The sequence below is a fragment of the Citricoccus sp. K5 genome (genome assembly GCF_902506195.1).
GTDB lineage: Bacteria > Actinomycetota > Actinomycetes > Actinomycetales > Micrococcaceae > Citricoccus.
Map to the genome: position 1 here is coordinate 1,349,683 of NZ_LR732817.1, position 56,790 is coordinate 1,406,472.

55 protein-coding genes (1 of these 55 only partly in view) are annotated in these 56,790 nt (G+C 69.4%); 30 read left to right on the forward strand and 25 right to left on the reverse strand.

The genetic code is table 11. The features are described 5' to 3' along the window. Positions 1-83: 83 nt before the first annotated feature. The 4 genes from gap (at position 84) to secG (ending at position 3,619) form a co-directional block, all read left to right on the forward strand. Positions 84-1,097 carry a type I glyceraldehyde-3-phosphate dehydrogenase gene (gene gap, locus BOSE125_RS06030; RefSeq protein WP_159550926.1) on the forward strand — a complete coding sequence of 338 codons (1,014 nt, stop codon included), beginning with the start codon at positions 84-86 and terminating at the stop codon, positions 1,095-1,097. 53 nt (positions 1,098-1,150) lie between these two features. Next, entirely contained in the window at positions 1,151-2,467 is a 1,317-nt protein-coding gene (gene pgk / locus BOSE125_RS06035) for a phosphoglycerate kinase (protein WP_159550928.1), read from the forward strand. Between the two features lie 2 nt (positions 2,468-2,469). Beyond that, positions 2,470-3,285, forward strand: a complete 816-nt coding sequence (gene tpiA / locus BOSE125_RS06040) for a triose-phosphate isomerase (protein WP_159550930.1) — start codon at positions 2,470-2,472, stop codon at positions 3,283-3,285. 82 nt (positions 3,286-3,367) lie between these two features. Beyond that, on the forward strand, positions 3,368-3,619 hold the full coding sequence (gene secG, locus BOSE125_RS06045; RefSeq protein ID WP_115931235.1) for a preprotein translocase subunit SecG: 252 nt from the start codon (positions 3,368-3,370) through the stop codon (positions 3,617-3,619). Positions 3,620-3,694: 75 nt separating this feature from the next. Here the strand turns inward: secG and pgl are convergent, their stop codons facing one another. From pgl to tkt, 6 genes are all read right to left on the reverse strand, one after another. Continuing rightward, entirely contained in the window at positions 3,695-4,534 is an 840-nt protein-coding gene (pgl, locus tag BOSE125_RS06050) for a 6-phosphogluconolactonase (protein WP_159550932.1), read from the reverse strand. Then, positions 4,524-5,465: a glucose-6-phosphate dehydrogenase assembly protein OpcA gene (locus BOSE125_RS06055; protein WP_159550934.1), complete on the reverse strand. Its 942-nt coding sequence runs from the start codon at positions 5,463-5,465 to the stop codon at positions 4,524-4,526. Before BOSE125_RS06055 ends, pgl begins: the two co-directional genes overlap by 11 nt. Further along, positions 5,465-7,069, reverse strand: coding sequence for a glucose-6-phosphate dehydrogenase (zwf, locus tag BOSE125_RS06060; RefSeq protein WP_159550936.1), 1,605 nt, complete (start codon positions 7,067-7,069; stop codon positions 5,465-5,467). The genes BOSE125_RS06055 and zwf overlap by 1 nt, the downstream gene beginning before the upstream one ends. Next, the gene (locus BOSE125_RS06065; protein WP_159550938.1) at positions 7,059-8,738 is read right to left on the reverse strand and encodes a glucose-6-phosphate isomerase; all 1,680 of its coding nucleotides are present in this window, start codon (positions 8,736-8,738) and stop codon (positions 7,059-7,061) included. Before BOSE125_RS06065 ends, zwf begins: the two co-directional genes overlap by 11 nt. A 73-nt stretch (positions 8,739-8,811) precedes the next feature. After that, positions 8,812-9,933, reverse strand: coding sequence for a transaldolase (tal, locus tag BOSE125_RS06070; protein ID WP_159550940.1), 1,122 nt, complete (start codon positions 9,931-9,933; stop codon positions 8,812-8,814). A 60-nt stretch (positions 9,934-9,993) separates the two neighbouring features. Continuing rightward, positions 9,994-12,129, reverse strand: coding sequence for a transketolase (gene tkt, locus BOSE125_RS06075; RefSeq protein ID WP_236558148.1), 2,136 nt, complete (start codon positions 12,127-12,129; stop codon positions 9,994-9,996). Positions 12,130-12,382: 253 nt separating this feature from the next. Between tkt and BOSE125_RS06080 the strand changes: the two genes are divergently transcribed. Beyond that, a complete protein-coding gene (locus BOSE125_RS06080; protein ID WP_159550944.1) occupies positions 12,383-13,372 on the forward strand; it encodes a heme o synthase in 990 nt (329 codons plus the stop codon). 44 nt (positions 13,373-13,416) lie between these two features. On the opposite strand, the gene BOSE125_RS06085 is transcribed toward BOSE125_RS06080, so the two are convergent. From BOSE125_RS06085 to BOSE125_RS06100, 4 genes are all read right to left on the reverse strand, one after another. Beyond that, positions 13,417-13,716 carry a hypothetical protein gene (locus BOSE125_RS06085; RefSeq protein ID WP_159550946.1) on the reverse strand — a complete coding sequence of 100 codons (300 nt, stop codon included), beginning with the start codon at positions 13,714-13,716 and terminating at the stop codon, positions 13,417-13,419. 140 nt (positions 13,717-13,856) lie between these two features. Then, positions 13,857-14,891 carry a heme A synthase gene (locus tag BOSE125_RS06090; protein WP_159550948.1) on the reverse strand — a complete coding sequence of 345 codons (1,035 nt, stop codon included), beginning with the start codon at positions 14,889-14,891 and terminating at the stop codon, positions 13,857-13,859. 46 nt (positions 14,892-14,937) lie between these two features. Further along, positions 14,938-15,756 carry an ABC transporter permease gene (locus BOSE125_RS06095; protein ID WP_371300572.1) on the reverse strand — a complete coding sequence of 273 codons (819 nt, stop codon included), beginning with the start codon at positions 15,754-15,756 and terminating at the stop codon, positions 14,938-14,940. Then, positions 15,753-16,694, reverse strand: coding sequence for an ABC transporter ATP-binding protein (locus BOSE125_RS06100; protein WP_159550950.1), 942 nt, complete (start codon positions 16,692-16,694; stop codon positions 15,753-15,755). The genes BOSE125_RS06095 and BOSE125_RS06100 overlap by 4 nt, the downstream gene beginning before the upstream one ends. 122 nt (positions 16,695-16,816) lie before the next feature. On the opposite strand from BOSE125_RS06100, the gene BOSE125_RS06105 reads away from it, so the two are divergent. The 6 genes from BOSE125_RS06105 (at position 16,817) to BOSE125_RS06130 (ending at position 21,974) form a co-directional block, all read left to right on the forward strand. Beyond that, on the forward strand, positions 16,817-17,557 hold the full coding sequence (locus BOSE125_RS06105; RefSeq protein WP_159550952.1) for a metalloregulator ArsR/SmtB family transcription factor: 741 nt from the start codon (positions 16,817-16,819) through the stop codon (positions 17,555-17,557). Between the two features lie 122 nt (positions 17,558-17,679). After that, positions 17,680-19,140 (forward strand): Fe-S cluster assembly protein SufB, encoded by a 1,461-nt coding sequence (sufB, locus tag BOSE125_RS06110; protein ID WP_159550954.1) that lies wholly within the window; start codon positions 17,680-17,682, stop codon positions 19,138-19,140. An 86-nt stretch (positions 19,141-19,226) separates the two neighbouring features. Continuing rightward, the gene (sufD, locus tag BOSE125_RS06115) at positions 19,227-20,459 is read left to right on the forward strand and encodes a Fe-S cluster assembly protein SufD (RefSeq protein ID WP_159554788.1); all 1,233 of its coding nucleotides are present in this window, start codon (positions 19,227-19,229) and stop codon (positions 20,457-20,459) included. After that, positions 20,459-20,803, forward strand: a complete 345-nt coding sequence (locus BOSE125_RS06120) for a non-heme iron oxygenase ferredoxin subunit (protein ID WP_159550956.1) — start codon at positions 20,459-20,461, stop codon at positions 20,801-20,803. The genes sufD and BOSE125_RS06120 overlap by 1 nt, the downstream gene beginning before the upstream one ends. A 68-nt stretch (positions 20,804-20,871) precedes the next feature. After that, on the forward strand, positions 20,872-21,636 hold the full coding sequence (sufC, locus tag BOSE125_RS06125) for a Fe-S cluster assembly ATPase SufC (protein ID WP_159550958.1): 765 nt from the start codon (positions 20,872-20,874) through the stop codon (positions 21,634-21,636). Positions 21,637-21,647: 11 nt separating this feature from the next. Further along, positions 21,648-21,974 (forward strand): metal-sulfur cluster assembly factor, encoded by a 327-nt coding sequence (locus tag BOSE125_RS06130; protein ID WP_159550960.1) that lies wholly within the window; start codon positions 21,648-21,650, stop codon positions 21,972-21,974. Positions 21,975-22,047: 73 nt separating this feature from the next. Here BOSE125_RS06130 and BOSE125_RS06135 read toward each other — a convergent pair whose 3' ends face one another. From BOSE125_RS06135 to BOSE125_RS06145, 3 genes are read right to left on the reverse strand one after another with little or no spacing between them, the layout of a single operon-like run. Continuing rightward, complete coding sequence (locus BOSE125_RS06135; protein ID WP_159550962.1) at positions 22,048-22,710, reverse strand: energy-coupling factor transporter transmembrane protein EcfT; 663 nt, start codon at positions 22,708-22,710, stop codon at positions 22,048-22,050. Beyond that, positions 22,707-23,561: an energy-coupling factor ABC transporter ATP-binding protein gene (locus tag BOSE125_RS06140; protein ID WP_236557839.1), complete on the reverse strand. Its 855-nt coding sequence runs from the start codon at positions 23,559-23,561 to the stop codon at positions 22,707-22,709. The genes BOSE125_RS06135 and BOSE125_RS06140 overlap by 4 nt, the downstream gene beginning before the upstream one ends. 5 nt (positions 23,562-23,566) lie before the next feature. Continuing rightward, a complete protein-coding gene (locus tag BOSE125_RS06145) occupies positions 23,567-24,223 on the reverse strand; it encodes a biotin transporter BioY (RefSeq protein WP_159550964.1) in 657 nt (218 codons plus the stop codon). 128 nt (positions 24,224-24,351) lie between these two features. On the opposite strand from BOSE125_RS06145, the gene abc-f reads away from it, so the two are divergent. Next, positions 24,352-25,950 (forward strand): ribosomal protection-like ABC-F family protein, encoded by a 1,599-nt coding sequence (gene abc-f / locus BOSE125_RS06150; RefSeq protein WP_159550966.1) that lies wholly within the window; start codon positions 24,352-24,354, stop codon positions 25,948-25,950. Between the two features lie 33 nt (positions 25,951-25,983). Here the strand turns inward: abc-f and BOSE125_RS06155 are convergent, their stop codons facing one another. The 3 genes from BOSE125_RS06155 to BOSE125_RS06165 are packed head-to-tail and all read right to left on the reverse strand — an operon-like array spanning position 25,984 to position 27,760. Continuing rightward, a complete protein-coding gene (locus tag BOSE125_RS06155) occupies positions 25,984-26,991 on the reverse strand; it encodes an SURF1 family protein (protein WP_159550968.1) in 1,008 nt (335 codons plus the stop codon). After that, a complete protein-coding gene (locus BOSE125_RS06160) occupies positions 26,988-27,323 on the reverse strand; it encodes a hypothetical protein (RefSeq protein ID WP_236557840.1) in 336 nt (111 codons plus the stop codon). Before BOSE125_RS06160 ends, BOSE125_RS06155 begins: the two co-directional genes overlap by 4 nt. Then, complete coding sequence (locus BOSE125_RS06165; RefSeq protein WP_159550970.1) at positions 27,320-27,760, reverse strand: DUF3099 domain-containing protein; 441 nt, start codon at positions 27,758-27,760, stop codon at positions 27,320-27,322. Before BOSE125_RS06165 ends, BOSE125_RS06160 begins: the two co-directional genes overlap by 4 nt. Before the next feature lie 156 nt (positions 27,761-27,916). Between BOSE125_RS06165 and BOSE125_RS06170 the strand changes: the two genes are divergently transcribed. Both BOSE125_RS06170 and BOSE125_RS06175 read left to right on the forward strand, forming a co-directional pair. Then, on the forward strand, positions 27,917-28,678 hold the full coding sequence (locus BOSE125_RS06170; RefSeq protein ID WP_159550972.1) for a beta-ketoacyl-ACP reductase: 762 nt from the start codon (positions 27,917-27,919) through the stop codon (positions 28,676-28,678). A gap of 5 nt (positions 28,679-28,683) precedes the next feature. Then, positions 28,684-29,514, forward strand: coding sequence for an SDR family oxidoreductase (locus BOSE125_RS06175; RefSeq protein ID WP_159550974.1), 831 nt, complete (start codon positions 28,684-28,686; stop codon positions 29,512-29,514). Positions 29,515-29,534: 20 nt separating this feature from the next. On the opposite strand, the gene serB is transcribed toward BOSE125_RS06175, so the two are convergent. Next, positions 29,535-30,443: a phosphoserine phosphatase SerB gene (serB, locus tag BOSE125_RS06180; protein WP_159550976.1), complete on the reverse strand. Its 909-nt coding sequence runs from the start codon at positions 30,441-30,443 to the stop codon at positions 29,535-29,537. A 131-nt stretch (positions 30,444-30,574) separates the two neighbouring features. On the opposite strand from serB, the gene BOSE125_RS06185 reads away from it, so the two are divergent. The 5 genes from BOSE125_RS06185 (at position 30,575) to BOSE125_RS06205 (ending at position 34,479) form a co-directional block, all read left to right on the forward strand. Next, complete coding sequence (locus BOSE125_RS06185; RefSeq protein WP_201301270.1) at positions 30,575-31,339, forward strand: ABC transporter ATP-binding protein; 765 nt, start codon at positions 30,575-30,577, stop codon at positions 31,337-31,339. A gap of 45 nt (positions 31,340-31,384) precedes the next feature. Next, positions 31,385-32,194, forward strand: a complete 810-nt coding sequence (locus BOSE125_RS06190; RefSeq protein ID WP_159554794.1) for a sulfite exporter TauE/SafE family protein — start codon at positions 31,385-31,387, stop codon at positions 32,192-32,194. A 40-nt stretch (positions 32,195-32,234) separates the two neighbouring features. Beyond that, on the forward strand, positions 32,235-33,026 hold the full coding sequence (locus tag BOSE125_RS06195) for an RNA methyltransferase (RefSeq protein ID WP_159554796.1): 792 nt from the start codon (positions 32,235-32,237) through the stop codon (positions 33,024-33,026). Between the two features lie 170 nt (positions 33,027-33,196). Then, complete coding sequence (locus tag BOSE125_RS06200; protein ID WP_115931261.1) at positions 33,197-33,454, forward strand: type B 50S ribosomal protein L31; 258 nt, start codon at positions 33,197-33,199, stop codon at positions 33,452-33,454. A gap of 314 nt (positions 33,455-33,768) precedes the next feature. Then, a complete protein-coding gene (locus tag BOSE125_RS06205) occupies positions 33,769-34,479 on the forward strand; it encodes a ribonuclease activity regulator RraA (RefSeq protein ID WP_256375974.1) in 711 nt (236 codons plus the stop codon). A gap of 5 nt (positions 34,480-34,484) precedes the next feature. Here the strand turns inward: BOSE125_RS06205 and BOSE125_RS06210 are convergent, their stop codons facing one another. Next, positions 34,485-35,183: a GntR family transcriptional regulator gene (locus tag BOSE125_RS06210; protein WP_159550982.1), complete on the reverse strand. Its 699-nt coding sequence runs from the start codon at positions 35,181-35,183 to the stop codon at positions 34,485-34,487. A gap of 103 nt (positions 35,184-35,286) precedes the next feature. On the opposite strand from BOSE125_RS06210, the gene BOSE125_RS06215 reads away from it, so the two are divergent. After that, positions 35,287-36,864: an ABC transporter substrate-binding protein gene (locus tag BOSE125_RS06215; RefSeq protein ID WP_236557841.1), complete on the forward strand. Its 1,578-nt coding sequence runs from the start codon at positions 35,287-35,289 to the stop codon at positions 36,862-36,864. A 60-nt stretch (positions 36,865-36,924) separates the two neighbouring features. Here the strand turns inward: BOSE125_RS06215 and BOSE125_RS06220 are convergent, their stop codons facing one another. From BOSE125_RS06220 to BOSE125_RS06235, 4 genes are read right to left on the reverse strand one after another with little or no spacing between them, the layout of a single operon-like run. Next, on the reverse strand, positions 36,925-37,482 hold the full coding sequence (locus BOSE125_RS06220; RefSeq protein ID WP_159550984.1) for a hypothetical protein: 558 nt from the start codon (positions 37,480-37,482) through the stop codon (positions 36,925-36,927). Between the two features lie 9 nt (positions 37,483-37,491). After that, positions 37,492-38,133, reverse strand: coding sequence for a DNA-3-methyladenine glycosylase I (locus BOSE125_RS06225; protein WP_159550986.1), 642 nt, complete (start codon positions 38,131-38,133; stop codon positions 37,492-37,494). Then, a complete protein-coding gene (locus BOSE125_RS06230; protein ID WP_159550988.1) occupies positions 38,130-38,813 on the reverse strand; it encodes a methylated-DNA--[protein]-cysteine S-methyltransferase in 684 nt (227 codons plus the stop codon). Before BOSE125_RS06230 ends, BOSE125_RS06225 begins: the two co-directional genes overlap by 4 nt. Positions 38,814-38,824: 11 nt before the next feature. Continuing rightward, positions 38,825-39,364 carry an RNA polymerase sigma factor gene (locus tag BOSE125_RS06235; RefSeq protein WP_159554800.1) on the reverse strand — a complete coding sequence of 180 codons (540 nt, stop codon included), beginning with the start codon at positions 39,362-39,364 and terminating at the stop codon, positions 38,825-38,827. Between the two features lie 57 nt (positions 39,365-39,421). On the opposite strand from BOSE125_RS06235, the gene BOSE125_RS06240 reads away from it, so the two are divergent. Further along, positions 39,422-40,495 carry a biotin/lipoate A/B protein ligase family protein gene (locus BOSE125_RS06240; protein ID WP_159550990.1) on the forward strand — a complete coding sequence of 358 codons (1,074 nt, stop codon included), beginning with the start codon at positions 39,422-39,424 and terminating at the stop codon, positions 40,493-40,495. Between the two features lie 32 nt (positions 40,496-40,527). On the opposite strand, the gene pepN is transcribed toward BOSE125_RS06240, so the two are convergent. Then, complete coding sequence (pepN, locus tag BOSE125_RS06245; RefSeq protein ID WP_236557842.1) at positions 40,528-43,293, reverse strand: aminopeptidase N; 2,766 nt, start codon at positions 43,291-43,293, stop codon at positions 40,528-40,530. Positions 43,294-43,398: 105 nt separating this feature from the next. Beyond that, positions 43,399-44,778 carry an aldehyde dehydrogenase gene (locus tag BOSE125_RS06250; RefSeq protein ID WP_159550992.1) on the reverse strand — a complete coding sequence of 460 codons (1,380 nt, stop codon included), beginning with the start codon at positions 44,776-44,778 and terminating at the stop codon, positions 43,399-43,401. A gap of 80 nt (positions 44,779-44,858) precedes the next feature. Here BOSE125_RS06250 and BOSE125_RS06255 point away from each other — a divergent pair, with 80 nt between their 5' ends. Next, on the forward strand, positions 44,859-45,560 hold the full coding sequence (locus tag BOSE125_RS06255) for an SDR family oxidoreductase (protein WP_159550994.1): 702 nt from the start codon (positions 44,859-44,861) through the stop codon (positions 45,558-45,560). Between the two features lie 172 nt (positions 45,561-45,732). On the opposite strand, the gene glgC is transcribed toward BOSE125_RS06255, so the two are convergent. Beyond that, entirely contained in the window at positions 45,733-46,977 is a 1,245-nt protein-coding gene (gene glgC, locus BOSE125_RS06260) for a glucose-1-phosphate adenylyltransferase (protein WP_159550996.1), read from the reverse strand. 81 nt (positions 46,978-47,058) lie between these two features. Between glgC and glgA the strand changes: the two genes are divergently transcribed. The 8 genes in view from glgA to BOSE125_RS06300 are tightly spaced (at most 56 nt apart) and all read left to right on the forward strand, a layout consistent with a single transcriptional unit that may run on beyond the window. Then, a complete protein-coding gene (gene glgA / locus BOSE125_RS06265; protein WP_159550998.1) occupies positions 47,059-48,255 on the forward strand; it encodes a glycogen synthase in 1,197 nt (398 codons plus the stop codon). Beyond that, on the forward strand, positions 48,252-49,184 hold the full coding sequence (locus BOSE125_RS06270) for a polysaccharide pyruvyl transferase family protein (protein WP_201301147.1): 933 nt from the start codon (positions 48,252-48,254) through the stop codon (positions 49,182-49,184). The genes glgA and BOSE125_RS06270 overlap by 4 nt, the downstream gene beginning before the upstream one ends. 56 nt (positions 49,185-49,240) lie before the next feature. Further along, positions 49,241-50,878 carry a carbamoyltransferase C-terminal domain-containing protein gene (locus BOSE125_RS06275; RefSeq protein ID WP_159551000.1) on the forward strand — a complete coding sequence of 546 codons (1,638 nt, stop codon included), beginning with the start codon at positions 49,241-49,243 and terminating at the stop codon, positions 50,876-50,878. Continuing rightward, a complete protein-coding gene (locus tag BOSE125_RS18240; protein WP_201301148.1) occupies positions 50,875-52,512 on the forward strand; it encodes an HAD-IIIA family hydrolase in 1,638 nt (545 codons plus the stop codon). Before BOSE125_RS06275 ends, BOSE125_RS18240 begins: the two co-directional genes overlap by 4 nt. Further along, positions 52,509-53,621, forward strand: coding sequence for a glycosyltransferase family 9 protein (locus BOSE125_RS06285; RefSeq protein ID WP_159551002.1), 1,113 nt, complete (start codon positions 52,509-52,511; stop codon positions 53,619-53,621). Before BOSE125_RS18240 ends, BOSE125_RS06285 begins: the two co-directional genes overlap by 4 nt. Further along, positions 53,618-54,577 carry a glycosyltransferase gene (locus tag BOSE125_RS06290; RefSeq protein WP_159551004.1) on the forward strand — a complete coding sequence of 320 codons (960 nt, stop codon included), beginning with the start codon at positions 53,618-53,620 and terminating at the stop codon, positions 54,575-54,577. Before BOSE125_RS06285 ends, BOSE125_RS06290 begins: the two co-directional genes overlap by 4 nt. Continuing rightward, positions 54,574-56,475, forward strand: a complete 1,902-nt coding sequence (locus BOSE125_RS17930) for a glycosyltransferase (RefSeq protein ID WP_159551006.1) — start codon at positions 54,574-54,576, stop codon at positions 56,473-56,475. Before BOSE125_RS06290 ends, BOSE125_RS17930 begins: the two co-directional genes overlap by 4 nt. Beyond that, a protein-coding gene (locus BOSE125_RS06300) for a PfkB family carbohydrate kinase (protein WP_159551008.1) crosses the window boundary here: on the forward strand, positions 56,472-56,790 show its 5' end (the start). 1,145 nt of this gene lie beyond the right edge of the window; 319 of the gene's 1,464 nt are visible here — the first part of the coding sequence; the start codon lies at positions 56,472-56,474; the stop codon falls past the right edge of the window. Before BOSE125_RS17930 ends, BOSE125_RS06300 begins: the two co-directional genes overlap by 4 nt.

The following is a 56,790-nucleotide window of genomic DNA, read 5'->3' on the forward strand; positions in this document are numbered from 1 at the left end:
GCCGGCCACTGTGGTCGGCCGGCCCGCTTCGTGTCTTCAGACCACACTTCTCGTTCCTCTCCGTCCGACCGAAAGGCACCACCGTGAGTACTGCAACCAGGATCGCCATCAACGGATTCGGCCGCATCGGCCGCAACGCACTGCGTGTCATCGAGCAGGAGGGCCACGATCTCGAGCTGGTGGCCGTGAACGACCTCGCGGACGTCGAGGACCTGATGTACCTCGTGAAGTACGACACGATCCTGGGGCGCTACCCGCACGGGATCGAGCTCGTGGACGGCAACCTGGTCGCCAATGGCAGGACCATCCGCGTCTTCTCCGAGAAGGACCCGTCGAAGCTGCCCTGGGACGAGCTCGGCGTGGACATCGTCGTCGAGTGCACCGGTCACTTCACCCGGGCCGAGGACGCCCGCAAGCACCTGGAGGCCGGCGCCCGCAAGGTCGTGCTCTCGGCCCCCGGCAAGGGCGTGGACGGCACCTTCGTGATGGGCGTCAACGACTCCACCTACGACCCGGCCATGGAGATCATCTCGGCCGCCTCCTGCACCACGAACTGCCTGGCCCCCATGGCCAAGGTCCTACACGACTCCTTCGGGATCGTGGACGGCATCATGACCACCATCCACGCCTACACCGGTGACCAGAACCTGCATGATGGGCCGCACCCCAAGGACCGCCGCCGCGCCCGGGCCGCCGCCCAGAACATGGTCCCCACCTCCACCGGCGCCGCCAAGGCCATCGGCGAGGTGATCCCCTCGCTGAAGGGCAAGCTGGACGGTTTCGCCATGCGGGTGCCCACGATCACCGGCTCCGCCACGGACCTCACCGTCGAACTGGAGAGGGAGGCCTCGATCGACGAGGTCAACGCCGCCTTCCAGGCCGCAGCACAGACCCCGGAGTTGCAGGGCCGCCTGGTCTACAACGTGGACCCGATCACCTCCTCGGACATCATCACCTCGCCGGCGGCCTGCACCTTCGACGCCCCCTTGACCAAGTCGATCGGCAAGACCGTCAAGATCATCGGCTGGTATGACAATGAGTGGGGGTACACCTGCCAGTTGATGGACCTGACCTCCATGGTCGCCTCTAAGCTGTAGTCCGGGTTCGAACCCCGCCCACCCAAGTTCCACCGTCCCGGAAGGCCCTGTGCATGACCGCCAAGACCCTTGACGACCTGCTGGAGGCAGGAGTGGCTGGACGCCACGTCCTCGTCCGCTCCGACCTCAACGTCCCGCTGGAGGATGGCGCCGTGGCTGACGACGGCCGCATCCGTGCCTCGCTGCCGGTCATCACCGCGCTGGCCGACGCCGGCGCACGCGTGGTCGTCATGGCCCACCTCGGGCGCCCGAAGGGCACGGCGGACCCGGCCTTCTCGCTCCGGCCCGCGGCCGAGCGGATGGCCGAGCTGGCCGGTCGTGAGGTGCGCCTGGCCGCGGACGTCACGGGCGCCTCGGCCCGTGAGGAGTCGGCGAACCTGCCCGACGGAGGCATCCTCCTCCTCGAGAACGTGCGGTTCGATCCGCGCGAGACCTCCAAGGACGAGGCCGAGCGTGCCGCGCTGGCCGCGGAGATGGCGGCCCTGACCGATGGCAGCGGCTCGTCCGAGTCGGCTCAGGCGACCCAGGGCGCCTACGTGGATGACGCCTTCGGCGCCGTGCACCGACGGCACGCCTCGGTGTATGACATCGCCGGCCTGCTGCCGTCGTACCAGGGTGGCCTCGTGTTCCGTGAGCTGGACGTGCTGTCCCGCCTGACCGGAGAGCCGGACCGCCCCTACGTGGTGGTCCTCGGAGGCTCCAAGGTCTCGGACAAGCTGGCGGTGATCGACAACCTGATGGACCGCGCGGACACCCTGCTGATCGGGGGCGGGATGCTGTTCACCTTCCTCAAGGCCCAGGGCCACGAGGTCGGTGCCTCCCTGCTGGAGGAGGACCAGATCCCCGTCGTCACCGAATACCTGGCGCGCGCCGAGAAGGGCGGCTGCCGGATCGTCCTGCCCACGGACATCGTCATGGCCTCGGCCTTCGCCGCCGACGCCGAGCATGAGGTCCTGCCCGTGGAGGCCCTGACCTCCGGTGCGCACGGCGCCTCTGCCCTGGGCCTGGACATCGGCCCCGAGACGCGTGTGGCGTTCGGCGAGGAGATCCGCCGCGCCGAGACCGTGTTCTGGAACGGGCCGATGGGTGTCTTCGAGTTCGAGGCCTTCGCCCATGGCACCCGCACGGTGGCCCAGTCCCTGACCGAGTCCACCGGGCTGACCGTGGTGGGTGGCGGTGACTCGGCGGCCGCCGTCCGGGCCCTGGGCTTCGATGACGAGCAGTTCGGCCACATCTCCACCGGTGGCGGTGCCTCCCTGGAGTACCTCGAGGGCAAGTCCCTGCCGGGCATCGACGCCCTGGAGCGCTCGGCCACGGGCCACGGCATGAACCACAGCGCAGGTCCTGACGCGGCACAGGCAGGTGCCTGAGCATGACCTCGAAGACCAACGGCGTCTATGACCGCACCCCGCTCATCGCGGGCAACTGGAAGATGAACCTGGACCACCAGCAGGCCGTCACCCTCGTGCAGAAACTGACCTGGATCCTCACGGACGCGGACCACGACTTCGAGAAGGTCGAGGTGGCGGTGTTCCCGCCCTTCACGGACCTGCGCAGTGTCCAGATCCTCGTGGCGGGGGACCGGCTGCCCCTGGTATACGGGGCTCAGGACGTCTCTGCGGAGGATTCCGGGGCCTTCACCGGCGAGATCTCGGCACAGTTCCTGTCCAAGCTAGGGTGCCGCTACGTCCTGGTCGGCCACTCCGAGCGGCGCACGCTGCACGGCGAGGACGACGCCATGGCCAACCGCAAGCTCACCGCAGCACTGCGGCACGGCCTCGCGCCCGTCCTGTGTGTGGGCGAGGGCCTGGACGTCCGGCAGGCCGACCGCCACGTGGAGCACACCCTGGCCCAGCTCCGTGGAGCGCTCGAGGGCCTGTCCACCGAGCAGGTCACCGACCTGGTGGTGGCGTACGAACCCGTGTGGGCCATCGGCACCGGCGAGGTGGCCGGCCCGGACGACGCCCAGCAGATGTGTGCCGCCCTGCGCGCCGACGTCGCCTCCCGGTATGGTGAGGAAGCCGCCGAGGGTCTCCGCCTGCTGTATGGCGGATCCGTCAAGTCCTCGAATGCGGCCTCCATCCTGCGGGAGAAGGACGTGGACGGCCTCCTCGTGGGTGGCGCCAGCCTGGACGAGGCCGAGTTTGCTAGCATAGTCAGGTTCGAGCATCACCTGCTGACTGACTGATTCCGGCTGTTCGGCTCCGGTCGGACGGCGCAGAAGAACCCGAACGGGCCGGTGACGGCCTCCCGCCAATGGAAAGAGTGACGTGGACGTCCTGACCCTCATCCTGCAGATCGCCCTGGCCGCCATCAGTGTCCTGCTGGTCCTGCTGATCCTGCTGCACAAGGGCCGCGGCGGCGGTATGTCCGATATGTTCGGCGGCGGCGTGACCTCTTCACTGGGTGCTTCCGGCGTGGCCGAGAAGAACCTGAACCGCATCACCGTCACCCTGGGCCTGACCTGGGGTGCGATCGTGGTGGCCCTCGGCCTGATCATGCGGTTCTCGCAGGACTTCTAGCCCGTCCTGGACGGGCGGCAGTGGCAGCGGCACAGAGCTGTCGGCCCACCCCAGTCCGGCAGCCAGTCCACCAGGTCAGACCTGACCGGCTGCCGCCTCGTCCAGCCACCAGACAGTGTCATCCCGACCTGAGACCACCGACGCCGGCCAGCGGGCCGCGTCGGTGGTCTTGCCGTCACGGGCCTGCCGGACCGCTGCGACGGCCTCGGCCTTGTCCGCACCGGCCACCACGAACCAGAGCCGTTCCGCCGTGTGGAGGGCCTCCACAGTCAGTGAGAGCCGCCACGGCGGCGGCTTGGGGGAGTCGACCACGGCAATGACCGTCGCTCCACGGGTCAGGGGGCCGGGCAGGCCCGGGAACAGGCTGGCGACATGGGCATCCGGTCCCACACCCAGCATCACCACATCGAAGACCGGCAGGCGCTCGTCCGGCCCCCCGTCCACGCGCGCGTGGTCGGCGAGCTCGGACGCATAGGCCTCCGCCGCCGTCATGATCGACTCCAGCACTGGCGTCTCCGGCGGCACCGTCCCCGCTGCTGCAGCGCTGTCAGCAGCGGGCATCCGGTGAATGTTCGCGGCGGGCATCCCGTGCTGGGTGACCAGGTCCTGCAGGAGGGCCTCCTCGGCCTGCTGCTCATTGCGGTCCTGGTCCCCGGCCGGAAGGAAACGCTCATCGCCCCACCACAGGTGCACCCGGGACCAGTCCGGGATGCGGAGATCCGCGGGGACGCCGGGTACCGCTGACACCAGATCGGAGAGCGCCGACAGGATCCCCGTGCCGGTCCCACCCCCGGTCAGCACGGCCGAGGCCGCGCCCCGGTCCCGGACGGCGTCGGCGAGGATGCGGAGCAACTCCCCGGCTGCGTCACGGCAGAGCGACTCGCGGTCGGAGAACAGGCGGGTTTCATCGGTCACTGGGCAACACCGCTTTCAGATCGGTCAGGGGCAGCCCGTTGACCACCACATCGCCGAAGACCTCGTCCGGGTCCAGCCGGCGCAGCTCCTCTGCCAGGCAGTCCTGGTCGCTGCGCCGTGGCAGGGAGATGTGCTGGATCGGCCGGCCCTGCTGGTACAGGGAGGCCACATCTCCGGCAGGCCGGGACAACACCACGTCGCCCCGCTGGCGCCGCAGCCGGACGGAGCGCATGCCCTGACCCGCCTTGGAATGGGCCATGGTGACGGGGACCCCGAGGCAGCGGGTGAGCCAGGCGGCCAGCAGCATGGTCGAGGGGGAGTCCTCGGCCCCGTCCACGGTGACGGAGAGGATCTCGGCGGAGTCCAGCCCGTCCAGGATCGCGGCCAGCTGAATGCGCCATCCGGTCAGCCGGGTCCAGGACAGGTCGGTGTCCCCGCCCCGGTAGGTCTGGCGCAGGTGCATCAATGCCCTCCGGGGCGAGGGCGCCGTGGCCGTGTCCGTGATGCGGCGGTGCGCGATGCGCCCCAGGGCCGAGTCGGCCGGGATCTCCGGGGCGGAGTGGGGCCACCAGACCACGATCGGGGCGTCCGGCAGCAGCAGGGCGCCGATGAGTGACTCGGACTCCTCCGCATTGGAGCCGGAGCCGTGGAGGATGACCACGTCGGAGGCCCCGGCGTCACCGCCCACCCGGATCTCCGCATCCAGCCGGGTGGGAGCTGCGGCATCCCCGGCAGCCAGCACGATGATCCGGCAGGGGTGCTCGCGGCTGGCCAGGTTGGCGGCCAGGATGGCCTCCTCGGCATGGTCCGGCGAGGTGGAGATGATCAGCGTCAGCACCCGGCCGAGCGCGACGACGCCCCCGGCCTCGCGCAGGCGGTTCATCTCCTTGGCGACCTGGGATGTGGTGGTGTCCTGGACCTCGACGATCATCAGGGCCTCCTCCAGACGCGGCCGTCACGGGCCACGAGCTCGTCGGCGGTCTTCGGTCCCCAGCTGCCGGGGGCATAGGGCTCCGGCTGGCCGGCCAGGGACTCCCAGTACTCCTCGAACGGGTCGAGGATGGCCCAGGACAGCTCCACCTCGGCCTGGCGGGGGAACAGCGGCGGCTCGCCGAGCAGAACGTCGAGGATCAGCCGTTCGTAGGCCTCCGGGCTGTCCTCGGTGAAGGCATGGCCGTAGCCGAAGTCCATGGTCACATCCCGGACCTCCTGCTGGGTCCCGGGGACCTTGGAGGCGAAGCGGATCGTGACCCCCTCGTCCGGCTGCACCCGGATCACGATCGTGTTCTGCCCGAACTCGTCCTCACCGTGTCCGGGGAACAGCAGGTTCGGGGCACGCTTGAGCACCACGGCGATCTCGGTGACCCGACGGCCCAGTCGCTTGCCGGCGCGCAGGTAGAACGGGACCCCGTCCCAGCGCCGGGTGCGGATCCCCAGCTTCAGGGCGGCGTAGGTCTCGGTGGTGGACTCCGGGTTGAAGCCCTCCTCCTCGAGGAAGCCGGTGACCTTCTCCCCGCCCTGCCAGCCACCGGTGTACTGGCCGCGCGCGGAGGCGGCGCCCAGGCCGGCGTCGTCCATGGGGACCTCGACGGCCGCCAGGACCTTCTCCTTCTCGGTGCGCAGATGGTCCGCGTCAAAGGAGATGGGCTCCTCCATGGCGGTCAGGGCCAGCAGCTGCAGCAGGTGGTTCTGGATGACGTCGCGGGCGGCGCCCACCCCGTCGTAGTAGCCGGCGCGGCCGCCGATGCCGATGTCCTCGGCCATGGTGATCTGCACGTGGTCCACATGGTTGGAGTTCCACACGGGCTCGAACAGGCGGTTGGCGAAGCGCAGCGCCAGGATGTTCTGGACGGTCTCCTTGCCGAGGTAGTGGTCGATCCGGAAGACGGCATCCGGGACGAACACCTGCTCGATCACATCGTTGAGCTCCCGGGCGCTGGCCAGATCGTGGCCGAAGGGCTTCTCGATGACGACCCGGCGCCACGGACGCCCCGAGGAACCGGCCTGGGCGGGGGAGGGCCGCGTCCCGGCGTCGTGGTGGCGGCCGGCCAGGCCGTGGTCGGCGAGCTGCTGGCTGACCTCCTCGAACCAGTCCGGCGGGATGGACAGGTAGAACACGGTGTTGCCGGCGGTGCCGCGGGAGACCTCGAGGTCGGCCAGCGTCCCATGGAGGTCCTCGTAGGCCGCGGCGTCGTCGAAGCCGCCGGAGACGAAGCGGAAGCCGCCGCGCAACTGGTTCCAGACGGTGTCGTTCCAGCCGGTCCGGGCCGAGGACTCCACGGATGCGCGCACGTACGCCGTGAACTCCTCGTCGCTCCAGTCGCGCCGGCCGAAGCCGACCAGGGAGAAGCCGGGCGGGAGCAGCCCCCGGTTGGCGAGGTCGTAGATCGCCGGCAACAGCTTCTTGCGGGCCAGGTCTCCGGTGACGCCGAACAGGACGAGGGCGGAGGGTCCGGCGATCCGGGTCAGCCGCCGGTCCCGGGGGTCGCGCAGGGGATTGGCCGGGCGCGTTCCGGTCAACGGCTCAGGCACCATCGGATCCCTGCGTGCCGTGCGCTGCCCGGAGGAGCTGGCCGATGCCGTCTGTGCGCTCGGTCAGGTGCAGCCGCACCACGGGCCGGCCGTGCTCGCGCAGCACGGAGGCGTCCCCGGCGGCCTGGGCGGCCAGCAGCTGGCCGAAGGTGAAGGGGCGGCCCGGGATGTCCAGGTCCAGGTCTGAATCGGCCGTGACCTGCAGGAAGACTCCCTCGGGCGTGCCGCCCTTGTGGTACTGGCCGGTCGAGTGCAGGAACCGCGGGCCCCAGCCGAAGGTGACCGGGCGGCCGGACAGCGTCGCGAGGGCGGCGCGCAGGACCTCCAGCTCCGGGTAGCCCACGCGGTCCAGGTACGCGTGGACGGCCAGGTAGCCGTGGGCCGGCACCAGCTGCGCGACGGCGGCCAGCACCTGCCCGAGGTCATCCGGGTTCCCGGCGGGGCCGTTCACGACGTCGGCGGGACCGGTGACCTCGACGGTCCCGATCACGGTGTCCGGGCGCTCTTCCGCGGGCGTGGCATCCAGCAGGCCGCGGGCCGCAGTCTTCGCCGCCTCGACGTCCGGCTGATCGAAGGGGTTGATGCCGAGGATGCGGCCGGCCACCGCCGTGGCGAACTCCCACAGCAGCAGCTGCGCGCCGAGGGAGCCGAAGACCTCCACCGCGTGCTCGGACCGGACGGGTGAGACGCTGTCGAGGGCATCTGACGCGTCGGGCGCCTCCCGGTCCTCGGGGTCGGCCACCAGGCGGATCTGCAGCAGGTCGTCGGCGGCGGAGAGGGTCTCCGGGTCCCCGGAGTCCACGACCACCGGCAGCACACCGGCGCCGTCCTTGCCCGTGGACTCGGCGATGAGCTGCTCGGCCCAGCCGCCGAAGCCGACCAGTCCGGAGTCCTCGTCGGAGAAGATCAGTTTGTTGCGCAGCGGGTCCGTACCAGCCATGGCGGCGCCGAGCTGGAGGCCAGGGTTGCCAGGGTCGTCGGTGGCGAGGACCTCGCGGGTCTCCTCGGCTTCGTCGAGCAGAGCGGCGATGTCCACGCCGGCCAGACCGGTGGGCACCAGGCCGAACGCCGTCAGGGCGGAGTAACGCCCGCCGACGGTGGGATCGGCCGTGAAGACCCGACGGTAGCCGGCTTCGCGGGCGGACCGCTCGAGCGGGGAGCCCGGGTCCGTCACCACGACGATCCGGGACGCGGCGTCGAGGCCGGCGTCGTTGAAGGCCTGTTCGAAGACTCGCCGCTGCGAGTCGGTCTCCACCGTGGAACCGGATTTGGAGGACACCACCAGGACGGTGTGTGCCACCCCCGCCGCCAGGACGTTGCCCACCATCTCGGGGTCGGTGGAGTCGAGCACGGTGAGCGGACATCCCACGGTGGCGGCGATCACCTCGGGGGCCAGGGAGGACCCGCCCATGCCGGCGAGGACCACCCTGCTGATGTCCTCGGCCGCCAGCTCGGCGCGCAGGGCCTCGATCTGCGGCACCAGCTCCCGCGAGTCCTCGAAGAGGTCCATCCACCCGAGGCGCCGCGATGCCTCCTCCTCTGTGGCCGGACCCCACAGGGTGTGGTCCTTGCCGTCCAGGCGACTGGCGACACGGTCGTCCACCAGGGCCGGGACGTGACGGTCGATCGCCGCTAGGGCGGCACCGGTGGCCTGCAATCCGAGTGAACTCATGTCAGTCTCCTGGTTCGTGCGGGGAGGGATTCAGGGAATGGTCAAGCGGTGACCGAGCGGCGATCAGCGGCCGTCAGTGGGCTGCGGAGTCCTTGAGCGCGGCGCGCACGGTCTCCAGCAGTTCGTTCCAGCTGGTCACGAACTTCTCCACGCCCTCCGCTTCGAGGACGGCCACCACGTCGTTGTAGTCGACGCCGGCATGGGCGATCGCGTCCAGCACGCGGTCCGCTTCCTCGTAGCAGTCCGTGATGGTGTCCCCGGTGACCTCGCCGTGGTCGGCCAGAGCCTCCAGCGTCTTCTCCGGCATGGTGTTGACCGTTCCCGGCGCCACCAGGCCGGTCACGTAGAGCGTGTCCGGCAACGCCGGGTCCTTGGTTCCCGTGGAAGCCCAGAGTGGACGCTGCGGGCGGGCACCGGCCGCCTCCAGGACGCGCCAGCGCTCCGTGTCCAGGGTCTCGGTGAAGATGCGGTAGGCGAGTCGGGCATTGGCGAGGCCCGCCTGCCCCGTGAGCTCGCCGGTCCCCTCGGCCGTGGACTCGGCGAGGCGGCGGTCCACCTCGGAGTCCACGCGGGAGACGAAGAAACTCGCGACGGAGTGCAGGGTGGACAGGTCGATCCCGGCGGCATGCGCCTGCTCCAGGCCCAGCAGCCAGGCGTTGAGCACCTCGCGGTAGCGGGTCAGCGAGAAGATCAGGGTCACGTTGACGCTCAGTCCCTGGGCGAGGGTCGCCGTGATGGCCGGCAGACCCTCTTCCGTGGCGGGGATCTTGATCAGCACGTTGGGCCGGTCCACGGCCTGGGCCAGCTTGCCGGCTTCGGCGACGGTCTTCTCGGCGTCCCGGGCAGACCGGGGATCCACCTCGATGGACACCCTGCCGTCCACCCCGTCGGACGCCTGGTAGACCGGCGTGAAGAGGTCACAGGCGGCCTGGACGTCCCGAGTGGTGAGCTCGAAGACGGCCTGGTCCAGGTCCGCGCCCTCGGCGGACAACTGCGCCAACTGTTCGGCGTAGGCCTCCCCGTTCTTCAGGGCCGCGGCGAAGATCGAGGGATTGGTGGTCACGCCGGTGACGGTCCGCGTCTCCATCAGCTCGGCGAGGTTGCCCGTGGCGATCCGCTCACGGGACAGATCGTCGAGCCAGATGGACACACCGGCCTCGGCCAGTGCACGGGTGTTCGGGTTCTGTTCGGTCATCGTGTGCTCCGTACGTCTGGGGGGTGCTTTGCGTGGCGGTGGTGACCGGCCGGTGCCGGGTCAGCGACCGAGCAGGTCCCGAGCGGCGGCAGCCACGGCCTCGGCCGTGATGCCGTACTCGCGGAACAGCGTCTGGAAATCTGCCGAGGCGCCGTAGTGCTCCAGCGAGACCTGGGCACCGCGGACCCCGGTGTACTTGGCCCAGCCCTGCGCTATCCCGGCCTCGACGGACACCCGGACGGCGCCGTTGTCCGGTAGCACGGAGGCGCGGTAGGACTCGTCCTGGGCGTCGAACCACTCGAGGCTGGGGGCGGACACCACCCGGGTCGGCACGCCTCCGGACTGAAGCTGGTCCCGTGCGGCCACCGCGAGCTGCACCTCGGAACCGGTCCCGATCAGGATCGCCTGGGGCTCGACAGCCGCGCCCGAGTCATCGATGGCGTCCAGCAGCACATAGGCGCCGCGGGCTGTGCCCTCCGCACCGGCGAAGCCCTGCTCGTCCCGCGGGAAGACCGGCAGGTTCTGGCGGGAGAGCACGATGCCCGCGGGGCCGTCGGTCTTCTCCAGGATGGTCTTCCAGGCCCAGGACACCTCATTGGCGTCGGCCGGGCGGACGACTGCCAATCCCGGGATGGCACGCAGCGAGGCGAGTTGCTCCACCGGCTGGTGGGTGGGACCGTCCTCGCCGAGGCCGATCGAGTCGTGGGTCCAGACGTAGATGGCCGGGGTGCCCATCAATGCGCCGATGCGGATCGCGGGGCGCTGATAGTCAGAGAAGATCAGGAAGGTCCCCATGTAGGCCCGCAGCAGTGAACCGAGCGAGATGCCGTTCACGATCGAGCCGGCGGCGTGCTCGCGGATGCCGAAGTGCAGGGTGCGGCCATAGGGGCCGCCCTTCCAGGTGGCGGTCTGCCGGCTGGCGGGAATGAACGAGGGCTCGCCGTCCATGGTGGTGTTGTTGGAGCCGGCCAGGTCGGCAGACCCGCCCCACAGCTCCGGCATGACCGGGGCCAGGGCGGACAGGACCTTGCCGGAGGCGGCACGGGTGGCCATCCCCTTGGCACCGCCCGCGAAGCTGGCGTCGAAGTCCGCCTCGAAGGCGGGGAACGCCTCGGCGAAGTCCTCGGGCAGTTCGCCCGCCGTGAGGCGGTCGAACAGCCGGGCACGCTCCTCGTTGGCGCCGCGCCACGCGGCGTAGGACTCCTCCCAGGTGGCGCGGTAGGCCTTCGAGCGTTCGCCGACGCTGCGAGCGTGGGCCAGCACGCCGTCGTCGACGGCGAAGTGCTCCTCCGGGTCGAAGCCCAGGACCGTCTTCAGCCCGGCCAGCTCCTCGCCGCCGAGCTTGGAGCCGTGGATGGCGCCCGTGTCCTGCTTGCCGGGGGAGGGCCAGCCGATCACGGTGCGGAGCTTGATGAGAGAAGGCTTGGCGGTCTGTGCCTTGGCCTCGGCCAAAGCTGTGTAGAGCTGTTCCGTGTCCTCCACGTAGTCCCCGGTGGCGAGCCAGTCGACGGTCTGGACATGCCAGCCGTAGGCCTCATACCGGGCGGCCACGTCCTCGCTGAACGCCACGTCCGTGTCGTCCTCGATGGAGATCTCGTTGTCGTCGTAGATGACCACGAGGTTGCCGAGTTCCTGGTGGCCTGCCAGGGAGGAGGCCTCGGAGGTGACACCCTCCTGGAGGTCGCCGTCGGAGGCGATGACGAAGACGTGGTGGTCGAAGGGGCTTGACCCGAGGGCGGCGTCCGGGTCCAGCAGGCCGCGCAACCGGCGCTGGGCGAAGGCGAAGCCGACGGCGGAGGCCAGACCCTGGCCCAGGGGACCGGTGGTGATCTCCACGCCGTCCGTGTGCCCGTACTCGGGGTGGCCCGGGGTCTTGGAACCCCAGGTGCGCAGGGACTGGAGGTCCTCGACTTCCAGCCCGGCGCCGGCGGCGAACAGCTGCAGGTACAGGGTCAGGGAGGAGTGACCGGCCGAGAGGATGAATCGATCGCGTCCGGCCCAGGTGGCGTCCGCGGGGTCATGGTGCATGACGTTCTGGAACAGCTGCCAGGCGACCGGGGCGAGGGAGATGGCCGTGCCGGGGTGGCCGTGACCGGCCTTCTCCACGGCGTCTGCGGCCAGTACGCGCAGGGTGTCCACGGCCTTCCGGTCCACGGCGGAATACGTGTACTCGCGGGCGGGCTGAAGACGCTGCAGGGAGGAAGTCCCCCCGGTGGCGGATCCGGTGGATGATGCCGGGGCTGAAGTCACGAAAGCTGCTCCTGACGGGATGAAACTGGGGGCCGGTGCCGACCTGACGCCAGCTTATCCCGAATGGGGCCACGCCCTGCAGGGGGTGAACCGCCAGTGACCTGTCACGACCCGACATCGTGGGCGGGGAAAGGTACACTGGAAGGGGTGTTTCCAGCACCGATGACCACATCCCGCCCGCCTGCACCGTGAGAAGTAGATGCCCAGCACCCTTGATGCCCAGTCCGCCGCGAGCCCGGCGCCCTCCAGCGCCCGTCCGGTCCACCGGAAGATCGGGTTCAAGCGGAAGGCCGCAGCCTACGTCTCGCTCACGAAGCCGCGGGTGATGGAACTGCTCCTGGTCACCACGCTGCCGACGATGATCTTCGCGCAGAGGGGCTTCCCGGACGTGGTCACCATGATCGCCACCATGGTGGGTGGCGCACTGGCCGCCGGTTCCTCCGCGGCCTTCAACTGTTACATCGACCGGGACATCGACAAGCTGATGAACCGGACCAAGAAGCGCCCTCTGGTCACCGGCGAGGTCACGCCACGCGAGGCCCTCATCTTCGCCTGGGCCATCGGCGTGGTGTCCATCGCCATCCTCCTCTGGGGCACCAACCTGCTGGCCGCCGGCCTCGGCGTCCTGGCCATCTTCTTCTACGTGGTCGTCTACAGCCTGATCCTGAAGCGCCGCACCGAACAGAACATCGTGTGGGGCGGGATCGCCGGCTGCTTCCCGGTCCTCATCGCCTGGGCCGCTGTCCGCGAGACCGTGGAGTGGCCGGCCATCGTGCTGTTCCTCATCATCTTCCTGTGGACCCCGCCCCACTACTGGCCGCTGTCCCTGAAGTACAAGCGTGACTACCAGGCCGCGGACGTGCCGATGCTCGGGGCCGTGGCCTCGGCGCGGGTGGTCTCCAGCCAGGTCGTGCTCTACGCCTGGGCCACCGTGGCCTGCTCATTGCTGCTGGTGCCGCTGGGCTGGGCCGGGATCGTCTACACGGCCGTCGCCCTCGTGGCCGGTGGCTGGTTCGTCTACGAGTCGCACGTGCTCTACGCGGAGTCTCAGAAGCCGGAGTACAACGACAAGAAGGCGATGAAGGTCTTCCACCTCTCCATCACCTATCTCACCCTCGTCTTCGTGGCACTGGCCGTGGATCCCTTCGTGGGCAGCCCGCTCATGCCGGTACCGGGCATCCCCTCCTGACCCTCCGGCTCTGAGGGCGTCAGCTGGCCGGCTGCCGTCCGTGGTCAGTTGCCGAGAGCGACCTGACGGTTGTGGTGGCCGTTGAGGATCGCGGTGGGGATGACCGCCACCGCGAACATCAAGAGGGACCACGTGCCGATGGCATCCATCCAGGCTCTGAAGGAGAGCAGGAGCAGCAGCACGGCGACGACGCGGTACGCGTAGACCCGTCGCGGGAAATGCACCGGGCGGCCGAAGAACCACGGGATTCGATGGCCATGATTGGCCTTGCTCACCACCCAGAATGAGGCGAAGAAGACCGCCGTGCCTGCCAGCCCTGCCAGTGTTCCCCCGAGAAGCCCCATGCGCCCTACTAGACCTCGCCGGGTCCCTCCTGGTCAAGGCAGGGTTTTGTGAAGGGTGCCGTCATGAGGGTTAGGCGATTCACTGGTGATCGGGGGCCTGCGTCGAGCTGATCCCGCGCCGGCCGATCCGGACGCCCCGGTTAGGAGCGGACGACTGCTGGCCGGGTGCGGTAGGTGGAGACCTGCCGGTCCCAGACGGTGGTGACGGCCCAGACGACGAGGCCGGTGCCCAGCATGTGCAGCAGGACCACGCCGATCGGCAGTCCGGTGAAGTGCTGGATGTAGCCGACGATCCCCTGAAAGGCGATCACCGCGATGAGGGCCCAGGCCGAGATTCGTTGCCGCCTCGAGGACTGCTGGCGCAGGACCACCACGAGCAGCACGAGGGCCGCGGCCGTCATGAGGTAAACGGGGAAGGCGTGCAGGCGGGTGACCACCAATGGGTCGAAGTCATGGCGGGGGGCGTCCGCGTCACCACCGTGGGGACCGGTCCCGGTCACGATGGTCCCGAGGTACAGGACCACCCAGGCAACCACGAAGATGCCCCGGGCCAGGTTGCGGGACAGAGCGGAGGTCTGGCCGTCCACCACTGCCGCCGGGGCCACGTGCTGGTCCCCGTGGGCCTGACGGTGACGCCATTCAGCGCCGACCCGGTTCACCAGCAGGGTGGCGAAGCAGACCATCACGGAGGAGACGAGGAAGTGGAATGCCACCACCCAGGGGTTCAGCCCGGTCCAGACGGTGATGCCGCCCACCACGGCCTGCGCCGGGATGCAGGCCAGCATCCCCACCGAGATCCAGAAGATGCTCGGATGAGACTTGCGGAGGTTCCAGACCCACAGCAGCACCGCCAGGGCCGCCAGTCCCACCACGAAGGTCAGCAGGCGATTGCCGAATTCGATGACGCCGTTGATCCCCATCTCCGGGGTGTTGACCCAGGAGTCGTCGGTACAGGTGGGCCACGTCGGGCAACCGAGCCCGGAAGCCGTCAAACGCACGGCACCACCGGTGACGATGATGCCGATCTCGGTCACGAGCGAGATGACGGCGAGCACCAGGGTGCCCCGGGTGATGTCCCGTGGCGTGTATCGGCCGATGCCCGCATCGATGCGGCGCCACAGCCCGGGGCGGGTGGCGGAACCGCTCTGGGCGGTGGACTGGGTGGGGGTACTCACTGCAGGGTCCTTTGAACGAGACGGACGGGTATGGACTGTGGAACACTCAGCGCCATTTGAACCACTTCAGGGCGCCGACCGTGGCCAGGATGCCCCAGCCGGCCAGGACGAGGAGGGCGCCGACGTCGGGCATTCCGGTGCCGAAGGCGGACCGTAGACCGTCACCCAGCGCGGCCGAGGGCAGGAAGGAGGCGATGCCGGAGAACCAGCTGATGGCGGGGACCGGGAAGACGGCCCCGCCCACGGCGCCCAGCAGCACCCACAGCAGGTTGGTGAGGGCCAGGGTGGCCTCTGGCCGGGCGGTGCCCGCGATGAGGAGCCCGAGGGCGGTGAACGAGGCCGCCCCGAGGATGAGGAAGAGGACGGCCCACGGCACCCCGGCCCAGACGGGCTGCCAGCCCAGCGCGAGACCGATCCCGCCGATCACCACGACCTGGAGCAACAGGACCGCCAGGACGGCGCAGGCCTTGCCCAGGATGAGCCCGGCCGGCCCGAGGGGAGTCGTGGACAGGTAGGCCAGTACGCCGTAACGGCGGTCGAATCCAGTGGCGATGCCCTGCCCGGTGAAGGCCGAGCTGAGCACGGCGAGGGCAAGGACGCCCGGCACCGCCACGTCCACGCCGCGGACCCCGGCACTGTCCATCAGTCCGGACCAGACGACGGCGAACAGGGCCATGAGGGGTAGGACGAGTGAGATCAGCAGCTGCTCGCCGTTGCGGATCGCGGTGACGGACTCATAACGTCCCTGCGCCATGACCCGGCGGGCCAGGGAGCTGGCGTTGCCGAGCCGCGGGGAGCTGCCCTGCGGGGACACGGCCGCGGCGGTGCTGGTGGTGCTGTGAGGGGTGTTCACGGGACTGCTCACGGGGCGACCTCCAGAAAGACCTCTTCAAGGGAACGGTGCAGCAGGCGCACGTCCGTGGGCATGATGCGGTGATCGCGCCACCACCCAGCCAGGTCCGCCCAGGCGTCGGGGGTGGTCAGCCCCTCGACGCGGAACGTGCAGTCGGCCGGCGCGCTGGGGCCCTCTGACACCAGGTGGAGTCCGGACGGGAAGGCAGCCAGCGCGGCGGAGTCCAGTGGCTGCGGGACGGAGAAGTGGACCGGGGTCGGGCCCGTGCGGTCGGTGAGCTCGGCGACCGACCCGGACCGTTCGACCATGCCTTCCCGCAGGAGCACCACGTGATCGGCCAGCCGCTCGGCGTCATCGAGCAGATGGGTGGTGAGCACCACGGCCAGTCCGGCCTGCTTCAGCTCGAGGATCAGGTCGAACACCAGTTGGCGGGACACGGGGTCCAGCCCGGCGCTGGGTTCGTCCAGGAACACGACGCGCGGGCGGCCCGCGAGGGCGGCGGCCAACGCCACCCGCTGCTTCTGGCCACCGGACAGACGGCGGATGTCCCGGCCGGAGAACTCGTCGATGCCGAGGCGCTCCGTGAGGGCGGCCATGTCAGCCGGCTCCCGGTAGAGAGAGCAGATGTGGCGCAGCAACCGTGCCGGGGTGGCGGACGGTGGCAGCCCTCCGTCCTGGAGCATGACGCCGACCTGGCTGCGCAGGGCGGCCCCGGCATGCCAAGGGTCCTCGCCGAGCAGGCGGACGGTGCCGGAATCAGGACGGTCGAGCCCCTGCGCGATGGTCAGGGTGGTGGTCTTGCCGGCGCCGTTGGGGCCCAGCAGGGCGGTCACCTCTCCACTGCGGGCTCGGAAGTCCACGCCCTTGAGGATGTGGAGATCTCCCCGGCGGCTACGGACGGTCTTCTGCAGTCCCTCAAGGGACACCAGGACGGAGGGTGAGGATGGCACCCATCCATGGTACCCGCGTGGCCCCCTAGTTCTACGACCCGTAGAACTAGCGTGGCCGACACCACCCCTGGGCAAGGCAGGCCTTACTTTCGTGGTGGCGTTAATTAGGTAAACTAAGGGTTGTGTATTCCACCAGCCAGCTTGATGTGCCCACCGCGGGCCCGGTCGACGGGCAGCGCGAGAGCACCCGGGACCGGGTGCTGCAGGTTGTCCTGACCCAGGGCCCGGTCAGTGCCGCCCGCGTGGGCGAGTTGCTGGGCCTGACCGCGGCCGCCGTCCGTCGCCATCTGGACGTGCTGTCCGAGGAGGGCGCCGTCGAGGTCAAGCTCGTCTCCGGCAACCGCGGCGCCGGTCGCCCCTCGCGCCGGTACGTGGTCAGCCGCGCCGGTCAGTCCCGCCTCGGCAATGACTACCTCGAGGTCGCCGCGCAGGCCCTTCATCGGCTGAACCAGGTCGGAGGGGCGGACGCTGTCCGCTCCGTGGCCCGGGATCGCTTCGCTGCCGTCGAGGACCGCTACCGGGAGGCCATCGGCACCGCCTCTAACCTCAAGGACCGGACCGCCGCCCTGGCCCGGGTCCTGGACGAGGAGGGCTTCGCCGCCAGCGTCCGCACCGTGGGCCTGGCCGCCAACGCCGGAGGCAGGACCACCTTGAAGGCCGCTCAGATCTGTCAGGGCCACTGCCCACTCCAGGACCTGGCCGCGGACTTCCCTCAGTTCTGCGAGGAGGAGACGGAGCTCTTCGCCCGCCTGCTGGGCGTGGACGTCCGCCGATTGTCCACCCTGCCCACCGGCGGACACGTCTGCACCACCCACGTACCGCTGGGTCGGGATGCGGACCAGACAGATCCGGCGGAGCAGTGAGCCGGCCCTGAGCCGACAGTGAAGCGGCACCGCGCGAACACCGGCCCCGCCGGACTCCACGGATTCACACAGATTTACACCAGATCCAACAGACCATCAGCTCGATCACCAGAGAGGCAGCGATGACCGATCAGATCATCAAGGAGAACGCCGACCCGGGCGTGATCTCCGAGGTATTGGAGAAGAACCCGGAACTCAATGCGATTGGCGCCTACCAGTTCGGCTGGTCGGACCAGAATGACGCGGGCGCCAATGCCCGCCGCGGCATCAACGAGGACGTCGTCCGGGACATCTCGGCGAAGAAGAACGAGCCCGAGTGGATGCTCAACCTCCGCCTCAAGGGCCTGAAGTACTTCGACCGCAAGCCCATGCCGACCTGGGGCGCCGACCTCTCCGGCATCGACTTCGACAACATCAAGTACTTCGTCCGCTCCACGGAGGGCCAGGCGAAGTCCTGGGAGGACCTGCCGGAGGACATCCGCAACACCTATGAGCGCCTCGGCATCCCCGAGGCTGAGCGTGAGCGCCTGGTCTCCGGTGTGGCCGCCCAGTACGAGTCCGAGGTCGTCTACCACCAGATCCGTGAGGATCTGGAGGAGCAGGGCGTCATCTTCCTGGACACGGACACGGGCCTCAAGGAGTACCCGGAGATCTTCAAGGAGTACTTCGGCTCCATCATCCCGGTGGGGGACAACAAGTTCGCCGCGCTGAACACCGCCGCCTGGTCCGGCGGCTCCTTCGTCTACGTCCCCAAGGGCGTCCACGTGGAGATCCCGCTCCAGGCCTACTTCCGCATCAACACCGAGAACATGGGCCAGTTCGAGCGAACCCTGATCATCGCGGACGAGGACTCCTACGTCCACTACATCGAGGGCTGCACCGCCCCGATCTACAACTCGGACTCCCTGCACTCGGCCGTCGTCGAGATCGTGGTGAAGAAGAACGCCCGCGTTCGCTACACCACCATCCAGAACTGGTCCACCAACGTGTACAACCTGGTGACCAAGCGCGCGGTGGCCGAAGAGGGCGCCACCATGGAGTGGATCGACGGCAACATCGGTTCCAAGGTCACCCAGAAGTACCCGGCCGTGTACCTCACGGGTGAGCACGCCAAGGGCGAGACCCTGTCCATCGCCTTCGCCGGCGCGGACCAGCACCAGGACACCGGGTCCAAGATGGTGCACCTGGCCCCGAACACCTCCAGCTCGATCGTCTCCAAGTCCGTGGCCCGCTCGGGCGGCCGTGCCGCCTACCGCGGACTCGTCCAGGTGATGGAGGGCGCCAAGAACGCGGCGAACTCCGTGGTCTGTGACGCCCTGCTGGTGGACACGATCTCCCGCTCGGACACCTACCCGTACATCGACATCCGCGAGGATGACGCCACCCTCGGCCACGAGGCCACGGTCTCGCGCGTCTCCGAGGAACAGCTCTTCTACCTGATGAGCCGCGGCATGTCCGAGACCGAGGCCATGGCGATGATCGTGCGCGGGTTCATCGAGCCCATCGCACGTGAGCTGCCCATGGAGTACGCCCTGGAACTGAACAAGCTGATCGAATTGCAGATGGAAGGATCGGTAGGCTGAGCGTGTCACAGACCGTCAACACCACTGACAACGCCTCCCCGGAGGAAATCGACGCCGACGGCGCCGGTGTGCCCGTCATCCCCGGCATGGGTGAGGAGGGCGAGAAGCTCTCCGCCACCGTGGCCGAGGCGTCCGACGCCGGCCACGCCGCGCACAGCGTCCCGTCCGGTTCTCAGAAGCGCCCGGTCAAGCCCGGGTCCTCCCGTGCCGACCGCCTCTCCAGCTTCGAGTTGGCGGACTTCCCGGCCCTGACGGGCCGCGAGGAGGACTGGCGCTTCACGCCCCTGAACCGGCTGGCCGGCCTGCACCTGCCCGACGGCGACGACGCCCGTCTGACCGGTGCGGCACCTGCCGTCTCGGTCACCGAGCTGGACGGCGTCACGGTGGAGACCGTGGGCCGGGACGATGCCCGGCTGGGCTCCGTCCTCACGCCGGACGATCGTGTCTCGGCTGCAGCCTGGGCCTCGTTCGAGCAGGCCACCGTCGTGACCATCGGCGCCGATGTCGAGGCCACCGCCCCGGTGCGCATCGACATCACCGGAACCGGCACGGCCCCGGCCGCCCAGCACCTGCTGGTGGTCGCCGCGCCCAACTCGCGCGCCGACGTCGTGTTCCAGCACCGCGGCTCGGCCGTGGTCGCGCAGAACATCGAGTTCGATGTGCAGGAAGGGGCCGGTCTGAACGTCACGTCCCTGCAGTCCTGGGATGACGGGGCGGTGCACGTCTCCGCCCAGCAGGCCCGGATCGGCAAGGACGCCTCGTTCAAGCACGTGGCCGTGTCCTACGGCGGGTCCCTGGTCCGCCTGACCCCGACCTCGCGGTTGGCCGGTCAGGGTGGCGAGACCGAGATGTTCGGCCTCTACTTCGCGGACGCCGGCCAGCACCTGGAGCAGCGCCTGTTCGTGGACCACGCCGTGGCGAACTGCAAGTCCAACGTCCTCTACAAGGGCGCCCTGCAGGGCCAGGACGCGCACACCGTCTGGGTGGGCGACGTCTTGATCCGCAAGGAGGCCGAGGGCACCGACAGCTACGAGAAGAACCAGAACCTGGTCCTCTCGGAGGGCACCCGCGTGGACTCGGTCCCGAACCTGGAGATCGAGACGGGCCTCATCGACGGAGCCGGTCACGCTTCCTCCACGGCCCAGTTCGACGACGAGCAGCTGTTCTACCTGATGGCCCGTGGCATCGAGGAGAAGGACGCCCGCGAGCTCATCGTCCGCGGCTTCCTCCACGAGATCATCCAGAAGATCGGGATCGCCTACGTCGAGGAGTCCCTCATCGACCAGATGGATTCCGAGCTGCAGGTGGCCAGCCTCTGATGGCCGCCGGTCAGCGCGTGTGCGCCGTCGCGGAGATCGGCGCCGAGGAGGCCAAGCGGTTCACGGTCGACGGCATCGACGTCGCCGTGGTCCGGGCCTCCGACGGCTCGCTCCATGCGGTCAATGACATCTGCTCGCACGAGGAGGTGTCCCTCTCGGACGGATTCGTCGAGGGGTGCGCCCTGGAGTGCATCGGCCACGGCTCTGCCTTCGACCTGGTCACCGGCGAGCCGAACGTGCTGCCCGCCACCGCCCCGGTCGCCGTCTACGCGCTGGCCGTGGAGGACGACTCCGTGTGGGTCGACACCGCCACCGTGCTGAACAGCGCGTCACTGAACTCGTAACCAGCCCCACCAGAACTTCCGCTGAAACCTCCCGCCGGCCGACCGGCGGAACCGCAAGGAGAACACGAATGTCTACCCTGGAAATCAAGGACCTGCACGTCTCCATCGAGACCGAGACCGGCCCCAAGGAGATCCTCAAGGGCGTCAGCCTGACCATCAACACCGGCGAGACCCACGCCATCATGGGCCCCAACGGCTCCGGCAAGTCCACCCTCGCCTCGACCATCGCCGGCCACCCCCGCTACGAGGTCACCTCCGGCAGCATCACCCTGGACGGCGAGAACGTCCTCGAGATGTCCGTGGACGAGCGGGCCCGCGCCGGCCTGTTCCTGGCCATGCAGTACCCGGTCGAGATCCCGGGGGTCACCATGACCAACTTCCTGCGCACCGCCAAGACCGCCATCGACGGCGAGGCGCCGTCCCTGCGTCACTGGACCAAGGACGTCAAGGCCGCCATGGAGGGCCTGAAGATCGATCCGTCCTTCGCGGCCCGTAACGTCAACGAGGGCTTCTCCGGTGGCGAGAAGAAGCGCGTGGAGATCCTCCAGCTCGAACTCTTCAAGCCGAAGTTCGCCGTGTTGGACGAGACCGACTCCGGCCTCGACGTCGACGCCCTGCGCGTGGTCTCCGAGGGCGTCAACCGCGCCCAGGACACCGGAGCCATGGGCACCCTGCTGATCACCCACTACACCCGGATCCTGCAGTACATCAAGCCGCAGTTCGTCCACGTCTTCGTGGACGGCAAGGTCGCCGAGTCCGGCGGCGCCGAGCTGGCCGACCGCCTCGAGGCCGAGGGCTACGAGCGCTTCGAGACCGCTGCAACCGGAGCCTGAGGAGCATCCCCATGACCACTGAAGCACCCCAGACCGAACTGGATGACATCAGAGAGGCCCTGCACGAGGTCATGGACCCCGAGTTGGGCGTGAACATCGTGGACCTGGGCTTGCTCTACGGCATGCACTACGCCGAGGACGGCGCCCTGATCCTGGACATGACCCTGACCACCGCTGCGTGCCCCTTGACGGACATGATCGAGGAGCAGATCAGCAACGAGATCGGCACCATGGTGGACGAATGGCGCCTGAACTGGGTCTGGATGCCACCGTGGGGTCCCGAGCGGATCACCGACGACGGCCGTGAGCAGATGCGGGCCCTCGGCTTCAACATCTGATCCAGAGTCTGACCCGATGCGTCGGAGAATCCCGGTCATCCTGAACTTTCCCGAGAATTATCACCGGGAAACGTCAGGATGGCCGGGATTCTCGTGTCTCGCCGTGGTCCCCTGGCAGCCCGCGAGCAGCCAGGGCCTCACCCGTGGCGCGGGCGTGCCCCACGGTCGCCACCAGCACCGGTCCCATGAGCCGTACCGGTCCACGCCGCAGCCCGCGCGAGGCCAGGGCCTCGGCGTTGCGACGGACCGCTCCACCCACCCAGGGGATGGACCGGATCATCACGTTGACCGCCAGGGCAGCCGCCTCGGGATTGACGCCTACCGGGCGCAGGACGCCGAAGAACCGCTCCAGCCCGTCGAGCAGTTCTGTGCCCGGGGTGGTGATCACCAGCAACCGCGCCGCGGCCAGGGCGCCGAACACCGCGGCCACCACCACGAGGGCCGGACCGAGCGCCTCGAGGGGCGGGGCCGCCGTCGGGCCCCAGATCCCGGAGACGAAGCGGGCGATGCCGGCGAACAGCAGCAGGGGCCAGCCGCGGCGCCAGGGGGCGAGGAACTCGCGGGGGAGCGAGGCCGCCAGGTAGAGGGTGAAGACCACCGCCCCGGTCACGCCGACCACCAGCGGCTGGCGCCAGAAGACGAGGATTCCCGAGAGCGCCAGCAGCACAGCGTACTTGGCCCACAGCGGGCAGCGGTGCACCGCGGTATGGCCGGGCCGGTAGTCCAGCAGATTCACAGCCTGTCCATTCCCGTGTCCCGGCCATCCCTGCGGCTTCGGCGGGCCAGGACGTCCGTGCGGTACCACTGAACGGCGTCCGGGCCGGAGGCGTCATGGACGATGTGCCCGTCGGCGATGACGAGGCACCGGTCCGCTTGGGCGGCGAAGTCGAGGTCGTGGGTGGTGAACACGACCTGCTCACACCGGCCGGATCCAGGCAGGGACAGCAGGAGTTCTTGGACCTCGAGTGTCCACTCCAGATCCAGCAGGGTGGTGGGTTCGTCGGCCACCAGCAACACGGGGTCCGTGGCCAGAACGGAGGCCAGGGCCAGGCGCTGGCGCTGCCCACCGGAGAGGTCATAGATGCTGCGGTGCCCCAGGCCACCGAGGCCGTGCGCCTGCAACAGGCGCTCGGCAGCCGCCCTTCGCTCCGGGCGGCCGCGGTGCGTGCGCCGCAGGGAGAGCTCGATGTCCTCTGCGGCGGTGGGCATCACCAGCTGGACGAGTGGGTCGGTGAAGACGAATCCGGTCCGCGCGCGGACGGCCGTGGTCTCCGTGGCCGCGTCCAGGCCGTGCACGCGCACGCTGCCCGCTGCGGGCAGGACCAGACCGTTGAGCAGGCGGATGAGCGTCGACTTCCCCGAGCCGTTGGCTCCGATCACCGCGACCGTGGGTTCGGAGGCCACCAGGTCCACCGGACCCAGGACGCGGATGGTGCCGGCTTCCGAACCGGCCGACTGTCCGGGTCCCGGCGCGGCCCCGGGGGCATCGACCACTGCGGCGCGCAGCTCGAGGCCGGAGGCTGTTGCCCCGCTGCCGGGCCGGCCGTGGGTGATGCTGTCGCGGTTTTGTGTGATGGTGGGCTCCACGCCGTTCAGAAACGCCGGAGGGCCAGGGCCGGGAAGGCCCGGATCACCGTGGCGGCCACGGCGGTGGCGAGCAGGTTCTTGATGACGTCACCGGGCCAGAACACCATGTCCGCCGCCAGGGCGGTCGGCAGGTCCAGGTCGAGCGCAAGCATCATCCCGCCGATGCCCATGGGGTGGATGAACACGAAGGATCCCACCATGGCCGAGAGCCACACCAGTGCCCACCAGCCGAAGCCGATCCGTCCGGCGGCAGCATCAGCGCCTCGAGCGGCACGCTGGGCGGCGGCTGCCTGGCCCCGTTTGAGGACCAGGGTCGAGAGGGCACCGGCCAAGGCGGCCGCGAAGGGGAACGCCAGCAAGTACCCGCCGGAGGGGCCGGCGAGCACCCCGAAGCCCGCGTTGAAGCCGGAGAGCACCGGCAGGCCCACCAGGCCCACCACCACGTACAGGGCCACGGAGAGGAAGCCGAGCCGCGCGCCCAGGATGAGTCCGGTCAGCATGACGGCGAAGGTCTGCAGGGTGATCGGCACACCGAATCCACCCACGGGAATCGGGGGCAGCATGGCGCACACGGCGATCAGGGCGGCGAAGACGCCGGCGAGGGCCACTTGGGCGGGAACCGCCAGCGGCTTGCGGCCGGCAACGGGAACGGTCTGGCTCACGGTGGACTCCTCAGAGGCGGTGGGACGGCGGCGTGGGCCGCGGCCAACCCGGTTTGGACGGCAACGGTAGACTTGGCGGGTTCCGCCAGCCCTGCCGGACAGTCTATTCATCTCAAGGAGTCCCTCCCGTGCTTGCCGTCACAGACCTCGAACTTCGCGTGGGGGCCCGGCTGCTCATGGACGGGGTCACCTTCAAGGTGGACAAGGGGGACAAGGTCGGCCTGGTCGGGCGCAACGGTGCCGGCAAGACCACCCTGACGAAGGTCCTGGCAGACGGTGGCCTCCCCGCCGGAGGCAATGTGACCCGGCGCGGCACGGTCGGCTACCTGCCCCAGGACCCCAAGGTCGAGGACATGGACCAGACGGCGCGGGACCGCATCCTCTCAGCACGGTCACTGGACCAGATCATCCGCCGCATGCGCCAGGCGGAGGACGACATGGCCAATGCGGATGACGCGATCCGTGAGAAGGCCATGAACCGCTATGGGAGGCTCGAGGCCGAGTTCACGACGTCGGGCGGGTACGCCGCGGAGTCGGAGGCCGCCACGATCTGTGCGAACCTCGGCCTGCCTGACCGCATCCTCGACCAGCCCCTGCACACCCTCTCGGGCGGCCAGCGGCGTCGCGTGGAACTGGCGCGCATCCTCTTCTCGGACGCGGACATCCTGCTGTTGGACGAGCCCACCAACCACCTGGACCATGACTCGATCGTCTGGCTGCGTGACTTCCTCAAGGCCTACCCGGGCGGCTTCATCGTCATCAGCCACGACGTGGACCTCATGGAGATGACCGTCAACAAGGTGCTGTACCTGGATGCCAACCGCCAGGTGATCGACACGTACAACATGGGCTGGAAGAACTACCTGCTGCAGCGTGAGCAGGACCAGGCCCGGCGCAAGCGTGAGTACTCCAATGCGGAGAAGAAGGCCACGCACCTGATGGAGCAGGCGAACAAGATGCGTGCCAAGGCGACGAAGGCGGTGGCCGCTCAGAGCATGATCAAGCGGGCCGAACGCATGATGAAAGGCCTGGAGGGCGAGCGGGCGGCAGACAAGGTCGCCGCGATCCGTTTCCCGGAGCCCGCCAAGTGCGGCAAGACCCCTCTCCAGGCGGAGGACCTCTCCAAGTCCTATGGATCCCTGGAGATCTTCTCCGGAGTGGATCTGGCGATCGACCGCGGTTCCCGCGTGGTCATCCTCGGGTTCAACGGCGCCGGAAAGACCACCCTGCTGCGGATGCTGGCCGGGGTGGACCAGCCGGACACCGGCGAGGTCATCGCCGGGCACGGGCTCAAACTCGGCTACTACGCCCAGGAGCATGAGACCTTGGACACCGACCGCTCCGTGTTGGAGAACATGAAGACCGCCGCACCGGACCTGGCGGACACCGAGGTGCGCAACGTCCTCGGGTCGTTCCTGTTCCAGGGCGACGACGTGGCCAAGCCGGCCGGAGTGCTCTCCGGCGGTGAGAAGACCCGGTTGGCCCTGGCCACCCTCGTGGCCTCCAGTGCCAACGTCCTGCTGCTGGACGAGCCGACGAACAACCTGGACCCGGCCTCACGCCGGGAGATCCTCAACGCCCTGCGCACCTATGAGGGTGCCGTGGTGCTCGTGACGCACGACGAAGGCGCCGTGGAGGCACTCAATCCGGAGCGTGTGGTGCTCCTGCCGGACGGCATCGAGGACCACTGGAACAGCACCTACCAGGACCTCATCACCCTGGCCTGAGCGCTGTGGTGCGGGCGTCCCTCAGACGGGGAGCTACCGGCGGGCCTCCGCCTCGTCGAGCAGGGCGTCCTCGGCCTCCTCGTCGGTGAGTTGACCGTTGCGGCGCCGGACCGGCTTGCGCTTCGGGGCACGGTAGGCAGACAGGTATCCCTGTTCCTCGGTCAACCCGAGTTCCTGGTCGTCGCGGTCGTTCACGGCCCGCTGTCGGCCCATGTAGCCCCACACGATGAAGCTCATCAGGCCGAAGAGGAACCACTGGAGCGAGTAGGACAGGTGCGGCCCCTCATCCAGGGTGGGCGGCACCAGGGTCTGGGGTCGGCTCGCCGGAGCGGGGTCCTCCTCGACCATCTCGCCATAGGCGGTGTCCGCGATCGGATAGTCGACGGCCTCTTCCAGGGCGACCAGGTCGATCGAGGCCAGCTGACCCTCCGGGGCCTCCCGCTCGAGGGTGGGCTCGCCGGGCTTGGTGCGGACCACCACGGTGGCCTCGCCCTCGGGGGGCGCGGGGACGACGTCGGGCCAGCCGGCGGTGTTGCCGATGGGCAGCCATCCGCGGTTGACCGCGATGACGTCCCCGGTGTCCGCCCGGAACGGGACGATGACCTCGTACCCGGGCTTGCCGGCCTTCGGGCGATTGCGCACGATCTGGGTGTCCTCCGCCAGGTACTCGCCGGTCATCTCCACCGGGGTCCATTCGCGGGGGGCCTCGAACGCCGTGAAGAGGTCCTCGTTGCCGGCCAGAGGGACGGGCGCGTCGTCGTAGTTCTCCAGGACCTTGTTGATCTCGGTGACGGCCTCCATGCGGCGGTCCATCTGCCACTGGCCGAGCAGGGCGCAGGCCACGGAGAAGATGGCGCAGAACGCCAGCCCGCCGAGCCACTGGGGGGAGAGCAGGAACCGGAAGTCGAGCCGCGCGCGCTTCTGTCCCGGACGGCCCGAATCTGCCTGCCGGTCGCTCTCGGAAGACTCGTATCGTCCGGCATTCCCGGCACGCTGATCTGCGCCGGCGCCGGTGACGCGATCGTTGCTCGTCTGGGTCATGAATCCTTCTCGCGGGTGTCAGTGCCGGTCGGGGCCAGGGGCAGGACGTCCTTCAGCAGTCCGCGGGACTGCAGGTAGTCGGCCAGCCAGTCACGATGGTCCTCGCAGGCCAGCCATGTCTTGCGCCGCTCGGGGGTGTGGATCCGGGGATTGTTCCATTCCAGGCGCCAGGCCGCCGCGTGCCCGCAGCTCTTGCGGGAGCAGACTTGCTGGTCCGCCGCAGTGTCGCTGCGCGCATCGCTTCCCGACGGCGGCCGGCCGCCGGGTGTGGGCGCCGGCGGCACTGGAGGATTGGTGCCGTCAAGGGCACCGAGGAGGTCATCGTGGCTCATGCGGCCCTGTCGTCGTGCTCGTGCTTCGTCTCATCCGGGTGGTCTCCCGGTTGAGGGCCGCCGTCCACGGTCTCACCCTGAAGGGTCTCGGGTCCGGCGGTCAGCTCGAGCCGGGAGCCGAGTTGGGGGGTGCCCGTGGGGGCCGGAGGTACCGCGTCCAGCACCTGACCGTTGGACACGGCCCCGTTGTTGGCCAGCATCACAGCGATGTATGGCAACACGATGGCCGCGATGAAGAGCACGATCTGCACCCAGCCGGTGGTGAAGAAGGCTCCGACGAAACAGGCCGTCCGGATGCCCATCTGCCACGCGTAGCGGACGAATCGGGCATCCCGGTCCACGTGTCCGGCCTCCGGGGCGCTGGTGATGCGCTGGACGTCGTCGTCACGGCCCGGGTGTCCGGCCTGTGGGCCGGTCTGGACGTGACGGGTGGACATGGGGCGCTCCTGCAAGGCTGTGCGCTGGCACGGCGACCGTCCAGCGGGGTTTCGGTTCCGTCCATTGTCCCACTTTCCGCCCTAGAGTGGATGACCGGAGAAGTGATCTGACATACCGCGCTGATCGCACGACAGTCCAGTCCCAGGAGGACCCAGATGGCCGAGGCCAGCACCGTTTCCACCACCACGTCTGATTCCCGCGATGCCCCGGCTGCCGGCCGCAGCGTGCTCGTCACCGGCGGCAACCGGGGCATCGGCCTCGCCATCGCCCAGGCGTTCCGGGACAACGGGGACAAGGTCGCCGTGACGTCCCGCTCCGGCGAGGCGCCGGACGGCCTGTTCGCCGTGCAGGCCGATGTCACGGATGCTGAATCCGTGGACCGTGCCTTCACCGAGGTCGAGGAGGCTCACGGGCCCGTCGAGGTCCTCGTGGCCAACGCCGGGATCACCCAGGACCAGCTGCTGCTGCGCATGAGCGAGGAGGACTTCGCCACGGTCATCGACACCAACCTGACCGGGTCGTTCCGCGTTCTGAAGCGGGCGTCGAAGGGCATGATCCGGAAGAAGAAGGGTCGCGTGGTGCTGATCTCCTCGGTGGTCGGCCTCATGGGCTCACCGGGTCAGATCAATTACGCCTCGTCCAAGGCCGGACTGGTCGGCATGGCCCGCTCGCTGACCCGCGAACTCGGATCCCGCAACATCACGGCGAATGTGGTGGCTCCGGGATACATCGACACCGAGATGACCCAGTCCCTGGGGGAGGACCTGCAGAAGCAGTACCGGTCCCAGATCCCCGCAGGCCGCTTCGCCGAGCCCGCCGAGGTCGCCAACGTGGTCCGCTGGCTCGCCTCGGACGAAGCCTCGTACATCTCCGGGGCCGTCATCCCCGTGGACGGCGGCCTCGGGATGGGACACTGATTTCCATGACTTCTGAGAACTCCGCGCACGCAGCAGGACACGACTCCACTCCGTCCACCGCCCAGGACCTGGCCGGCAAGGGCGCCATCGTCACCGGCTCCAGCCGCGGTGTGGGCGCGGACACCGCCCAACTGCTCGCCGCCCGGGGGGCCGGCGTCGTCGTCAATTACCGCCAGAAGGCGCCCCGCGCCAACAAGGTGGTGGGCGCCATCGAGTCGGCAGGCGGCCGTGCCGTGGCCGTGGGCGCGGACATCACCACCGCAGAGGGCCGCAAGGCCATGGTGGACGCCGCCGTCGAGGCCTTCGGGTCCCTGGACATCCTGGTGCTGAACGCCTCCGGCGGCATGGAGACCTCGATGGGCGAGGACTACGCCACCGTGCTGAACCGCGACTCGCAGCTGGCCATGCTCGAGGCCGCGCTCGAGGTCATGCCGGCCGGCGGCCAGGTGGTCTTCGTCACGAGCCACCAGGCACACTTCATCGATTCGGTCCCCACCATGGATGCCTACGTCCCGGTCGCCCGGTCCAAGCGCGCCGGCGAGATCGCCCTGCGCGAGCGGATTCCGGCATTGCAGGAACGGGGGATCGGCTTCGTGGTGGTGTCCGGGGACATGATCGAGGGGACCATCACGGCCACCATGCTCAACCGTGCCGAGCCCGGTGCCCTCGAGGCCCGCCGCGAGGCCGCCGGCAGGCTCTACTCGGTGGCCGAGTTCGCAGCGGAGATCGCCGCTGTGGTGGGTTCGGCCGGCCGGGATCTGCCGGTCGGCCACACCGAGTACGTCGGCGGGGCCCAGGACTTCCTCGACGTGGCCGGAGACCCGGACCACCGCTAGACAGAGGGCGGTGCGGGCGGCTAGAGGCCGGCCAGCACGCGCAGGACGTCCAGGGAGGGCAGGTCCAGCTCGACGTGTGCGTGGGCGCGAAGAGCCGGCTTGGCACAGAACGCCACGGCCAGTCCCGCGGCCTGGAGCATATCGATGTCATTCGCACCGTCCCCTGCGGCGATGACGCCGTCGGCGTGGACCCCGGCCGCCGCGGACCAGGCACGCAGCATCTCGGCCTTCACGGCCCGGTCCACCACCGTGCCCAGCACCCGGCCGGTGAGGCGGCCCTCCACGATCTCCAGGTCGTTCGCCCGGTACTGGTCCAGGCCGAGGTCGGCCGCGAGGGGCGCGAGGACCTGGGTGAAGCCGCCGGACACGGCACACACCTGCCACCCGGCCGCCTGGAAGGCACCGATGACCTCTCGCGCGCCGGGCTGGGGCTCGACGGCGGCCACCACCTGGTCGATGACCGCGGCGTCCAGTCCCGCCAGAGCCTTGACCCGGTGATGGAGCGATTGAGTGAAGTCCAGTTCACCGCGCATCGCGGCCTCGGTCACGGCGGCCACCTCAGCCTCGCGGCCCGCGTGGGCGGCCAACAGTTCGATGACCTCCTGGCGGATGAGGGTCGAGTCCACATCCATGACCAGCATCTTCGGCCGGGCCGCCAGTGCGGCCGCCGGGACCACCGCGGCGGCGTGCCCCTCCGGGAGCAGTCCGAGATCGGGGCGGCCCGCCGTGTCACCGGCCTGCACGTGCCACCGCCAGCCGTGGAAGCCGACGCCGGCCACCGGCTCGGCATGGGCCGGCACCACCGGCGGGGTCGAGATCGGGTCGGAGTCTGCCCCGCCGGAACCCGGAGCATAGACCAGGACCAGGTCTGTCCCGATGGAGGAGGGGACGATGTCCGGACCGGTGGACGGGGAAACAATGGGCGGCATGCCGTGGCCTTTCGTGCTTCAAGGGGTGTTTCTAGCCTAGTGTTTGAATCATGACCAGCCCCTCTTCCCAGCCCCTGCGCGCCGCCACGGACCACGAACTGTTCACCCCCTCGGGCGAGTCGGTCGTGGAGATGGCCGGGGTCGGTGTCCGGAGGGGCACCAAGGACCTGCTGTCCGAGGTCAGCTGGCAGGTCCGGGAGGATGAGCGCTGGATCATCATGGGCCCCAACGGGGCGGGCAAGTCGACGCTGCTGCAGGTCGCCTCCACCCGAATGCACCCGACCACCGGCATGGTGGGCATCCTCGACGAGGTGCTCGGCGCCGTCGACGTGTTCGAGCTGCGCCCGCGCATCGGGCTGTCCTCCGCGGCCCTAGCCCAGCAGCTCCCGGACGGGGAGACGGTGCTGAACGCCGTGCTGACCGCGTCCTGGGGCGTCATGGGCCGCTGGAACGAGGCCTATGACACCGTGGACGAGGAGCGAGCCCGCCGCCTGATCTGGCAGTGGGGCCTGCGTAGCTACGAGGACCGCCGGTTCGGCACCCTGTCCGAGGGCGAACGCAAGCGTGTCCTCGTGGCCCGGGCGCTGATGACCGACCCGGAGTTGCTGCTCCTGGACGAGCCGGCCGCTGGTCTCGATCTGGCCGGACGTGAGACTCTCGTCCGGGCGCTGACGCGGCTGGCCTCTGACCCCGCAGCTCCCGCCCTCGTGCTGGTGACCCACCACGTGGAGGAGGTCCCGCCCGGATTCACCCATGCGTTGCTCATGCGCCAAGGACGGGTGGTGGCCGCGGGGCCCCTGGAGCAGACGCTGACCGAGGACCATCTCTCGACCGCGTTCGGTCTGCCCCTCAAGGTCACGCGAGTCGACGGCCGCTACACGGCCGTCGCCCGCTGACCGGCCCCGGGGGTATACCGCGTGGACGTACTGGGCCTCAATGTCATGGGTCTGGACCTGTGGCAGGTCATCGTCATCCTGCTGGCGGGTTTCTGGGCCGGCACCATCAATACCGTGGTGGGTTCGGGCACCCTCGTGACCTTTCCCGTGCTGGTGGCGATGGGTTTTCCGCCCGTCACCGCACAGATCTCCAATGCCATGGGCCTGGTGGCCGCGGGCGTCTCCGGAGTCTTCGGTTTCCGCCGTGAGCTGGCGGCCTCCAAGGCCGTGCTGCCGGCCCTGACGATCGCCTCCCTCCTCGGCGGCCTCGTGGGAGCGTTCCTCCTGATGGTGTTGCCGGAAGAGGTCTTCGGCGTCGCCGCCCCGATCCTCATCGCCGTGGCCATCTGCTTCGTGGTCTTCCAGCCCGCCCTGTCCCGGTGGGTCCGCCGGCGGAAGGCCGGCGCAGACCACATCGAGGAGCCGGAGACCCCCACGGGGCCGGTGTCTCCCGTGCTCTGGGCACTCATCTTCGCCGCGGGCATCTATGGTGGGTACTTCGTCGCCGCCCAGGGTGTCCTGCTGCTGGGCATCATGGGGGTGTTCCTGTCCGGAGCCCTCGTCTACGCGAACGCCATCAAGACCTGGCTGTCCCTGGCGGTGAACCTCATCGCCGCCGTGTCCTACCTGATCTTCGCCTTCGACCGCATCGATTGGCGGGCCGTGCTGCTGATCGCGGTGTCCTCCATGATCGGTGCCTCCCTCGGGGCCAAGATCGGCCGCCGCATCAAGCCGTTCTGGCTCCGCGTGGTCATCGTGGTCGTCGGGGTGGCGGGCCTCGTGAACCTGGCGTGGCCGCTGCTGACCAGTGGGTGAACCCCTCGGGCCCCTCAGCGCGAGCGGAGCCAACGGCGCCATCGAGGTGACCGACCCCGCGGATCCGCGGGTGGAGGTCTTCAGCGGCCTCACCGATGCCGCCCTGCGCCGCCGGCAGGACGCCGCCCACGGAATCTACCTCGCGGAGTCCTCACTGGTGGTCCGCCGCGCCCTGGACGCAGGCCACCGGCCACGCTCGTTCTTCCTGGCGCACCGGTATCTCGACTCGATGGCCGATGTCTTCGCCGCCCATCCGGGCGTCCCTGTCTACACGGGCACGGACGCCATGCTCGAATCGATCTCCGGCTTCCACCTGCACCGCGGTGCCCTGGCCGCCGTGGAACGGCCCGCACCCCGCACGGTCGAGGAGCTGCTGACCGGGGCCCGCCGCATCGCCGTGCTGGAGAACGTCTCCGACCACACCAACATCGGGGCCATCTTCCGTTCTGCTGCGGCGATCGGCATCGACGCCGTGCTGGTGACCCCGCTCTGCGCGGACCCGTTCTACCGCCGCTCCATCCGTGTCTCGATGGGGGCCGTGTTCCAGGTGCCGTGGACGCGAGTCGACCCCTGGCCAGCTGGTATCGAGATGTTGAAGGATGCCGGCTTCACAGTGGCGGGGATGACCCTGGGGCACGGTGCCATCACGCTGGACGACCTGGTCGCCGAGGATCACGGGAGACTCGCCCTGGTGTTCGGCCACGAGGGTGACGGGCTGGCGGCCGAGACGGAGCAGCGGCTCGACAGGAGAGTCACCATTCCCATGATGAACGAGGTCGATTCGCTCAACGTCGCCGCCTCCTCGGCCATCGCCTTCTACGCGACACGGTAAGGGCTCATGGTGAGGCGGCAGCCGTCTCCTGGGTCGGTTTCGCCGTCGGGTGTCGGATGACGCTCCAAGGGGCCATGCGTTATAGTAGGTAGCTGGCCGTACTGCGGTCGCCCACACACGTTCCTCATCAGCCGCTGGCAAAATCCAGTGGCGCCACCGAAGGATTCCCCATGAAGACTGACATCCATCCCGATTACCAGCTGGTGATCTTCAACGATCTGGCCTCCGGCGAGAAGGTCCTGACCCGCACCACCACCACGTCCCAGAAGACGATGGAGTGGGAAGACGGCAACACTTACCCGGTCATCGACGTGGAAATCTCCGCGGCCTCGCACCCCTTCTACACCGGCAAGCAGCGGATCATGGATACCGCCGGCCGCGTGGAGCGCTTCAACGCCCGCTTCAAGGGCTTCGGCGGCAAGAAGTAAGGCCTACCGCCTACTGGATGCCCCAGCACACCGGGGCCGATCCGCGACCTCCCCTCGGGGACGAGTCCGGATCGGCCCCGGTTTTGTTTTTAATCCGATGCCGTAAGCGATATCAGTGTTCCTGATGTCAAGGAGAGTGCGCCGCTCTCGTTTCCGGCGTCCGCCTCCGGAATACCACTTTCTCCCAGCGCCTTCCGCCGATACCTTCTGCTTGGTATCTTGGTATACCAACAGAAGGCCATGATCGAGAGGGATTCAGGGTGTCGATAGAAGCAACAGACCAGGCGGCGAAGAATGCGACGGCGGACCCATCGGTGGACGCACACGCACCGCTCAGTGAACCGGCAATGAGCGCGCTCCTCTCCGTGGGTACAGCGACCATCACCACCCAATTGCTTTCCCGGGGGTTCCGGAACACGTTCTTGGAGGGACTGTTCGTCTCCAACCCCTCACGGCAGCGCATGGTCGGTGAGGCTTTCACCATGCGGTCGATCCCCGCCCGGGAGGACATCGACGTTCCGGCCATCTTCCAGGACTACGACCATCCCCAGCGCAAGGGGGTCGAATCCGTACAACCGGGGCAGGTCCTCGTGATCGATTCGCGAGGGAAGAAGCGTGCCGCCTCTCTGGGACACATCCTGGCCACCCGACTGCGTGCGCGCGGCGCGGCCGGTGTCGTCACGGACGGATCCCTGCGAGATATGGAGGGTTTCGAAACACTGGACCTGCCGACATTCTCGGCGGGGCCGTCCCCCACCACCAACTTGGCGCAACACCACGTCGTCGACTTCCAGGTGCCCATCGCCTGCGCCGAGGTGGCTGTCTACCCGGGTGACATCATTGTCAGCGACCGGGACGGTGTGGTTTGCATCCCTCGGCACCTGGCGGAATCCGTGGCGATCGACTCGGCGGAACAAGAGAGGTTGGAGGAGTTCGTGCTGGCCCGGATCGAGGACGGCAAGCCTCTGCGCGGTACGTATCCACCGAATGAGGAGACGATGCGGGCCTACTGGGAGCAGCGTTGACGCCGCTAGCTCCCCGCACGTTCGCCCGCGGCGGCCCGATCGATCGACGTGGTGATGTGCCGCCGCATCAGCTCAGCGGCGCGCTCGGGATCCCCGCGACGGGCGGCCTCAAGGATCGCCTCGTGCTCGGCTCCCTCTGCCTCCCACTGCGGCCAGTGTTCCCACAACACGCCCACCACGGCCAGCGCTGTCAGGTCCTGCAAGCTGTCCAGGGACTTGACGATGATCGTGTTCTCACTGTTCGCGTACATTCCGCGGTGGAACTGACGGTTGGCCAGTGCGCGTACCGCCGCGTCGCCCGCGGCCGCATGCCGGCGTGCCTCGTCGAGAGCACGTTTCGCCGCCGAGAAGTCGGGGTCGACCCTGGCGGCATCGATGATGGCCCACGGCTCCAACAACACCCGCTCCTCGTAGACGTGCCGGATGTCGGTGAAGCTGAGACTCCGGACGGCAATGCTTCGGTGGCCAACGACGACCAGACCGGAACGTTGGAGCACGATCAGCGCCTCGCGGACGGGCGTCTTCGAAACCCCGAGCTGCTCGGCGATCTTCCGTTCCACCAGTACTTCGCCCGGCTTCAGCCTGCCCGAGAAAATCGCTTCCTTGAGGGATTGGACGATCAACTCAGTGCGCGTGGGGGCCGCATCCAGAGCAGGAAGGGGGGTCAGGAATCCGGCATCCGACGACAACGTCATGGTCGTCATGATATGCCACGCACCCTGTGAGACGGCCCGTAGGGGCGCGCGCGGCTCCGTGACTCCAGCACAGACTTCGCCCACGATCGCCCACCACATTCCAGAGGAACCCATGATGACATCTTCTTACAGTACGACGCCGGGGCTGATCCGGCGCCTCCGGACCCCGCTCACGCTGGCCGCCGCGTCGTCCGTGCTGCTCGGCGGTTGCGGTGTCGCCAACTCGGAGCCGGACACGGCCGCAGAGAGCCCCGACACCCTGCGCATCGCCCTGGCCATCGAACCGACAACACTCGAGCCGTGCGATTCGACTCTGTCTTCCACCGGCATGCTGGTCCGCTCCAACGTCACCGAGCCGTTGGTCGAGCGCAATCCCTCCACGGGTGACCTCGAGCCGCTCCTCGCGACCAGCTGGGAGGCGATCGATGATTTGGAGTGGACCTTCACCCTGCGCGACGACGTCACCTTCCACGATGGCACGCCATTCAACGCCCAAGCTGCCGCTGCCGCCATCGACCGAGCCGTCAATGGCCAGCTCGGTTGCGATGTCGAGGGCCAGATCTTCGGCGACGCCGACGTCGTCGTGGAGGCCATCGACGACACCACCCTGAAGGTGTCGACCGAGCAACCCGATCCGGTCCTTCCGCTGCGCCTATCGTTCATCGAAATCGGTGCGCCGACCGAAGGTTCGGTTGACGCCAAGGTCCGCGAACCCGTCGGCACCGGACCGTACTCCATCGGATCCTGGGATTCCGGAATCAAGATCTCACTGGACCGCAACGATTCCTACTGGGGTGAGGCGTCCGCCTACCCTGCTGTCGACTACCTGTGGCGTTCCGAGGGTACCGTGCGTGCGGCCATGGTGGCGGGCGATGAGGCGGACATCGCCACCGGCCTCAGCTCCGCCGACGGTGCCGGCGACCTCGCCGAGGCCTATCCCAACAACGAGACCGTCGCGCTGCGCTTCAGCGGGGACATCGCCCCCTTGAATGACATCCGGATCCGGCAGGCCATCAACTATGCGATCGACCGGGACGGCATCACGGATTCCCTCTACGCCGGCGAGAGCGAGCCCGCCGAGCAACTGGTCCCTCCGGGCGTCGTGGGCTTCAACGAGTCACTCGAGCCGTGGGAATCAGACGTGGAGATGGCCAAGGAGCTGGTTGCCGCAGCCCAGGCGGACGGGGTGGACACGAGCGCCAAAATCACGATCGTGGCTCGCAACGGGCAGTTCCCCAAGATCTCGCAGCTGACCGAAGTGCTGCAGGATCAACTGGCGCAGGTGGGGCTGAACGTTGAATCGAAGGTCGTCGAGACCTCTGTCGGCCTGCAATACCAGGTCGAGCCGTTTATCAAGGACGAGGGGGCGATCGCCATGTTGGTCCAGCACGGCAATCAGGCAGGAGACGCGTCCTTCAGCGTGGACTCCTACATGGTCAGCGACGGCTCCATGAGCATGTTCGGCACCCCGGAGTTCGACGCGATCCTTGAGGAGGCCGCTGCAAAGACCGGCGACGATCGCCAACAGGCATACGCCGACGCATTCAAGTACGAGCGCGAAAACCTGGTGCAGTTCGCATACGTAGCCCGGATGACCGGCCTGATGAGCAAATCGCCCACGGTGGACTACACACCGAACTCGTCGACGAACGACGAACTGCGGTTGTCGGAGATCCGCCCGGCTCAATAGCCGAGGGGCAGCGCGGCGGGGCCCGTGGATGCAGCGGTGTCCGAGGGTCCCGCCTGGAGGCTAGACATCCAGCACGGGAAAGAAGCCGGTGCCCTGCGCGTCGTCCTCGTCCGAATCCCGCGACCGTCCGTTGCCCTCGCCGTGGGCGCTGTGGCGGATGGACACCACGCACCCCATGACGGCCATGAACAGCATGATGATCCCCAGGGGATTGGACAACGCCGCTGCGGCACCCTCCGCTCCCGGCCCCGCCCAGGCCCCCAACACGGACGACGCCCCCGCACCGGTATCCGGCAGGGTGAACCCGAGGGCGATCCCGCACCCCCAGGACAGCAGCAGGATCGTGCAGGCCCGGACGGAGGGGTAGCGCGCTGGACGCCGCGCCGGCACGGCGAGGGCGACGACGGACAGGACCAGCAGCACCGGGGCCAGGGTGGCCGCGTAGACGGGCGTCAGGTCCCCGGTGCTGTCCGTGAGGACACGCCCACCGGCCAGCCAAACCGGAACGGCCACGGCCAGGACCCAGCCGATGCGGGCCGCCCACCGGCGGAATCCCTGCCCACTGTTCGGACGGTGGGAACCAGGGATTGGTGAGGATGAGACGAGCGGGGAGGTCATGCCCCGATCCTAGCCAGCGGACCAGACTCCCGAGGTGCCACGACGGTGCGAGCCGAGCAGGTGCGTGTCCACGATGCCGACGGCCTCCATCAGGGCGAACACCGTGGTGGGGCCCACGAAGGAGAACCCCTTGGAACGCAGGGCCTTGGCGGCTGCGACCGACTCGGGGGACCGGCTGGGGATCTCGTCCAGGGTCCGGGGCCGTGGCGTCGCCTCCGGTTGGAAAGACCAGATGAACTCCGCCAGCCCTTCCTCATCTCGTAGGGCGACCGTCGCGCGGGCGTTGCCGATCGTGGCCAGGATCTTGGCCCGGTTGCGCACGATGCCGGCATCCCCGAGTAGACGTTCCACGTCACCGTCGCTGAAGGCCGCCACCACGTCCGGGTCGAAGTCCGCGAAGGCCAGCCGAAAAGCCGGTCGCTTGCGGAGGATGATGGCCCAGGACAGGCCGGACTGGAAGGCCTCCAGGCTCAGGCGCTCGAACAGGCCCCGTTCGTCCCGGACGGGCAGACCCCATTCCCCGTCGTAGTACTCGCGCAGCATCAGGTCCTTGGAGGCCCATACGGGCCGGACCAGGCCGTCCTCGCCGACCACCAGACCCGCATCACGAGCATCAGTGGTGGGGTCCACCGTCCGTGTCTCGTCACTCATGCCGTGGCATTCTCCTTCTCGAGCTTCAGCAACAGGGTCTTGGCCTCCAGGCCGCCGAGGTAACCGCCGAGGCTGCCGTCCGAGCGCAGCACCCGGTGGCAGGGGACCACCACGGGCAGCGGATTGGTGGCACACGCGGTACCCACCGCACGCACAGCTTTAGGGTTCTCGAGCCGTTCGGCGAGCTCCCGGTACGTGGCGGTCTCCCCGTAACCGATGCCAGGAAGTTCCCGTTGGACGGCCAGCCGGAACCCCGAGGAGAGGACGAAGTCCACGGGGACCTCGAAACGGCTGCGGTGTCCGGTGAAGTACTCCTCGAGCTCGCGGGCCACCGCCTCCAGCTTCCAGGGGGCGTGCAGCAACCGGGGGCTGATCCTCTCGGCCAGTCCGGCCAGCACCTGTGAGAATCCCTCGCTTTCGAAGGCCACGCGAACCAGGCCGCGGGGGCCGGTCACGAGCAGGAGCCGGCCCACAGGGCTGTCCACGATGCGGTAGGCCAGGTCCAGCAGCTCTGCCTCCTCGGCGCGATGGGACAGCCGGTCTCGCAGGGTCGTCAGGTCAGCCTCTGCCACCGAGAAACGTCCCTGTAGCCCGGTCCCTGCCAGGGAATCCGACTGCTCGGGAGGGCGCGCAGTAGTCGCGGGTGCCGTGGTGGAGGGTGTGGTCGGTGGTGTGGTCATGGGCTTCGTCATCATCGTGGTCCTCCCGGTCCTCCCGGTCCTGTCGTCAGTGACGATGCGGTGTGAACCGGCGTCCTCTCGTCCTCCTCGAGAATCCGCCGCAGCGCCCGGACGCCATCCGAGGAGGCACGCCGGACTGCTTCCACGCTGCCGCCGATCAGCGCGGCCGTCTCGGCATGGGGAAGCCCGCCGAGGTAGTGGTAGGCCACGGCCAGACGTTGACGCTCCGGGAGGGATGCCACCACGGACCAGAGCCCGTCCGCCCCGGTGCCCGGCAACCCGTCCGTGGCCGGGTGTTCGGGAAGGGTCTCCATCGGCACCGCACCGCGTCCCCGGGCACGGAGGACGTCGATCGCCTTGCGGCCGGCCACGCGCACGAGCCACGCCTCCACATTCGTCCCCGGCGCCAGGTCCGGCCACTGCCGCAGCGCTGCCAGGAAGGTCTCCTGCCACGCGTCGTCTGCATCCGGGCCGGGACCCAGCACGGCTCGGCACACCCGCAACACGGTGGCCCCGTGCCGCTGGACGGCCTGTTCGAACGGTTCTGTCATCGTCATCACACAGTAGACGCGTCAGCTCCCCGGAACGTGAGGTGTGAAGATGGAATCATGAACACCCCTCTCGGATCCTCCCACCATGGCGAGTACAAAGTCACCGGCGGCAAACTGGTCATCGCGGACCTGACGGTCTCCGACGGGGCCGTCGCCACGGCCAGCATCAACGGGGACTTCTTCCTCGAGCCGGACGAGGCGCTGCAGGACATCAACCGCTCGCTCCGGGGGCTGGACCTCAACGCACCCCACGGGACCATCGCCGAGACGGTGCGCGCCGCCGTCGGGCCCGAGACGGTGATGTTCGGCTTCGATCCGGCCGCCGTGGCCACGGCAGTGCGCCGCGCCCTGGGCCACGCGACCACGTGGGAGGACCATGAGTGGGAGATCCTCGCGCCGCAGCCCCTGCCCATCACCACCCAGGTGGCGCTGGACCAGATCCTCACCGAGGACGTGGCCGCGGGCCGGCGGCGGCCCGCGCTGCGGCTGTGGCAGTGGACGGAGCCGGCGGTCGTCATCGGCTCGTTCCAGTCCCTGGCCAATGAGGTGGATCCGGAGGGCGTCGCGCGGCACGGGATCACGGTCGCGCGCCGCATCTCCGGCGGCGGTGCCATGTTCATGGAGGCGGACAACTGTGTCACCTACTCGCTCTACCTGCCGCAGTCCCTCGTGGATGGGATGAGCTTCGCGGACTCCTACCCGTTCCTCGACGCCTGGGCCATGGACGCCCTCGCCAGGACCGGCGTGGAGGCGTTCTATCAGCCGCTGAACGACATCGCCACGCCGGAGGGCAAGATCGGTGGCGCGGCGCAGAAGCGGCTGGCCAGCGGGGGACTGCTGCACCACGTCACCATGAGCTATGACATCGACGCGGACAAGATGACCGACGTCCTGCGCATCGGCCGGGAGAAGATCCGGGACAAGGGCATCCGCTCCGCCAAGAAGCGGGTCGACCCGTTGCGGCGACAGACCGGCCTGACGCGCCCAGAGATCTGGGAGACCATGATGTCCACGTTCACGGACCGCTATGGGGCCACCCGGACGCACCTCACCGAGGACGAGATCTCCCGCGCAGAGACCTTGGCCACCGCGAAGTTCACGACGCCGGCCTGGACGGCCCGGGTGCCGTAGTCCCGGAGCGCTCGGGTTGGCTCAGGACCGACTCAGGGCCGACTCGCCGCCTGCGCCCGCAGCGCCCGCAGCACGTCGTCCGTCTTCTCGATCACGAGCCGGCGCAGGGCCCGCGGGGAGTCCGGATGGGCCTGCAGCCAGTCGTTCGCCGCCAGCACCACGGGGTGGCGCCATTGGTCGTCGGGCGCGCCCGGGAGGGCGTCCTGCGCCGAGGGGAACAGCCCGATGATGGTCCGGGAGGCCAGACCGTTGGACCGGCTGGACCAGATGGCCTCCAGCTCCGGCCAGAACCGTCCCGTGAACGGTGCCGCCAGGTCGGGGCGGGACGCGGTGAAACCGGCTGCCGTGGCCGAAAGGTGGTCGTTGGACAACGTCTGCCCGTCCGCCGCGCGGCCGGTCATCACGGCCTCCCAGGCAGCCTGGCGCACGGGCGCCTCGGGAATCGCCGCGGACGCCATTCGATGCCGGACGGCGTTGGCCGCGGTGACGTCGGCTTGGAGCGCCGCGTCAAGGTCGTCCTGCGCTGCCAGCCCGAGGGCGGTCAGCCCCTGCCAGGCCGCCCAGCGGACCTCCGCGTCCACGTCTAGTCCCGGCGCCACCACGGCACGGTCCCGCGCCGCCTCTGGCCCGGAGGCCACGAGGGCTTGCAGGACCGCCACGAGGTGCTCCTCGGCTGCGGCGGTTCCCTCGTCACGAGCACCGCGGACCAGCCGGGCCAGGGTCCGGACGGCGGATCGCTGCCGATCGCTGCCGGCACCCGTCGTCTGCAGGGCGTCGGCCAGCGCGGCCCCCAGGCGGGAGCGGACGGCGGGCCGGTCCGGCAGCGGGACGTACCGGGACACGGCACTCAAGGCCTGCTCGAGCACCCGGCCGTACAGGCCGGCGTCGGCCATCAGTCCCGAGAGCCGGCACACCGCGTCCACGAACTGGGCGGCGGGCAGGATGGCATCCCGGGTCATGTTCCACAGCGCGGCCCACACGGTGGCGCAGGCCAGGTCATTCTCGACGGGATAGCGGAGCACCGCGTGCAGCGAGGCTTCGTCGAGCTTGATCTTGGCGTACGTGAGATCTTCGTCGTTGGGGAGGATGAGCTGCACCGCCTCCGAATCGCCGGAGGCCGGCAGCACCACACGCGTGCTGGTGCCGGCCGGACCGGACCGCACCTCCACGTCCACCGAGCCCGTGCGGACGAGCCGCCCCACGTCGTCGGGGGAGTACCGACCGACCTTCAGCACGTGAGGGCGCAGCACCTCCGCGCCGGTCACGGGGTCGGTGCCCCGGTGGTGGAGGTGTCCGTCCTCCGCGCTCAGCTCCGGCACCCCGCGGGTGTGAAGCCAGGTGTCCACCCATTCCTTCAGGTCCCGCCCGGAGGTCTCCGCGAGGGCGTCCACGAAGTCGGCGAGGGAGGCGTTGCCCCAGGCATGCCGGGCAAAGTACAGGCGGGAGGCCGCCATGAAGGCGTCCCGGCCCACGAAGGCCACCAACTGCTTGAGCACGGAGGCGCCCTTGGCGTAGGTGATGCCATCGAAGTTCTGCCGGGCGGCCTCGAGGTCGGTGATATCCGCCACGATCGGGTGGGTGGTCGGGTACTGGTCCTGGACGTAAGCCCACCCCTTGCGCCGGTTCGCGAAGGTGGTCCAGGCCCCGGTGAATTCCGTGGCCTCGGCGACGGCGAGGGTGCCCATGTAGTCCGCGAACGACTCCTTCAGCCACAGGTCGTCCCACCAGCGCATGGTCACGAGGTCGCCGAACCACATGTGGGCCATCTCGTGCAAGATCGTGGTGGCCCGGGCCTCGTACTGCGCCGCGGTGGCCTGTGAGGTGAACACGTAGTCCTCGGTGAAGGTCACCAGCCCCGGGTTCTCCATGGCCCCGAGGTTGTACTCCGGCACGAAGGCCTGCCCGTACTTGCCCCACAGGTACGGGGCCCCGAAGAGGTCGTGGAAGAAGTCGAGTCCAGCCCGGGTGGTGGCGAACAGCCGTTCGGCGTCCAGGGAGGCGGCCATCGAGGATCGGCAGTACAGCGCCAGGGGCACCTCCGGGGCGCCCGACGCCGGATGGCCGGCCCAGCGGTCCGCCCACGTGGCGTACGGTCCGGCCAGCAGCGTGGTGAGATAAGTCGACAGCGGGGGAGTGGGCGCAAAGTCGACGGTCACCAGGTTGCGGGCGGGTGCCACACCGACTGCGGCCCCGCCTGCGACGCTGTCTGCCGCCCCGACGACCGACTGTCGCGAGGTCTCGGGTTGGTTCGAGGCCAGCACCCAGTGTCCGGGGCCGGTCAGGTGGAAGGTGAACCGTGCCTTCAGGTCGGGTTGCTCGAAGTTCGCGAACACCCGGCGGGCATCGGCCGGCTCGTATTGGGTGTACAGGTAGGTCTGCCCGTCCGCGGGATCCACGAAGCGGTGCAGGCCCTCGCCCGAGGTCGAGTAGAGGGCCGTGCCGATGACGGTGACCTCGTTCTCTGCGGCCAGGTCCTCCAGCAGGATGCGCGCACGGCCCGCCACCCGTGTGGGATCCAGGGTCCGGCCGTTGAGGACCACCGACTCCACGCCGTCGTTGATGAAATCGAGAAACGTCCACGTTCCCGGATTCACACAGGAGAAGGTGAGGGTCGTCGTCGAGCGGTAGCCGGAGGCGGAGGGGTCCAGGGCCGTGGACAGATCGATGTGGACGTCGTACTCGCGGGTGATGACCTGATGGGACCGGGCGAACGCCTCGTCCCGGGTCAGGTTCGTGCGGTCCAGGAACGTCGGGAGCGCGTCGGCCACGGGCGCGTCCAGCGTGTTGTCGGTCACCATGAGAGATATTCAACCACTCTTTCACGAAATTGTGATCGGGGAGTCTCGAGGAGAACCGGGGAATCTCGACGATGTCGAGGAATCCCGAGGCTGACGCGGCCGTCCTCAGTTGCTGGGCGGCATCTCCACATGCACGACCTTCACCTGGGTCATCTCGTCGAGCAGCTCTGGTCCATAGCCGAATCCCGCGCCGCTGTCCCGCCGGGGCTGGGCCGCGCCGCCCGGGGCACCGCCGAAGACGTTGTTGACCTTGACGGTGCCCGCGGGCAACTCTGCGATGGCCCGCTGGGCGTGGGCGATCCGGCCCGTCAGGACCGACGCCGCCAGGCCGTAGCGATCCCGGGACGCGAGGTGCAGGCCTTCGGCGAAACTGTCCACCACTCTGACCGGAGCGACCGGGCCGAAGGTCTCCTCGGTCATCACCTGCATGGCGTCGGTACAGTCCCGCAGGACTGTGGCGGGGTAGAACGAGCCGGCCCCCTCGGGAACCTCTCCACCTTCCAGGGCAATGGCCCCGTCCTGAAGCGCCGCCCGGACGTGACCGTGCACCGCGTCCCGCATCCGGCGGTCCACCAGCGGGGCCAGGGCGGCCTCACGGTTGCGTTGACGGGCCTCGGCGGCCAGCGCGTGCAGGAACGGTTCCGCCACGGCCCGGTGGACGTAGATGCGTTCCACGGAGGTGCAGATCTGACCCGCGTTCGTGAACGCGCCGATCGCCGCCTGCTCGGCGGCCCACGCCGGGTCGACGTCGTCATCCACCACGAGGGGGTCGTTGCCGCCGTTCTCCCGGATCACGTGGGCTCCGGTGTCCAGCGCGGCCCGGGCGATGGCGCGGCCGGTCTCGGTTGAGCCCACATGGGCCAAAACATCGAGGTCAGCCTGATCGGCCAGCACCCGTCCGGTCTCCGGGCCGCCGGTCACGGTGACCAGCACGCCCTCGGGCAGGGCCGCCGCGAGGATCTCGCCGAGGCGGGCACCGGTGTGCGGGCAGCGTTCGCTGGGCTTGTGCACCACGGTGTTGCCGGTGACGAGGGCGGCGCCCAACAGGCCCGCGGCGACGGCCACCGGGTCATTCCAGGGGGTGATCGCCGCCACGACGCCGCGCGGTTCGGCCACGGTGTAGTCGGACGCCAGGGCACCTCCGCGCAGGGCATGGCCACGGTGCACCGGGCCGACTTCCGCATACTGGTGCAGGGTCCCGACCCCGGCCAGGACGCCGCCGAGGGCTTCATGCGCCAGCTTGCCGGTCTCGCGGGTGTTGAGGGCGGCCACCTCCTCGGCATGCTGGGCCAGCGCGTCGGCCGCGGCCCGCACCAGCCGGCCCCGCTCCTCGGGACTGGTGCCGGCCCAGTCCTGGCTGGCCTTCCTGGCCGTGGCGATGGCCCCGCGGACCTCCTCCGCTCCCGCGCAGGGCAACGTGCCGACGGGCGTGCCGTCATGGGGGCTCAGGACCGTCAACTCGGCTGGTGGGATCGATGTCGTCATGGTTCCGACCCTAACGGTCTGAGGTTACGGTGGGGGAACAGGCTGCCCGCAGGCGGTCATCCCAGTGAGAGGAAGAGTGCATGGTTTCTCCAACCTTCGGTCCCGGACGAGTCCTGATCACCGGTGGTGGCTCCGGTCTCGGTGCTGCCGTCGTGGAGGCGGTTCGGACCCGTGGCGGCCAGCCGATCGTCCTCGACCGGGACATCAGCTCGCTGAGCGGCGTCACCGCATACCAGGTGGACGTGACGGACACCGCCGCGGTGACCGAGACCGTCGAACGTGCTGCCGCGGAGGCGGGCGGACTCGATGCCGTGGTGACGGCCGCGGGGATCGACCGCTGCGGTCGGCTTGAGGACGTCTCGATCGAGGACTGGGAGCTGGTGGTCCGGGTGAACCTCTTCGGCACCGTCTCCACCGTGCGGGCGGCTCTGCCCGCACTCAAGGCCTCGCGCGGGCGCGTCATCACGGTGGCCTCCACGCTCGCCCTGAAGGGTGCCTCGGACGCCACCGCCTACTGCGCCTCCAAGTTCGGCGTCCTCGGTTTCACGCAGGCCCTGGCCGCGGAGCTCAAGGGGGAGGTCGGAGTCACCCAGCTCATCCCCGGGGGCATGAAGACCCGGTTCTTCGACGACCGGACCGAACAGTACAAGCCCCAGGACGACTCCCAGCTCAACGATCCGTCCAACGTGGCCAACGCCGTGCTGTTCGCGCTGTCCCAGCCTGCTGGCTGCGAGGTGCGTGAGTTGTTCATCGCCCATGCGGAAGAGCCCTCGTGGCCCTGAGCCGGTGAGTGGGTGAGTGGGTGACTCTGAGCCGTTCCGGTCGGCTCTGCCCGGCCCATCGGCAGGCACTTCATCGTTACAAAACGAGCACCTTGTACCTCTGGGTACAAGGTGCTCGTTTTGTATATGATGAGCTACGTCGTCAAACCGTGGGCGGGCTCAGGCTCTCCGCTCAGTCCAGGGGCGGGACGAATTGCCCCTTCGAGGTCACGGTCAGACCCGATTCGGTGACGGTGAAGCCGCGCGCCTCGTCCTCGGCTCGGTCGAAGCCGATCTGCACGCCCTCCGGGACCACCACGTTCTTGTCCAGGATCGCATTGCGGACCTTGGCGCCCTTGCCCACCACCACGCCGTCGAGCAGGACGGACTGCTCCACCCAGGCCTCGTTGTGCACCCGCACGTCCGTGGACAGCACGGACTGGGCCACGGTCCCGCCGGAGATCACCACCCCTTGGGAGAGGATGGAGTCCACCGCGGTGCCCGGGCGTTTCGTCGCCGACCTCACGAGCTTGGCCGGAGGCGAGACGGACTGACGGGTGAAGATGGGCCACTCGGGGTTGTACAGGTTGAAGTCGGGCCACGGTTTGACCAGGTCCATGTGCGCGTCGTAATACGAATCCAGGGTGCCGACGTCCCGCCAATAGTGCGTGCGGTCGGTCTCCTCGGGCAGCACGTTCGTCGTGAAGTCGTAGACGCCGCAGTCGTTCTGCTCCACGAACCACGGGACGATGTCTCCGCCCATGTCATGATCCGTGTCCTCGGCTTCGGCGTCCGCGTTGAGGGCGTCCACCAGCGCATCGGCGGTGAAGACATAGTTCCCCATGGACGCCAGGAACTGCGTCGGGTCGTCGGCAAGCCCCTCCGTCGTCGCGGGCTTCTCCACGAAGCGCTCGATCATGGTCGGATCGGACCGCTGGGTCTCGATGACCCCGAAGGACGACGCCAGTTCCAGCGGCTGCCGGACGGCGGCGACGGTGGCCGAGGCCCCCGAATCGATGTGCTGCTCCACCATCTGCTGGAAGTCCATCCGGTAGACGTGGTCCGCCCCGATCACCACCACGATGTCTGGGCGCGCGTCGTGGATGAGGTTCATCGACTGGTAGATGGCGTTGGCGCTGCCGAGGAACCAGTCCTTGCCACGGCGCTGCTGCGCCGGGACCGAGGCCACGTAGTTGCGCAACAGGGTGGACATCCGCCAGGTCTCGGAGATGTGCCGGTCCAGGGAGTGCGACTTGTACTGTGTCAGCACCACGATCCTCAGGTACCCCGAATTCACCAGGTTCGAGAGGGCGAAATCGATCAACCGATAGCTGCCCGCGAACGGAACGGCGGGTTTGGCCCGGTCCGCCGTCAGCGGCATCAACCGCTTGCCTTCACCGCCGGCCAGTACGACCGCCAGCACCTTCTTCTGTGGCATCTGAAGCGTCCCGTTCCCTTGGAGGAGTGTCCCGTGCCTTCACACTAACGGGAGTCCTCCGTACTCGACTACGTTGATGTCGTGCGCATCGACATCGTGACCAAGGAATTCCCGCCAGCCATCTATGGGGGCGCCGGCGTCCACGTCGCCGAGCTGTCCCGGGTGCTGGCCGGCCGGGTCGATCTGCGTGTCCATGCCTTCGGCGAGGCGCGGGATCCCGACTTCCACGGGGCAAGGGTGACCAGTCACGGCATCCCCGGCGGCCTGGAAGCCTCCAACGCTGCCGTCCAGACCCTCGGCACCGATCTGGCCATCCTGGATGACCTGGCCGGCACGGACCTGATCCACACCCACACCTGGTATGCGAACCTGGCCGGCCATCTCGGCGGCCTCCTCCACGATGTTCCGCATATCCTCTCCGCCCACTCCCTGGAACCCCTGCGGCCCTGGAAGGCCGAGCAGCTCGGCGGCGGCTACCGCATGTCCTCCTGGGCAGAGGCCACGGCCTACGCCTCAGCGGCGGCCGTCATCGCGGTCTCCGAGGGGATGCGGCGGGACATCCTGGCCGCCTACCCGAACGTGGACCCGAACAAGGTGCACGTCGTCCACAACGGCATTGACACCGAATTGTGGACTCCCCAGCACGACGCCGGCACCCTCGAGCGCCATGACATCGATCCGGGGCGCCCGATGGTCGCCTTCGTGGGCCGGGTGACCCGGCAGAAGGGCGTGCCCTACCTCCTGCGGGCGGCGGCCCGGCTTGACCCCGAGGTCCAGTTAGTACTCTGCGCCGGTGCGGCCGACACTCCGGAACTGGCCGCCGAGGTGGCAGGCCTGGTGGCCGAGTTGAAGGCCACTCGGGACGGTGTGACCGTCATCGAAGGCATGCTTCCCCGGGCGGACATCATGCAGATCCTGTCCCGCGCGACCGTGTTCGCCTGCCCCTCCGTCTACGAGCCGCTCGGCATCGTCAATCTCGAGGCCATGGCGTGCGGCACGGCCGTGGTCGCCTCCGCCGTGGGCGGGATCCCGGAGGTCGTCCAGCACGGCGAGACAGGCCTTCTGGTGGATCTCGAGCAGAACGCCGACGGCTCGGGGACGCCGCTCGACGAGGAGCGCTTCGTCACCGATTTCGCCGCCGCCCTGACGGCCGTGCTCAAGGATCCCGCCGAGGCAGATCGGATGGGCAGAGCGGGCCGCCAGCGGGCGATCGACCATTTCTCCTGGGATTCCATCGCCGATCGGACCCTCAACGTCTACGAGTCCGTCCTCCGGTGACCGACGCGCGGGTCCTCGTGGTCGGTTGGCCGTCGGTCCTGCACGGGGAGGCCACCGCAGGAGACGTGCTGGCCATGCGAACGGTCGAGCACGCCCTGTCCGGGGCCGGGATCCGGCACCACACGGCCTGGAGCCCCGTCATGTGTCCGCCGGGCGGACTCCTCCTGGATGAAGCGGAACCCGGCCTCTACTCGCACCTGGTCTTCGCCTGCGGCCCAGCCACGGGGACACCGCTGGTGGAATTGCATGAACGCTTCGCCCACTGCACTCGGATCGCCATCGGTGTCAGCGTCATCGATCCCGCCGATCCCGCCGTGACCGGGTTCCACCGGGTCTTCGCCCGGGACAGCCCGGGATCACCTCCACAGCCGGACCTGGCCACAGTGGCACCGATGGCACGCGAGGCAAGCCTGCCACCGGTGCTGGGAGTGTTCCTGACTGCCGGCCAGCGGGAGTATGGGACCAGGCGCCGGCACGACGCGGTGAAGGACACGCTGGAGACGTGGCTGGCCCGCGTCGACGCCGGCCGGCTGGACCTGGACACGCGCCTGGACCCGCGGGACTGGCGCCTGCCGACCTCGCCGGAACAACTGCAGTCGGTGATTCGGCGCCTGGACGCGGTGGTGACCATGAGGATGCACGGCCTCGTCCTGGCGCTTCGGGCCGGAGTCCCGGCCCTTGCCCTGGACCCCGTCGAGGGCGGCGGCAAGGTGACGGCGCAGGCGCGCGCTCTCGGCTGGCCGGCCGTTCGGCCCGCCGTCGCGGTCTCGGAGTCCGCCCTCGATCACCAGTTGGAGTGGTGCCTGACCGATGGGCGGGCCGTCGCACGGCAGTTGGCGTCCTGGATGGGATCCGGACGTGGCGAGTGGACTGAGGGCCCGGTCAATGCAGGGTTGAGCAAGCTCATTCAGCACCTGCGGAGCGATTGACAGGAACGCGCCAAAGTGTGTCCTCCATCACAGGTGAATTATGTCAGACTGACCGCGTGCGCTACTTGGGAATCAATGCAACGTTCCATGATCCGGCCGCCGCCCTGGTCGTCAACGGGGAGGTCGTGGCGGCCGCTGAGGAGGAAAGGTTCTCACGCCGCAAGCACGGAAAGCGGCCGGTGCCATTCTCCGCGTGGGAGTTGCCCGAGCAGTCCATGCGCTGGGTGCTGGCCGAGGCCGGCGTCGCCCCCGAGGAGCTGGACGGCGTGGCGTACTCCTTCGACCCCGAGATCGCCGTGGACATCCCCGACGATCCCTATGACCACCTCCGCCTGGACTACGTGCGCCGGGCTCCGAGCTTCATCGCCGAAGCCCTGCCCGGCCTCGACCCGGCCAAGGTCACGTACGTCCAGCACCACGTGGCCCATGCCGCCTCCTCCGGGCTCGCCGGGCCGTACCGCACCGGTGCGGTCCTCGTCTCCGACGGACGGGGAGAGGGCCACTCCCACCTGGCGGGGGAGTACGTCGACGGCGAGCTGTCCATCCTGGCCCGCCAGGAGCTGCCCGATTCCCTGGGCCTGGTCTATGAGTCGCTGACCGATCACCTCGGCTTCCTGCGCTCGTCCGACGAGTTCAAGGTCATGGCCTTGGCCTCCTACGGGACTCCGCGGTTCCTGGAAGAACTTCGCGAGTACGTCAACGCCACCGGGGACGGCGGCTTCACCGCCCGCGCCCCCCAGTGGGAGCGCTTCGCCCCCCGGCGCATCGACGACGGCACCTGGGGCGGCGCCCACGCCGACCTCGCGGCCTCCGTCCAGTGTGTGGTCGAGGAGACCCTGGTGGAACTGGCCCGTTGGCTACGGGAGCAGACCGGCCAGCGCGTGCTGACCATGGCCGGGGGCACCGCCCTCAATTGCGTGGCCAATTCCCGGATCTGGCGCGAGGCCGGCTTCGAGGACGTCTGGGTCCAACCGGCGTCGGGAGACTCCGGCACGGCGCTGGGAGCTGCCCTGACCCTGGCCCAGCAGGCCGGGGACCTCGCCGCGCCGGAACCGACGGCGGCCCTGGGACGCAGCTGGGACGATGAGGAGCTGGCCCAGTGGCTCACCACCGCCCAGGTGCCCTTCACCACGCCCGGCTCCCGCGAGGCGCTGGCCACGGAGGTGGCCGGCATTCTGGAGCAGAACGGGGTCATCGCCTGGTTCGACGGCCGCAGCGAGTTCGGGCCCCGCGCCCTCGGGTTCCGGTCGCTGCTGGCGAACCCGATGCACGCCGAGAACCTGGAGCTGCTCAACGACGTCAAGGGACGGGAGCAGTTCCGCCCGGTGGCGCCGATGGTGCTCGAGGACCGTGCCGCCGAGATCTTCAGCGGCGGCCCCATCCCCAGTCCCTACATGCTCTTCACCCACGAGGTCGCGCCGGAATGGCGTGACCGCATCCCCGCCGTCACGCACGTGGACGGTTCGGCCCGCATCCAGACGGTCTCCGACCGGGACAACCTCGGCATCGCCGCCCTGTTGCGCGCCTTCGACGAACGTACGGGCGTGCCGGTGGTTGTCAACACCAGCCTCAACACGGCCGGGCGCCCCATGGTCGACGACCCCCGCGACGCCCTCGAGCTGTTCGGCTCGGCCCCCGTGGCGGCGCTGGTCCTGGGCCCGCACCTCGTCCGCAGGGCGGCACTCTTCGCATGAGCACCCTGTCCGCACAGAGCCCGTACGCCCTCGTCATCCCCTCGCTCGGACGCCCCTCCCTGGATCGGCTCCTCGAGACGGTGGCCGCCCTGGACACGGACGCGGCCCATCCCGGCCCGGTGGAGATCGTCGTGGTGGACGACCGACGCGAGTCCGCGGCGGCCGGCACCCGGCTGGCCCCCTTGGCGCCCACGGTGGACGGTGAGCCCGTACGCGTGGTGCGCGGCTACGGCCGCGGCCCAGCGGCGGCGCGCAACCGTGGCTGGCGTGCCGTCGACCGTTCCGTGGAGTGGATCGCCTTCCTGGACGACGATGTCGAACTGCCCACCACCTGGGCCCGCGACCTGGCCGCTGACCTAGCAGACTGCCCGCCCGACGTGGCCGCCACCCAGGGCCGCATCACGGTGCCTCTGCCGGTGGACCGACCACCTACCGACTGGGAGCGCAATACCGCCTCGCTGCAGGAGGCCGACTGGGCGACGGCCGACATGGCCTATCGCGGATCAGTGCTCGAGGAGGTCGGGGGACTGGACGAGCGGTTCCCGCGCGCCTACCGAGAGGATGCCGACCTGGCCCTGCGAGTCCGCCTCGCCGGCTATCGGCTGGTGCGCGGACACCGCCACATCCTCCACCCCGTCCGCCCGGCGGACGACTGGGTCAGCCAGCGCGTGCAGGCCGGCAACGCCGACAACGCCTTGATGCGCCGGCTGCACGGCCCGCACTGGCGTGAACAGGCCCAGGCACCCGCTGGTGCCTTCGGCTGGCACCTGGCCACGACGTCGGCCGCGGCCACCGCGGCGATCGGCACCGTGGGCCGGTTGGCCGGCTCACGCGGGGCCGCCCGCCTGGCGGGAGCCGGCGCCCTGACCTGGACCATCCTGTACGGCCGCTTCCTCGGCAGGAGAGCCGCCCCCGGCCCGCGTCCTGGCGACCCCGGATTCACCGGCGAACTGCGCCGGATGGCCCTGACCAGCGCAACGATCCCGCCGACCGCAGTCTGGCACCGCTTCCGCGGCTGGAGGCAGCACCTGGCCACCGGTCCCTGGCCGGTCCGCCCCCGCGCCGTGCTCTTCGACCGTGACGGCACCCTGGTCCACGACGTGCCGTACAACGGCGATCCGGACCAGGTCGATCCCGTGTTCGGCGCCCGGGACCTGGTGGACCGCGTCCGCGCGGCCGGTCTGGCCACGGCCGTGATCACCAACCAGTCCGGGATCGCCCGCGGACTGGTGACCCGAGACCAGGTGGATGCCGTCAACGAACGGATCGACCGATTGCTCGGCCCCTTCGACTCCTGGCAGATCTGTCCCCATGGACCGGGGGAGAACTGCCCGTGCCGCAAGCCGCAGCCCGGTATGGTGCTCGCCGCCGCGCAGGCCCTGGGCGTACGCCCCGAAGAATGCGTGGTCATCGGGGACATCGGTGCGGACATCGAGGCCGCGCAGGCCGCCGGGGCCCGTTCGATTCTGGTTCCCACCCGCGTCACCCGGACCCAAGAGGTCGCCGACGCCCCGGCCACCGCGCCAGACCTGGCCACCGCCGTGGAACTCGTGCTCGACTGGTCCTCCGGGCGGCAACCCGACCCGACTCTGACGTCGACCCCCACCCAGGACGGTGAGCAATCCACCACATGACGCGCATCCTCGCGGTACGACTCGATTCGGACGGTGACGTCCTGCTGACCGGACCAGCGATCAGGGCCCTGTCCGAGATCGGCACGGTGGACCTGCTCGCCTCTCCCTCTGGAGCGGCCGCGGCACGGCTGTTGCCGGGTGTCCACACGGTCCTGGAGTTCGACGCCCCGTGGTCCGGTTTCCGTCCGCCGGCGCTCGACACGGAGGCCACGCTCGACCTGGTCGAACGGTTGCGCACCACCGGATACGACCAGGCGGTGATCTTCACGTCCTTCCACCAGAGCCCCCTGCCGATGGCCCTGCTGGCGCGGATAGCCGGCATCGGACACATCGTGGGCACCAGCATGGACTACCCCGGCTCGTTGTTGGACGTGCGATTGAAGCGCGCCGACCCGCCCGGCGGCGGTCACGAGGTCGAGGCCGCTCTGGAGGTCGCCGTTGCCGCCGGTGCCTCCCAGCCGCAGCATCCAACGCTGCGGGTGCGCCACCCCCTGCCACCACCGCCGGACCGACTGCCGGCCGACCTGCGCGCGGGCGGGTACGTGGTTCTGCACCCGGGAGCATCCGTCCCGGCCCGTGGACTGCAGGCAGATCACGCAGCGGCCATCGCGGCGGCTCTGGCCGCCGCCGGACACGCCGTCGTCGTCACCGGGGGGCCCGCCGAACGCGAACTCGTTGCCGAGACAGTGGCCCTGGCGCGCCAGCACTGCCCGGACGCCACCGTGCTGGACCTGGCCGGTGCCACGGATCTGGCCGGCCTGGCCGCCGTCCTCGAGGCCGCCTACTGCACGGTGGTCGGCAACACCGGCCCGGCGCACCTCTCGGCCGCCGTCGGCACACCGGTCGTCTCCCTGTTCTCGCCGGTGGTCCCGGCCGCGCGATGGAGACCCTACGGGGTCCCGGTCCGTCTACTCGGAGACCAGCACGCCCCGTGCCGGGACAGCCGGGCGCGTGACTGCCCCGTCCCCGGACACCCCTGTCTGAGTGGAGTCACCGGCGCCGCCGTGGTCGCCGCCGTGGCCGAGCTCACCCAGCCCACCGAAGCGCGGGTCCGCATCGCCCACGAGGCCGGCACCGGACCCCTGAGCACCTCCCGAGGAGACCGATGAGAATCCTGATCTGGCACGTGCACGGCTCCTGGATGACCGCGTTCGTCCAGGGCCAGCACGAATACCTACTGCCGATGGACGACCGCCGGGGACCGGACGGCCGTGGCCGGGCCCAGACCTGGGACTGGCCCACCTCGGCGCGGGAGCTGACCGCCGCACAGATGGCCGGTGAACGACCGGACCTGGTGGTGCTGCAACGGCCGCACGAGGTGGACCTGCTGGAGAGCTGGACCGGGCTGCGGGCCGGGACCGACGTCCCGGCCGTGTACCTGGAGCACAACGCGCCGACCGGGACCGCGATGGCCTCCGGCCACCCCTATGCCGACCAGGACACCATCCCAGTCGTGCACGTCACCCAATTCAACCGCGTCATGTGGGACACCGGCACGGCCCGCACCGAGATGATCGAGCACGGCGTCACCGATCCCGGCCACCTGTACACGGGAGAGCAGGCCTCCCTCGCCGTAGTGGTGAACGAGCCCGTGCGCCGCACCCGCGTGGCGGGCACCGACCTGGTGCTGCAGCTGTCCCGGGACCTGCCGATGGAGGTCTACGGCATGGGCATGGACCGCCTGGCCGAGGTCGCACCCTGGCTCGAGGGCCGCCTGCACGAGAACTACCGGCAGTCCGAGCTGCACCGGGCACTGGCCGCACACCGCGTGTACTTCCACCCGTACCGGTGGACCAGCCTGGGGCTGGCCCTGCTCGAGGCCATGACGCTCGGCATGCCCGTGTTGGCCCTGTCCACCACCGAGGCGCCACGGGCCGTGCCGCCCTCCGCCGGCCTACTCAGCAACGACCTCGGCGAATTGGCGCACCGTGGCCGGCAGTGGCTCCAGGACCCGGAGCTCGCGGCCCAGGCCGGGGCCGCGGCACGCGCCCACGCGCTGGACCGGTACGGACTCGAGAGGTTCCTGGCCGACTGGGACGCACTGATCGGGCGGGTGGTCGCATGAGCACCGACCGGAGGGACACCGGCCTCCTGGATATAGCGCTGGTGTCCGAGCACGCCTCACCCCTGGCCGCCCTCGGCGGCGTGGACGCTGGCGGCCAGAACGTCTTCGTGGCCGCCTTGGCCACCGGACTGGGTCGCCGCGGCCACCGGGTCCGGGTCTACACCCGGCTCGACGACGCGTCCCTGCCCGAGCAGGTGGAGGCCGCCCCGGGCGTGACCGTGGTGCACGTCCCCGCCGGTCCGGCCGAGCAGTTGCCCAAGGACGAACTCGCGCCGTACATGGATGAGTTCGCCCGCTGGATGTCCGCCCAGTGGCGCCGGGACGGCGTCCCGGACCTCGTGCACGCGCACTTCTGGATGTCCGGGATGGCCGCGACCACGGCCGCGGAGGCCGCCCGCATCCCGGCCGTCCAGACCTTCCATGCCCTGGGCTCGGTCAAGCGCCGGCACCAGGGACTCGCGGACACCAGCCCGGCCGACCGGCTCGGGATCGAGGCCCGTCTCGTGGGGCAGAACGAGCTGGTCCTGGCCACCTGCCGCGACGAGGTGGACGAGCTCATGGGCCTCGGCGCTGACCCGGACCGGATCCGCATCGTGCCCTGTGGCGTGGACGCCGGGGCCTTCGCCCCGCTCGTGGATGGCGGTCCGCGGCGCACCGCCGACGAGCCGGTGCGTCTTGTGGCGCTGGGCCGGATGGTCGAGCGCAAGGGCGTGGACGTCGTCGTGCGCGCCCTCGCCCAGGTTCCCCGGGCGTGCCTGACCGTGGCCGGCGGACCGGACCGCGCCGTGCTCCATGAGGACCCCGAGGCCCGCCGCCTGCTGGCGTTGGCCGAGGAGTACGGAGTCGCGGACCGGCTCACTCTGACCGGCCGGGTCAGCCGCGACGAGGCCGCCCGACTGCTGGCCTCCGCCGACATCGTCACCTGCACCCCGTGGTACGAGCCCTTCGGCATCGTGCCGCTGGAGGCCATGGCCTGTGGCCGTCCGGTCGTCGGCTCAGCCGTGGGGGGCCTGCTGGACAGTGTCGACGACGGCACCACCGGCCTGCTCGTCCCGCCCCGGGACGTGGACGCCACGGCCACGGCCATCCGCCGCCTCACCGAGGACCCGGAGTTGGCCGCCTGCATGGGCCGGGCCGGACGCGAGCGGGTGCAGCGGCTGTTCAGCTGGGAGCGGGTGGCCGAGCTCACCGAGACGGCCTACCGGCAGGCCCTGACCGGATACGCACGGACGCACCCGAGCCGGCCCGGGGCCACCCGTCGGCAACTGGCCGAGCATCGGGAAGAGCTGGACCGGGCGCTGACCACCCTGGAAGATGACGCGGAGCGGCTGGACCGGTGGGGTCGCCGTCTGTCGGAGCTCCTGGCCGGCGGGGGACGCGTGCTGGCCGCCGGCAATGGCGGCAGCGCGGCCGAGGCCCAGCATTTCACCGCCGAGCTGGTCGGCCGCTTCCAGGGCGAGCGGCGCCCCCTGGCGGCCGTGTGCCTCTCGGCGGAGACCTCGTCCCTCACGGCGATCGTCAACGACTACGGCGCCAACGAGGTGTTCGCCCGTCAGGTCCAGGCACACGGGCGTCCGGGCGACGTGCTGATGCTGCTCTCCACGAGCGGTGCCAGCCCCAACGTGCTGGAGGCGGCGCGCCGTGCCCGGCAGTCCGGGATGCTGGTGTGGGCGTTGACCGGTCCGGGGCCCAACCCGTTGGCCGACCTGGCCGATGAGTCCATCTGCGTGCCGGGTCCGTCCACCTCGGTGGTGCAGGAGGCACACCTGGTCCTGTTGCACGCACTTTGTGCCGTGATGGACGAAGGATTCAACCGTTGCCAACCGGGTCCGGCGACCGTTCCGGGCACGCACAGAACCAACAGGACCAACAGGACCAACAGGGAGGACACGCCATGAGTGCGCGGATCGTCGTGGTGGGGGATGTGTTGCTGGACCGTGACATCACGGGCAGCTCCGAGCGACTGAGCCCGGACGCCCCGGTCCCCGTGGTGGACGTCCAGCACATCCACGCCAGTCCGGGCGGTGCGGGCCTGGCCGCGCTGTTGTGCGCCGGTCGGGCCGGCGGCCTGCCCGGCGAGCCGCCCACCGTGGTCCTGGTCGCCCCACTGGCCGAGGACGACGCCGCGGCCGAATTGCGCGCGGAACTGGCCGGTATCGACATCCACGCGCTGGGTCATGACGGCGCCACCCGAACCAAGACCCGGGTCCGTA

Coding starts and splice junctions, on each gene's coding strand:
- pgk (WP_159550928.1), top strand. CDS start 1,151: ATGACCGCCAAGACCCTTGACGACCTGCTGGAGGCAGGAGTGGCTGGA.
- tpiA (WP_159550930.1), top strand. CDS start 2,470: ATGACCTCGAAGACCAACGGCGTCTATGACCGCACCCCGCTCATCGCG.
- BOSE125_RS06055 (WP_159550934.1), bottom strand. CDS start 5,465: ATGATCGTCGAGGTCCAGGACACCACCACATCCCAGGTCGCCAAGGAG.
- zwf (WP_159550936.1), bottom strand. CDS start 7,069: ATGGTGCCTGAGCCGTTGACCGGAACGCGCCCGGCCAATCCCCTGCGC.
- BOSE125_RS06065 (WP_159550938.1), bottom strand. CDS start 8,738: ATGAGTTCACTCGGATTGCAGGCCACCGGTGCCGCCCTAGCGGCGATC.
- tal (WP_159550940.1), bottom strand. CDS start 9,933: ATGACCGAACAGAACCCGAACACCCGTGCACTGGCCGAGGCCGGTGTG.
- BOSE125_RS06080 (WP_159550944.1), top strand. CDS start 12,383: ATGCCCAGCACCCTTGATGCCCAGTCCGCCGCGAGCCCGGCGCCCTCC.
- BOSE125_RS06085 (WP_159550946.1), bottom strand. CDS start 13,716: ATGGGGCTTCTCGGGGGAACACTGGCAGGGCTGGCAGGCACGGCGGTC.
- sufB (WP_159550954.1), top strand. CDS start 17,680: ATGACCGATCAGATCATCAAGGAGAACGCCGACCCGGGCGTGATCTCC.
- sufD (WP_159554788.1), top strand. CDS start 19,227: ATGGGTGAGGAGGGCGAGAAGCTCTCCGCCACCGTGGCCGAGGCGTCC.
- BOSE125_RS06120 (WP_159550956.1), top strand. CDS start 20,459: ATGGCCGCCGGTCAGCGCGTGTGCGCCGTCGCGGAGATCGGCGCCGAG.
- sufC (WP_159550958.1), top strand. CDS start 20,872: ATGTCTACCCTGGAAATCAAGGACCTGCACGTCTCCATCGAGACCGAG.
- BOSE125_RS06130 (WP_159550960.1), top strand. CDS start 21,648: ATGACCACTGAAGCACCCCAGACCGAACTGGATGACATCAGAGAGGCC.
- BOSE125_RS06155 (WP_159550968.1), bottom strand. CDS start 26,991: ATGACCCAGACGAGCAACGATCGCGTCACCGGCGCCGGCGCAGATCAG.
- BOSE125_RS06160 (WP_236557840.1), bottom strand. CDS start 27,323: ATGAGCCACGATGACCTCCTCGGTGCCCTTGACGGCACCAATCCTCCA.
- BOSE125_RS06165 (WP_159550970.1), bottom strand. CDS start 27,760: ATGTCCACCCGTCACGTCCAGACCGGCCCACAGGCCGGACACCCGGGC.
- BOSE125_RS06170 (WP_159550972.1), top strand. CDS start 27,917: ATGGCCGAGGCCAGCACCGTTTCCACCACCACGTCTGATTCCCGCGAT.
- BOSE125_RS06175 (WP_159550974.1), top strand. CDS start 28,684: ATGACTTCTGAGAACTCCGCGCACGCAGCAGGACACGACTCCACTCCG.
- serB (WP_159550976.1), bottom strand. CDS start 30,443: ATGCCGCCCATTGTTTCCCCGTCCACCGGTCCGGACATCGTCCCCTCC.
- BOSE125_RS06185 (WP_201301270.1), top strand. CDS start 30,575: ATGGCCGGGGTCGGTGTCCGGAGGGGCACCAAGGACCTGCTGTCCGAG.
- BOSE125_RS06190 (WP_159554794.1), top strand. CDS start 31,385: ATGGGTCTGGACCTGTGGCAGGTCATCGTCATCCTGCTGGCGGGTTTC.
- BOSE125_RS06200 (WP_115931261.1), top strand. CDS start 33,197: ATGAAGACTGACATCCATCCCGATTACCAGCTGGTGATCTTCAACGAT.
- BOSE125_RS06210 (WP_159550982.1), bottom strand. CDS start 35,183: ATGACGACCATGACGTTGTCGTCGGATGCCGGATTCCTGACCCCCCTT.
- BOSE125_RS06215 (WP_236557841.1), top strand. CDS start 35,287: ATGATGACATCTTCTTACAGTACGACGCCGGGGCTGATCCGGCGCCTC.
- BOSE125_RS06220 (WP_159550984.1), bottom strand. CDS start 37,482: ATGACCTCCCCGCTCGTCTCATCCTCACCAATCCCTGGTTCCCACCGT.
- BOSE125_RS06225 (WP_159550986.1), bottom strand. CDS start 38,133: ATGAGTGACGAGACACGGACGGTGGACCCCACCACTGATGCTCGTGAT.
- BOSE125_RS06230 (WP_159550988.1), bottom strand. CDS start 38,813: ATGACCACACCACCGACCACACCCTCCACCACGGCACCCGCGACTACT.
- BOSE125_RS06235 (WP_159554800.1), bottom strand. CDS start 39,364: ATGACAGAACCGTTCGAACAGGCCGTCCAGCGGCACGGGGCCACCGTG.
- BOSE125_RS06240 (WP_159550990.1), top strand. CDS start 39,422: ATGAACACCCCTCTCGGATCCTCCCACCATGGCGAGTACAAAGTCACC.
- pepN (WP_236557842.1), bottom strand. CDS start 43,293: ATGGTGACCGACAACACGCTGGACGCGCCCGTGGCCGACGCGCTCCCG.
- BOSE125_RS06250 (WP_159550992.1), bottom strand. CDS start 44,778: ATGACGACATCGATCCCACCAGCCGAGTTGACGGTCCTGAGCCCCCAT.
- BOSE125_RS06255 (WP_159550994.1), top strand. CDS start 44,859: ATGGTTTCTCCAACCTTCGGTCCCGGACGAGTCCTGATCACCGGTGGT.
- glgC (WP_159550996.1), bottom strand. CDS start 46,977: ATGCCACAGAAGAAGGTGCTGGCGGTCGTACTGGCCGGCGGTGAAGGC.
- BOSE125_RS18240 (WP_201301148.1), top strand. CDS start 50,875: ATGAGCACCCTGTCCGCACAGAGCCCGTACGCCCTCGTCATCCCCTCG.
- BOSE125_RS06285 (WP_159551002.1), top strand. CDS start 52,509: ATGACGCGCATCCTCGCGGTACGACTCGATTCGGACGGTGACGTCCTG.
- BOSE125_RS06290 (WP_159551004.1), top strand. CDS start 53,618: ATGAGAATCCTGATCTGGCACGTGCACGGCTCCTGGATGACCGCGTTC.
- BOSE125_RS17930 (WP_159551006.1), top strand. CDS start 54,574: ATGAGCACCGACCGGAGGGACACCGGCCTCCTGGATATAGCGCTGGTG.